Annotated in this window: 52 protein-coding genes, 1 tRNA gene and 1 pseudogene (1 of these 54 running past the window's edge); 33 read left to right on the top strand and 21 right to left on the bottom strand. The window is 70.6% G+C overall.

From position 1 onward, the window contains the following. The 4 genes in view from F0L68_RS15790 to F0L68_RS15775 are tightly spaced (at most 53 nt apart) and all read right to left on the bottom strand, a layout consistent with a single transcriptional unit that may run on beyond the window. A protein-coding gene (locus tag F0L68_RS15790; protein ID WP_188316601.1) for an oligosaccharide flippase family protein crosses the window boundary here: on the bottom strand, positions 1–2,204 show its 5' portion. Its footprint begins 1,363 nt before the window's first position; 2,204 of the gene's 3,567 nt are visible here — the first part of the coding sequence; it begins with the start codon at positions 2,202–2,204; the stop codon falls past the left edge of the window. 53 nt (positions 2,205–2,257) lie between these two features. Next, positions 2,258–2,611, bottom strand: a complete 354-nt coding sequence (locus F0L68_RS15785; RefSeq protein WP_149850327.1) for a hypothetical protein — start codon at positions 2,609–2,611, stop codon at positions 2,258–2,260. Next, on the bottom strand, positions 2,598–3,692 hold the full coding sequence (locus F0L68_RS15780) for a glycosyltransferase family 2 protein (protein WP_276313857.1): 1,095 nt from the start codon (positions 3,690–3,692) through the stop codon (positions 2,598–2,600). The genes F0L68_RS15785 and F0L68_RS15780 overlap by 14 nt, the downstream gene beginning before the upstream one ends. Continuing rightward, positions 3,689–4,528: a glycosyltransferase family 2 protein gene (locus F0L68_RS15775; RefSeq protein WP_149850326.1), complete on the bottom strand. Its 840-nt coding sequence runs from the start codon at positions 4,526–4,528 to the stop codon at positions 3,689–3,691. Before F0L68_RS15775 ends, F0L68_RS15780 begins: the two co-directional genes overlap by 4 nt. A gap of 535 nt (positions 4,529–5,063) precedes the next feature. On the opposite strand from F0L68_RS15775, the gene F0L68_RS15770 reads away from it, so the two are divergent. After that, positions 5,064–5,900 (top strand): glycosyltransferase family 2 protein, encoded by an 837-nt coding sequence (locus F0L68_RS15770; protein ID WP_149850325.1) that lies wholly within the window; start codon positions 5,064–5,066, stop codon positions 5,898–5,900. A 152-nt stretch (positions 5,901–6,052) separates the two neighbouring features. Here the strand turns inward: F0L68_RS15770 and F0L68_RS15765 are convergent, their stop codons facing one another. Further along, the gene (locus F0L68_RS15765; RefSeq protein WP_149850324.1) at positions 6,053–6,526 is read right to left on the bottom strand and encodes a DUF6319 family protein; all 474 of its coding nucleotides are present in this window, start codon (positions 6,524–6,526) and stop codon (positions 6,053–6,055) included. 272 nt (positions 6,527–6,798) lie between these two features. Here F0L68_RS15765 and F0L68_RS15760 point away from each other — a divergent pair, with 272 nt between their 5' ends. Continuing rightward, complete coding sequence (locus F0L68_RS15760; RefSeq protein ID WP_149850323.1) at positions 6,799–7,521, top strand: VIT1/CCC1 transporter family protein; 723 nt, start codon at positions 6,799–6,801, stop codon at positions 7,519–7,521. A 36-nt stretch (positions 7,522–7,557) separates the two neighbouring features. On the opposite strand, the gene F0L68_RS15755 is transcribed toward F0L68_RS15760, so the two are convergent. Next, positions 7,558–8,382, bottom strand: a complete 825-nt coding sequence (locus tag F0L68_RS15755; protein WP_149850322.1) for an SAM-dependent methyltransferase — start codon at positions 8,380–8,382, stop codon at positions 7,558–7,560. A gap of 443 nt (positions 8,383–8,825) precedes the next feature. Here F0L68_RS15755 and F0L68_RS15750 point away from each other — a divergent pair, with 443 nt between their 5' ends. Together F0L68_RS15750 and F0L68_RS15745 are read left to right on the top strand one after the other, a co-directional pair. Beyond that, positions 8,826–9,104: a hypothetical protein gene (locus tag F0L68_RS15750; RefSeq protein WP_149850321.1), complete on the top strand. Its 279-nt coding sequence runs from the start codon at positions 8,826–8,828 to the stop codon at positions 9,102–9,104. A 122-nt stretch (positions 9,105–9,226) separates the two neighbouring features. Further along, on the top strand, positions 9,227–10,036 hold the full coding sequence (locus tag F0L68_RS15745; RefSeq protein WP_149850320.1) for an SAM-dependent methyltransferase: 810 nt from the start codon (positions 9,227–9,229) through the stop codon (positions 10,034–10,036). 24 nt (positions 10,037–10,060) lie between these two features. Here the strand turns inward: F0L68_RS15745 and F0L68_RS15740 are convergent, their stop codons facing one another. Next, entirely contained in the window at positions 10,061–11,548 is a 1,488-nt protein-coding gene (locus F0L68_RS15740; protein WP_223198824.1) for an APC family permease, read from the bottom strand. Between the two features lie 330 nt (positions 11,549–11,878). Between F0L68_RS15740 and efeU the strand changes: the two genes are divergently transcribed. The 4 genes from efeU (at position 11,879) to F0L68_RS15720 (ending at position 18,432) form a co-directional block, all read left to right on the top strand. Beyond that, the gene (efeU, locus tag F0L68_RS15735; protein ID WP_223198823.1) at positions 11,879–13,978 is read left to right on the top strand and encodes an iron uptake transporter permease EfeU; all 2,100 of its coding nucleotides are present in this window, start codon (positions 11,879–11,881) and stop codon (positions 13,976–13,978) included. A 21-nt stretch (positions 13,979–13,999) separates the two neighbouring features. Beyond that, on the top strand, positions 14,000–15,229 hold the full coding sequence (gene efeB / locus F0L68_RS15730) for an iron uptake transporter deferrochelatase/peroxidase subunit (protein WP_149850319.1): 1,230 nt from the start codon (positions 14,000–14,002) through the stop codon (positions 15,227–15,229). A 210-nt stretch (positions 15,230–15,439) separates the two neighbouring features. Then, on the top strand, positions 15,440–16,246 hold the full coding sequence (locus F0L68_RS15725; RefSeq protein ID WP_149850318.1) for an SAM-dependent methyltransferase: 807 nt from the start codon (positions 15,440–15,442) through the stop codon (positions 16,244–16,246). A 56-nt stretch (positions 16,247–16,302) separates the two neighbouring features. Beyond that, positions 16,303–18,432, top strand: coding sequence for a putative bifunctional diguanylate cyclase/phosphodiesterase (locus F0L68_RS15720; RefSeq protein WP_188316600.1), 2,130 nt, complete (start codon positions 16,303–16,305; stop codon positions 18,430–18,432). Here the strand turns inward: F0L68_RS15720 and F0L68_RS15715 are convergent. After that, the gene (locus F0L68_RS15715; protein ID WP_149850316.1) at positions 18,366–19,055 is read right to left on the bottom strand and encodes a TetR/AcrR family transcriptional regulator; all 690 of its coding nucleotides are present in this window, start codon (positions 19,053–19,055) and stop codon (positions 18,366–18,368) included. The genes F0L68_RS15720 and F0L68_RS15715 overlap by 67 nt on opposite strands. A gap of 84 nt (positions 19,056–19,139) precedes the next feature. Between F0L68_RS15715 and F0L68_RS15710 the strand changes: the two genes are divergently transcribed. Both F0L68_RS15710 and F0L68_RS15705 read left to right on the top strand, forming a co-directional pair. Beyond that, positions 19,140–20,753: an FAD-dependent oxidoreductase gene (locus tag F0L68_RS15710; protein WP_149850315.1), complete on the top strand. Its 1,614-nt coding sequence runs from the start codon at positions 19,140–19,142 to the stop codon at positions 20,751–20,753. 77 nt (positions 20,754–20,830) lie between these two features. Continuing rightward, positions 20,831–21,037, top strand: a complete 207-nt coding sequence (locus F0L68_RS15705; RefSeq protein WP_149850314.1) for a hypothetical protein — start codon at positions 20,831–20,833, stop codon at positions 21,035–21,037. 35 nt (positions 21,038–21,072) lie between these two features. On the opposite strand, the gene F0L68_RS15700 is transcribed toward F0L68_RS15705, so the two are convergent. Then, positions 21,073–21,702, bottom strand: a complete 630-nt coding sequence (locus tag F0L68_RS15700) for a YigZ family protein (RefSeq protein WP_149850313.1) — start codon at positions 21,700–21,702, stop codon at positions 21,073–21,075. A 278-nt stretch (positions 21,703–21,980) separates the two neighbouring features. On the opposite strand from F0L68_RS15700, the gene F0L68_RS15695 reads away from it, so the two are divergent. After that, positions 21,981–22,051: transfer RNA gene (locus F0L68_RS15695), tRNA-Cys, on the top strand. Between the two features lie 64 nt (positions 22,052–22,115). Here the strand turns inward: F0L68_RS15695 and F0L68_RS42375 are convergent. Then, positions 22,116–22,277 (bottom strand): hypothetical protein, encoded by a 162-nt coding sequence (locus F0L68_RS42375; protein ID WP_188316599.1) that lies wholly within the window; start codon positions 22,275–22,277, stop codon positions 22,116–22,118. A gap of 941 nt (positions 22,278–23,218) precedes the next feature. Here F0L68_RS42375 and F0L68_RS15690 point away from each other — a divergent pair. Beyond that, a complete protein-coding gene (locus F0L68_RS15690; protein WP_188316598.1) occupies positions 23,219–24,484 on the top strand; it encodes a helix-turn-helix domain-containing protein in 1,266 nt (421 codons plus the stop codon). 319 nt (positions 24,485–24,803) lie between these two features. Beyond that, a complete protein-coding gene (locus F0L68_RS15685; protein WP_149850311.1) occupies positions 24,804–25,811 on the top strand; it encodes a helix-turn-helix transcriptional regulator in 1,008 nt (335 codons plus the stop codon). A 162-nt stretch (positions 25,812–25,973) separates the two neighbouring features. Here the strand turns inward: F0L68_RS15685 and F0L68_RS15680 are convergent, their stop codons facing one another. From F0L68_RS15680 to F0L68_RS15655, 6 genes are all read right to left on the bottom strand, one after another. After that, positions 25,974–27,119: a carboxylate-amine ligase gene (locus F0L68_RS15680; RefSeq protein ID WP_149850310.1), complete on the bottom strand. Its 1,146-nt coding sequence runs from the start codon at positions 27,117–27,119 to the stop codon at positions 25,974–25,976. A gap of 234 nt (positions 27,120–27,353) precedes the next feature. Next, positions 27,354–29,069: a GGDEF domain-containing protein gene (locus tag F0L68_RS15675; RefSeq protein ID WP_149850309.1), complete on the bottom strand. Its 1,716-nt coding sequence runs from the start codon at positions 29,067–29,069 to the stop codon at positions 27,354–27,356. A 195-nt stretch (positions 29,070–29,264) separates the two neighbouring features. After that, positions 29,265–30,410, bottom strand: coding sequence for a lycopene cyclase family protein (locus F0L68_RS15670; protein WP_149850308.1), 1,146 nt, complete (start codon positions 30,408–30,410; stop codon positions 29,265–29,267). 168 nt (positions 30,411–30,578) lie between these two features. Further along, complete coding sequence (locus F0L68_RS15665; protein ID WP_149850307.1) at positions 30,579–30,818, bottom strand: hypothetical protein; 240 nt, start codon at positions 30,816–30,818, stop codon at positions 30,579–30,581. Between the two features lie 303 nt (positions 30,819–31,121). Continuing rightward, on the bottom strand, positions 31,122–31,877 hold the full coding sequence (locus F0L68_RS15660) for a hypothetical protein (RefSeq protein ID WP_149850306.1): 756 nt from the start codon (positions 31,875–31,877) through the stop codon (positions 31,122–31,124). Between the two features lie 226 nt (positions 31,878–32,103). Then, positions 32,104–33,501 (bottom strand): IS1380 family transposase, encoded by a 1,398-nt coding sequence (locus F0L68_RS15655; protein ID WP_149850305.1) that lies wholly within the window; start codon positions 33,499–33,501, stop codon positions 32,104–32,106. Positions 33,502–33,631: 130 nt separating this feature from the next. On the opposite strand from F0L68_RS15655, the pseudogene F0L68_RS45515 reads away from it, so the two are divergent. Then, a pseudogene (locus F0L68_RS45515) lies at positions 33,632–33,760 on the top strand (IS21 family transposase); the annotation flags it as partial. A 190-nt stretch (positions 33,761–33,950) separates the two neighbouring features. Here the strand turns inward: F0L68_RS45515 and F0L68_RS15645 are convergent. Then, positions 33,951–35,033, bottom strand: coding sequence for a hypothetical protein (locus F0L68_RS15645; RefSeq protein WP_149850303.1), 1,083 nt, complete (start codon positions 35,031–35,033; stop codon positions 33,951–33,953). A 222-nt stretch (positions 35,034–35,255) separates the two neighbouring features. Here F0L68_RS15645 and F0L68_RS15640 point away from each other — a divergent pair, with 222 nt between their 5' ends. The 4 genes from F0L68_RS15640 (at position 35,256) to F0L68_RS15630 (ending at position 38,018) form a co-directional block, all read left to right on the top strand. Continuing rightward, entirely contained in the window at positions 35,256–35,447 is a 192-nt protein-coding gene (locus F0L68_RS15640; protein WP_149850302.1) for a transposase family protein, read from the top strand. 289 nt (positions 35,448–35,736) lie between these two features. After that, the gene (locus F0L68_RS42370) at positions 35,737–35,880 is read left to right on the top strand and encodes a hypothetical protein (protein WP_188316597.1); all 144 of its coding nucleotides are present in this window, start codon (positions 35,737–35,739) and stop codon (positions 35,878–35,880) included. Between the two features lie 181 nt (positions 35,881–36,061). Continuing rightward, complete coding sequence (locus F0L68_RS15635) at positions 36,062–37,096, top strand: MBL fold metallo-hydrolase (RefSeq protein ID WP_149850353.1); 1,035 nt, start codon at positions 36,062–36,064, stop codon at positions 37,094–37,096. A gap of 157 nt (positions 37,097–37,253) precedes the next feature. Beyond that, positions 37,254–38,018 (top strand): hypothetical protein, encoded by a 765-nt coding sequence (locus F0L68_RS15630; protein WP_149850301.1) that lies wholly within the window; start codon positions 37,254–37,256, stop codon positions 38,016–38,018. 25 nt (positions 38,019–38,043) lie between these two features. Here F0L68_RS15630 and F0L68_RS15625 read toward each other — a convergent pair whose 3' ends face one another. After that, positions 38,044–38,865, bottom strand: a complete 822-nt coding sequence (locus F0L68_RS15625) for a helix-turn-helix domain-containing protein (protein ID WP_149850300.1) — start codon at positions 38,863–38,865, stop codon at positions 38,044–38,046. A 188-nt stretch (positions 38,866–39,053) separates the two neighbouring features. Between F0L68_RS15625 and F0L68_RS15620 the strand changes: the two genes are divergently transcribed. Together F0L68_RS15620 and F0L68_RS15615 are read left to right on the top strand one after the other, a co-directional pair. Then, a complete protein-coding gene (locus tag F0L68_RS15620; RefSeq protein WP_223198827.1) occupies positions 39,054–39,869 on the top strand; it encodes a helix-turn-helix domain-containing protein in 816 nt (271 codons plus the stop codon). A gap of 18 nt (positions 39,870–39,887) precedes the next feature. Then, positions 39,888–40,076: a DUF397 domain-containing protein gene (locus tag F0L68_RS15615; protein ID WP_149850298.1), complete on the top strand. Its 189-nt coding sequence runs from the start codon at positions 39,888–39,890 to the stop codon at positions 40,074–40,076. A 56-nt stretch (positions 40,077–40,132) separates the two neighbouring features. Here F0L68_RS15615 and F0L68_RS15610 read toward each other — a convergent pair whose 3' ends face one another. Beyond that, positions 40,133–41,014: an HpcH/HpaI aldolase/citrate lyase family protein gene (locus F0L68_RS15610; protein WP_149850297.1), complete on the bottom strand. Its 882-nt coding sequence runs from the start codon at positions 41,012–41,014 to the stop codon at positions 40,133–40,135. 3 nt (positions 41,015–41,017) lie between these two features. Continuing rightward, positions 41,018–42,079, bottom strand: a complete 1,062-nt coding sequence (locus F0L68_RS15605; protein ID WP_149850296.1) for an HpcH/HpaI aldolase/citrate lyase family protein — start codon at positions 42,077–42,079, stop codon at positions 41,018–41,020. A gap of 256 nt (positions 42,080–42,335) precedes the next feature. On the opposite strand from F0L68_RS15605, the gene F0L68_RS15600 reads away from it, so the two are divergent. The 4 genes from F0L68_RS15600 to F0L68_RS15585 all read left to right on the top strand — a co-directional run bounded on the left by F0L68_RS15600 (position 42,336) and on the right by F0L68_RS15585 (position 49,182). Continuing rightward, complete coding sequence (locus F0L68_RS15600) at positions 42,336–43,442, top strand: beta-propeller fold lactonase family protein (protein WP_149850295.1); 1,107 nt, start codon at positions 42,336–42,338, stop codon at positions 43,440–43,442. Positions 43,443–43,461: 19 nt separating this feature from the next. After that, positions 43,462–44,577: a WD40 repeat domain-containing protein gene (locus F0L68_RS15595; RefSeq protein ID WP_149850294.1), complete on the top strand. Its 1,116-nt coding sequence runs from the start codon at positions 43,462–43,464 to the stop codon at positions 44,575–44,577. 46 nt (positions 44,578–44,623) lie between these two features. Then, positions 44,624–46,213: a deoxyguanosinetriphosphate triphosphohydrolase family protein gene (locus F0L68_RS15590; RefSeq protein ID WP_149850293.1), complete on the top strand. Its 1,590-nt coding sequence runs from the start codon at positions 44,624–44,626 to the stop codon at positions 46,211–46,213. A 152-nt stretch (positions 46,214–46,365) separates the two neighbouring features. After that, positions 46,366–49,182 (top strand): S8 family serine peptidase, encoded by a 2,817-nt coding sequence (locus tag F0L68_RS15585; RefSeq protein WP_497856679.1) that lies wholly within the window; start codon positions 46,366–46,368, stop codon positions 49,180–49,182. 116 nt (positions 49,183–49,298) lie between these two features. Here F0L68_RS15585 and F0L68_RS15580 read toward each other — a convergent pair whose 3' ends face one another. Continuing rightward, positions 49,299–50,276, bottom strand: a complete 978-nt coding sequence (locus F0L68_RS15580; RefSeq protein ID WP_149850292.1) for a hypothetical protein — start codon at positions 50,274–50,276, stop codon at positions 49,299–49,301. Between the two features lie 346 nt (positions 50,277–50,622). On the opposite strand from F0L68_RS15580, the gene F0L68_RS15575 reads away from it, so the two are divergent. The 9 genes from F0L68_RS15575 to F0L68_RS15535 all read left to right on the top strand — a co-directional run bounded on the left by F0L68_RS15575 (position 50,623) and on the right by F0L68_RS15535 (position 57,653). Next, on the top strand, positions 50,623–51,231 hold the full coding sequence (locus F0L68_RS15575; protein ID WP_223198822.1) for a hypothetical protein: 609 nt from the start codon (positions 50,623–50,625) through the stop codon (positions 51,229–51,231). 21 nt (positions 51,232–51,252) lie between these two features. Further along, the gene (locus F0L68_RS15570; protein ID WP_149850291.1) at positions 51,253–51,942 is read left to right on the top strand and encodes an acVLRF1 family peptidyl-tRNA hydrolase; all 690 of its coding nucleotides are present in this window, start codon (positions 51,253–51,255) and stop codon (positions 51,940–51,942) included. A 58-nt stretch (positions 51,943–52,000) separates the two neighbouring features. Further along, complete coding sequence (locus F0L68_RS15565; RefSeq protein WP_149850290.1) at positions 52,001–53,386, top strand: ferredoxin reductase family protein; 1,386 nt, start codon at positions 52,001–52,003, stop codon at positions 53,384–53,386. 23 nt (positions 53,387–53,409) lie between these two features. Beyond that, the gene (locus F0L68_RS15560) at positions 53,410–53,880 is read left to right on the top strand and encodes an FMN-binding protein (RefSeq protein ID WP_149850289.1); all 471 of its coding nucleotides are present in this window, start codon (positions 53,410–53,412) and stop codon (positions 53,878–53,880) included. 5 nt (positions 53,881–53,885) lie between these two features. Next, complete coding sequence (locus tag F0L68_RS15555; RefSeq protein WP_149850350.1) at positions 53,886–54,668, top strand: FAD:protein FMN transferase; 783 nt, start codon at positions 53,886–53,888, stop codon at positions 54,666–54,668. A gap of 92 nt (positions 54,669–54,760) precedes the next feature. Further along, positions 54,761–55,156, top strand: coding sequence for a hypothetical protein (locus tag F0L68_RS15550; RefSeq protein ID WP_149850288.1), 396 nt, complete (start codon positions 54,761–54,763; stop codon positions 55,154–55,156). Between the two features lie 100 nt (positions 55,157–55,256). Then, on the top strand, positions 55,257–55,796 hold the full coding sequence (locus F0L68_RS15545; protein WP_149850287.1) for a SigE family RNA polymerase sigma factor: 540 nt from the start codon (positions 55,257–55,259) through the stop codon (positions 55,794–55,796). A 4-nt stretch (positions 55,797–55,800) separates the two neighbouring features. Continuing rightward, positions 55,801–56,253 (top strand): hypothetical protein, encoded by a 453-nt coding sequence (locus F0L68_RS15540; protein WP_149850286.1) that lies wholly within the window; start codon positions 55,801–55,803, stop codon positions 56,251–56,253. 197 nt (positions 56,254–56,450) lie between these two features. Next, positions 56,451–57,653: a glycosyltransferase gene (locus F0L68_RS15535; protein WP_149850285.1), complete on the top strand. Its 1,203-nt coding sequence runs from the start codon at positions 56,451–56,453 to the stop codon at positions 57,651–57,653. The last annotated feature ends 18 nt before the right edge of the window (positions 57,654–57,671 follow it).

Genomic DNA, 57,671 nt, shown 5'->3' with positions numbered 1-57,671 from the left:
AACGCGAAGAACCCTGGCCAGGAGAACCGCGTGTCGAAGTCGTGCAGCACCGCGCCGTTGTCGCCGATGTAGTTGGCGAAGCCGGCATGCAGCCAGCTGATCGGCAGCCGCGCGACCTCCTGCACGGCCGGCTGCAACCCGTAGATCATCACCAGGCCGGCGCCCGTGAGCAGCGTCAGCACCCAACCCCGGGGCCGTCGTCCCGCCACCTCGGCCACGAACGCCACCAACAGCACCGGATAGGACAGCAGCACCACGGGAGACAGCGCCCCGATCAGCCCGAGTCCGCCGAGCTGACCGGGATCCACCCGGTGCAGCCCAACTACCCACAACCCAAGCCCCACCGCCCCGACCACAGGCACAACCCATGCCCTGCGGCCGGAGTCCACCCCCGATCCCGCCAAGCGCCGCAACGGAACCAGCCGCGCCGACCCACCAGCCCGCCGCCGCAGCTCGACCACCGCCGAGCCCCCCACCGCCACCACCGCAGACCCCGCCCCCCGCAACAAAGACCCGCCCCTCTGCAACAAGGCCGCGCCCCTCCCCGCCGCAGCCCCGCCCCTCCGCAACGAGGCCGCGACCCTCGCGGCCGCAGCCCCGCCCGTCCGCACGACCGGCGCCCCCGGCCCCGCCACCGTCTCGCCCGATCCCGCGAGTGGTTCGGCCCGTCCGGCGACCGGTTCGCTCAACCGCGCCGCTATCTCGCCCGGCCCCGCGAGTGGTTCGCCCAGCCGCGCTACTGTCTCGCCCGGCCCCGCGAGTGGTTCGCCCAGCCGCGCTACTGTCTCGCCCGGCCCCGCGAGTGGTTCGCCCAGCCGCGCTACTGTCTCGCCCGGCCCCGCGACTGGTTCGCCCAGCCCCGCGTCCGGTTCGCTCAACCCCGCGACCGATTCGCCCCGGCCCGCCATAGGCTTGTCTCGCTCCAGTGCCCCTCGCTCAACCATCTCGATCTCGCCTAGCAGCTGCTGCCACCGGGGCCTCCGGCGCCACAAACCGAGTACGGCAACCACAGCAAGAACCCATTGCAGTGCAAGGAAACCAGCGCCGATCGGCCACAGCCGTGGACCGGGCAGCGCCAGAATCAACACCACCATGCCGACTGCGTTGGCGGCCTGTAGCGCCGCGACAACCACCCCACGCCCCGCAGCCAGGTGCACCCCGGTGACCAGCACCACGACCAGCCGCGCGACGTAGCCCACCAACGCCACCTGCAACAACGACGTGCCGATCTCCGCGTAGGCGTCGCCGAACAACCCGAGCACCCATCCGGCACCCACCACCCCGACCGCGATCGGCGGCAGGAAGATCGCCGCCATCCGGGTAGCCGCATGTCGCACAAGTACCCCAGCCCGCTCCTCCGCTCCGGCCAAGCGCACGACCACCGCGTTCACGAACCCGGTGGCCGCAACATCCAAGGCGTTGAGCCCCATCCACACGATGAAGAACACCGCGCCGACCTCGGGACCGTTCCGCGCGGTCACGACCAACGGCACGACGTTGTAGAGCACGGCAACGCACACGGTCGCCGGATAGGTCGGTCCGACCAACGAGAGAACTTCCCGCCGATCGGGCAGGCGGCCCGCCGTCCCGCCCACCCGCCGGCCCGTGACGACCACCAGGGCCGACACCACCAGCACGCCGAGCACGGTGGGCAACACCCAGGACAGCACGATGCCCAGCGCGCCGAGCCGTGGACCGAGCACCACCAACAGGACCAGCCGGGCAACGCTGAACGCGGTGTTCTCCACCAGCACCCACCGGGCCCGGCCCAACCCGGTCAACACCGCGTCCTGGAACTGGAACAACGTCCAGCCGACGCTGGCGGCCACGAACAACACACCGCCGAACACGGGCACGGCGGCGGTGGTCACGGCGGTGGCCGGCACCAGCGCGAACAGCCCGGCAGCCACCACCGCGACCAGCACCACCACGCCATAGCCACGCCGCAGCAACATGGGAGTTCGCCGACCCGCCAACGGCAACCACCGCAGCACGGCAGGCCCGAGCCCCAACTCCGCGACGGTGGCGAACAACAGAAACCCCGACACGAAAGCGGAAGTCGCGCCGACCTCCGCGCGCGGCAGCAGCCGGGCAGCCAACAGCCAGCCGACCAACCCGGCCCCCGCGGTGACCAACGCGCTCGCGGTGAGCGCGAGCCCGTCGCCCAGCAGACCCCCACCGGCCGCGCCGGGCGAGATCGTCACCTCCCGGGCGGTTGGTTCGGTGACAGTGCGTTCCGCCGTATCGGATGGTTGAGTCACGAAGCCGCCCGCGTCGTTCGAACCAGGTGATGCACCAACAGAGGCGCACTCGCCGCCGCGAGCAGCACGAGCGCGCGAGTCGGATGCCATGCGCCCAGCATCAACATCACCTGCGCCACAACGATCGACAGCGCGATGCTCACCGCCGTGGCCGCCGCCCAGGTAAGCGCAGCGCTGGCCCCGGGGAGATAGGCCGCCACGGCCCATCCCGGCCCGACAAGCAGAAACACGAGGGTGATCAGCAACCGCACCGGCCCACCGACCTCGGCAGTGGCAAGCACCGCGGCCAGCATGCCGATTACCAGCAGCGCCCCGGCGCAGTACCGACGAAGCCCATCACTGGCGTTCACGACCGCCCCCAAACGCAGCCGCGCCGCCGCTTCGCCCGGCCGCACCACCGAACCGTCCACGCAGGTACCCGGCAGCAGCCCATCCGACCGCCATCGGCAACGCCGCCGCTCCACCCAACGCGCTGCCCCTCCCACGCGCCGCGCCACCCTTTCCGCGCAGCACTCCGACCAACTCCCGACGCAATGCCGCCGGCAACACCCGGCGCGTGTAGTCCCGTTCCGTGGCGAGCGCGTCCGTCCCACCAACCAGCCCGGCGACGGCGGCCTTGGACAACCCCTCCGCCCAACAGCGGCGCGCAAGATACCGCCAGCTGACCCGATCCGCACTCACTCGATGCCTTACCACGGCGGCCGGATCGAACACGATCCGCGCCTTCGGATCTGCCTGCCGGATTCGGATGCACAACTCGGTCTCCTCGCACCCGAGCGGCACTCGTCCGACTCGACCAAGGTCCTCGGCGAACCCGCCGACCGCGTCGAACACCTCGCGCCGGAAGGACATGTTGCAGCCCATCAGATTCCGCACTGGCGAGACGCGCTCCGGCTGGCCGGCATAGGTGCAGCCGACCACCCAGTCCAGCTCGCCACGCCCCTCCGCGTCGGCCGCCGGCAGCATGCCCGGCCGTCGAACCGGCCACACCGGCCTGGCGGATCCGCCGACCGCGACCACCTCGGGGTCCGCATAGTGGCCGAGCAGCGTCGCCAGCCAACCGGGATCCGCGGCCGCGTCGTCATCGAGAAACGCGACGATCCCGCCGTCCACGACCGCAAGGGCGGTGTTGCGGGCGCCGGACAACCCTCTCCGTCCACGGTTGTGCAGCACGTCAACCCACGGAAAGGCCCGCTCGGCCCGCTCGGCGAGCGCCGCGTTGTGGTCGACGACCAACACGATCTTCGGCCCGACAGCCGACTCAACCCGTTGCCCCGCAACTGACCTGACCGCGCCACACAGGTCGTCCCACCGGTCCTCGGTGTAGGCACAGATCACCACGGTCACCGCCAATCCGGCGGCCTCCCCAACGGCCTCTCCGGCGGCCTCCCCAACGGCGTCTCCGACGGCCTCCTCGATGGCCTCCGTCACGCCGGTTCCTCGGCCGGCACGCCGGGAACCGCACGATCGAGCAGATCCAGCCGGGGCGGCAACCAGCGCTTGCGCCGCGCCGGATGCGAGTCGAGCCCCGCCCGGCTCAGCCGTCTGCTCCGGTGCCGTTCGGTCAGGATGGTCCGCAACACCCGCGCGCCGTCGGTGAAGGTCCGCAGGTTGCTCTCGCCGTGCATCCGGCTGCGCTCGACGCTGGGCACCTCGGCGATCCGCAGCCCGGCGGCGGCCACCCGACAATTGATCATCGTCTCGATTTCGAATCCGTCGCCCCACGGCATCGCGCCGGACGGCGCGGCCTGGTCAACCGACGGAAGGTCGAGCACGGGCACGATGTCACGCCAGAACGCGTTGTATCCGTAGCACAGGTCGGAAAACCGCGTGCGGAACAGCAGATTTGTCACGCCGTTGAGGCTGGCATTTCCGACATTGCGCAGCCCGGTGATGTCGTGACTGCCGCCGCCGAGGATGAACCTGCTGCCCTTGGCGAAGTCGAATCCACAGGTCAGCGTCGTGACGAAATGGGGAATCTCGGCGGGATCGGCGGATCCGTCCGCGTCGAACATGACAATGATGTCGCCGGTGGCCGCGTGAAACCCGCAGGCCAGCGCGTTTCCCTTGCCACGCCTGGTCTGCCTGACGATCTTGATACCCGGCATCAGACGTCTCGCGACATCGACGGTGCCGTCGACGGAGTGGCCGTCGACCAGCAGGACCTCGTGCAGAGGAGGCAGTTCCGGCAACACCGTTTCAAGATTTCTTGATTCATTCATGGCCGGAATGACGACAGTCACGGTCGGTCGATTGCCGCGGCTCATCTCGATCCTTTCCGCACGTCCGCATGGTCGAGGTGAATCTGAATCATCTCGGGGATACCTGACCTGAGGGGTCGCCTGTTCGGGTGATGTTGTGTAACCATTTCATGAGCGTGATGGCGTTCCGTGACGAAACGGAGAGCTGAATCCCCGCTGCGGATGAGTAAGCTGTCTACACATAAACAAGAACTGGTGGTATCCGTAATGGCGTTCGCCGTCGCCGCGCGGCTCGTCATGTGGTTGTCGCGCAGGTGGTGCGACGTCCGTTGATCCGGTCGGTTCGACGACCGTTGACTACAGTGACGGCACCGGGCGGTGCTCGCCGACCGCGATGCCGGCGAGGAGGTGGGGGAGCGGTGGGCGAGACCCGGCGGTCGCCGTGCAGGTGTGGCCATCCCGCGCAGGCCCACGAGCACTACCGGGGCGGCACCGAGTGCGCGATCTGCCCGCCCGGCGAGTGCCGCGCGTTCCGATCGGCCGACGGCCCGCTCGCTGCCGTGACGGCATGGTGGCAGCGGCTACGCAAGTCGAGAACCGAATGACCCGCGAACCCGCCGTATCCATCTGCCTGCCGGCCTACCAGGCGGAGCGCTACATCGCGGAGGCCGTGCGCAGCGTGCTCGCGCAGAGCTGGCGCGATTTCGAACTTGTCGTGCTGGACAACGCGTGCACCGACCAGACCGCCGCCATTCTGCGGTCCTTCGACGACCCGCGCCTGCGGATCGTGCGCAACGACGAAACGGTCCCACTGCCGGAGAACTGGAACCGCGTCGTGCGGCTCGCGAGCGGCGAGCTGATCAAGGTGCTCTGCGCCGACGACCTGATCCACCCCGACGCCCTTGCCAGGCAGGTCGCCGCGTTCCGCAGCGACGCGACCCTCGCCCTGGCCGCCTCGCGCCGGCACGTGATCGACGAGTCCGGGGTGATCCTCGCCGCGAACCGGGGACTGTCCGGCCTGCTCGGACGGTTCGACGGCCGCGAGGTCGCCCGCAGGGTGGTGCGCAGCGGCGCCAACCCGATCGGCGAGCCTGCCGGCGTCATGTTCCGCCGCGAACACTTCGAGAAGGTCGGCGGATTCGACGGAGAGCTGCTGTTCCCGATGGACCTCGACCTGTGGATGAAACTGTTGCGGCACGGCCATTTCATCGGCATCGGCCAGTCGTTGGCCGCGTTCCGGGTGAGCCGCTTTTCGCTGTCGGCCGGCCTCACCAGGACCCAGTACCGCGAACAGCTCGAACTCACCAGCCGGATCGCCGAGGACGACGCGTGGCAGATCCCGCGCGGCGATCTACTCCTCGGCCGGGCCCGCGCCCCGCTCGCCAAACTCCGCCGCCGCACCATCTTCGAGCTGGTCCGCCTCAGCGCCCGCCTCTAGTTGTGCCCTTGCCGCGCACCGCACACCGAACACCGAATCTCCGCCAAACGTCATGAAGGACGCCCTCCTGGCATCGGCCATTGGCCATCTGGTGTCAGGAAGGCGTCCCACACAACGTGCCGGGCCCCGGCCGACCGGCCGGCGCCAAGCGATCAGTCGTTCAGTTCGGCGAGCGCGCGCTTGACCTGCTCCAGCTCCGCCTCGAGCTGCTCCATCCTGGAACGGTGCTGCTCCCGCGCGGCGTCGATGACCGTCTCGATGCCCTCGGAGATGTCCGGGTGCAGCTCCTTTGCCGCCCTGGCCACCGCGGCCGCGGAAATGCTCAGGCCACGCACCACGCGGTTCGTGCCGTGCACGAGGTCCGCCTGCCACTCGCCCTCGGCGGTGCCGGTCACGGTCAGCGTCAGCTCGACCGTGCGGGTCTTCTTGGCGGTGCTCTGCTTGCGCGGACGGCCCCGCTTGGCCGCGCCGTTCTCGCTGGGCTCCTCGGCGCCTTCGGCGCTCACCGAGCCCTCCGAAGAAGGCGCCGCCGACGCGACGTCGGCGCTGGCCTGCGTCGTGTCGTCGGTCTGCTGCTCCTGCTGATCCTGGACGTCTTCTTGAGTAAGTGAGTCCGGGCCCACCATCGTGTTCCTCTCCACCAGAGTGACCGGTGTCGCTCCGCCATGCGACGCGACGTTCGCGGGTAGCGGCTCAACCAACCTCGGCGGCATATTAGAACATGCGTTCGAAGGCTGGTCGGGCGCATCCTCCCGCGGATTCGCCGCGCCCATCGGCCCGACCGGGTGACCGTATCGTGTCGTTGTCCACCGCCGGCCGGCCACATGCTGGGCAAGCAAGGCAAGGCAGCGCTTGCCAAGCCTGTCCTCAGTCCTGAAAGGACTTCTACAATCACCGCATGACGACGGAGGCAGCCAAGATCGGCGCTCAGGAGATCGGGCACACCCACGCCGACCTGTCCGGTGGGTGGCTCCGCCCTGCCGTCTTCGGCGCGATGGACGGCCTGGTCACCAACATCTCGCTGGTGGCGGGTGTCGGCGCCGGCGGGGGCAGCCCGCACGTCGTCCTGCTGTCCGGCGTCGCGGGCCTGGTGGCCGGCGCCTTCTCGATGGCGCTCGGCGAGTACTCGTCCGTGGAGACCCAGAACAACGCGGTGAACGCGGAGGCCGCCGTCGAGCGCGCCGAGCTGGAGCGCAATCCGGCGGGGGAGCAGGCCGAGCTGGTCGACATGTTCCGCGAGATGGGCCTGTCCGAGCGCACCGCCGAGCTGGTCGCCGAGGAGGTGCACGCCGATCCGGACCTGGCCGTGCGCATCCACCTCACCCAGGAGCTCGGCATCAACCCCGACGAGCAGCCCAAGCCGATCGTGGCGGCGGTCTCCTCGTTCCTGTGCTTCGCGGTCGGCGCGTTCATCCCGCTGATCCCGTTCCTGCTCGGCGCGCCCTCGCTGCTCGCCTCGCTGGGCCTCGGCGCGCTCGGCCTGTTCGGCGCTGGCGCGCTGGTGTCCCGGTTCACCGCGAGGTCCTGGTGGGGCAACGGGGCCCGGCAGCTGATGTTCGGCGGCATCGCGGCGGGGGCGACCTACCTGGTCGGCCTCCTCATCGGCGTGGCCACGGGCTGACGGCGACGCCGGCCCGGCCGCGGCACCGGCTGGCGGCTACCGCACCAGCCCGTGCTCCGGCTTGCGGCCGACGCCCCCGAAGAAGATGAAGTGCTCGGGGTAGGACGGGCAGACCGTGCCGTCGACGCACCACTCCGGCACGAAGACCGCACCGGGCTCGACCAGCTCGAACGTGCCGAACAGGCTGGTGATCCAGTCGGTCGAGCGGGCAACGGCGGGGTTGCTGCTGGTCGCGTACAGGGCTTCGAGCGCCCCCATCTCCTCGGGGCGGGACTCGGCGGTGGCGTGCGAGACGACGAGGTGGCTTCCCGGCGCGAGCGCGGCACGGTACTCCGACACCAGTGCGGCCGGGTCGTCCTCGTCCGGGACGAAGTGCAGCGTCGCCACCATCAGCAGACCGACCGGCTCGTCGAAGTTGATCAGCCTGCGGGTCTCGGTCGCGGCCAGGATGGTGGCCGGGCTGCGCAGGTCGGCCTCGACGATCGCCGCATTGGGGTTGTCCCGCAGCATCAGCCTGCTGTGCGCGACCGCGACGGCCTCGTTGTCCACGTACACCACGCGGCAGGCCGGGTCGGCCTCCTGCGCGACCTCGTGCACGTTGGCGACGGTCGGAATACCGGATCCGAGATCGATGAACTGACGAATGCCGGTGCGCACCATGTACTCGACGGTGCGCCGCAGGAAGGCGCGGTTGGCCTGGCAGGCCTTGGCGACCCCGGGGAACACCACTTCGGCCTGCCGGACGAATTCCCGGTCGACCGGTAGATTGTGCGCGCCGCCGAGAAACGCGTCGTAGGCGCGCGCGGCGCTGGGACGGCTGGTGTCGACACCGGCCGGCAGCCAACTCGAAAGCTCTGTCATCCCGCACCCCAACGCTGTCCAGACACCGTGGCACATTCTAACGATTTGACGATCACGGGCCCTGGGCGAGGCCTTACTGGTACGGGAGAGTAGTCGGTGCGCCACGTCAGGTGAGCGAGTCGAAGGACACCGGGGTGACCTGGTCGGACTATCGGCGCGGTCATGACATGCTTGCGTGTGTTCAATACCGTCGTGACCGACGGTGAGCGGGATTATGTGTCGGGAGGATCCTGTTGGTCGTGGTGGCCCCAAGTGCTGTTGCCCGCTGGGCGGACCTGTCCGCAGAGGAACTGCGGGCGTGTGTGCAGCAGCTCGTAGCTTCGCGCCTTCCGGCGGACCATCCGGTGTGGACGGCTATTCGCCGCCGCCCGGCCCTGGTGGCGCGTGTTCGCGGTGTCCTGTCCGGCCTGTTGTCGTCGGTTGGCGGCGCCAAGGACGAGCACATGCAGCGTGTATGGATCGCGGCCGCCCGTGCGGCCCTTGACCGGGTGGAGGAGACGGCCCCGAACGCGGAGGCCGGGAAGCAGACCGACGTGGACGGCGACGTCACGCCGGAGCTGGAGTCGAACGAGGTCGAGTCGGCCCCGTTCGTCGAGCGCAGGCTCGAGAGCGTGACCATGCAGGCGCCGGCGAACGGTGTCGGGGTGGAGGAGCCCAAGCCGGTCATTCGGCAGGCACCCATTCCGGCGATGGTGTTCCAGGAGCCGGGCAGAACCGCCTAGTCGGAGGGCCAGTGGCGTCGCGTGACCGGGGGTCGCGCGACGCCACTGGCATCCCGGGGTGGTGCCACGATCTGTGATCGCTAAACTACTCGGGGCTACCCCGAGCAGAGGCGAGGTGCACCGTGGAGGAACAACACGCCTGGTCGCCCCGCACGATCGACCTGTCTCAGCCCAACGCCGCTCGGGTGTACGACTACTACCTCGGCGGCGCCTGCAACTTCGCCGTCGACCGTGCGTTCGCCGATCGGGTGCTGGCCATCCTGCCCGAGGCGCGGCTGCCGGCCAGGCTGAACCGGGCCTTCCTGCGGCGCGTGGTGGCCTTCTGCGTCCGCAACGGCATCCGCCAGTTCCTGGACATCGGGTCGGGCATCCCGACCGCCGGCAACGTGCACGACGTCGCCCACCGGGCCGATCCGTCCTGCCGCGTCGTCTACGTGGACAACGACCCGGTCGCGGTCGCGCACGGCGAGCTGATCCTCGCCGACGACGACCTCGTCGCGACGCTCGCCGCCGACTTCCGCGACCCCGAGACGGTCCTGACGGCCCCGGTGACCCGGAAGCTGCTCGACTTCGCCGAGCCGGTCGCGGTGCTGATGACCGGGCTGCTGCACTACGTGCCCGACGCGGACGGCCCCCACGGTGTCGTGGCGCGGTACCGGGAGGCGATGGCGGCCGACAGCTATCTCGTGCTGTCGCACATCACCTCGGCGCGGCTGCCGCCGAGGGTCCGCGAGATCGGCGACCTCTACCGCGCCAGCCCGACCCCGCTGTACGACCGGGGCCGCCGAGCCATCAGCGGGTTCTTCACGGGCTTCGAACTGGAACGGCCGGGCCTCGTGTACGCGCCGGAGTGGCGGCCGGACTCGCCGGAGGACGTCGGCGAGCACCCCGAGTCGTGCGCGCTCTACGTTGGGGTCGGCCGCCGCACCTGACCGCCCACGCTCCACAGTGGATGGTCACGGCGCGGCGACGGGCTGGGCGGCGACCTCGGCCGACCGGTCCGGAATGGCGTCCCCCGCGACGGCGTCCCCGGCCGTGAACGGTCGGGCGAGCATCATGTACAGCACCCCGACACCGATCACCAGCGCGGCGGACAGCAGCACGACGTAGTTGTCGTACCAGGCCGCGTCCGGCGTGCGCGGCCAGCACATGTCGACCATGGCCGCGACGCCGTAGGCCAGCGCCAGGATGTTCACCGGCAGGCCCCACCGCCCAAGCCGGAACGGGCCGGAGGGCCGCCAGCCCTTCAGCCTCGCCCGCAGCGCGGCGAACACGACCAGCTGGAAGCCGAGGTAGATGCCCAGCGTCGAGAAGGACACGATCCGGTTCAGGGCGTTGTCGGACAGCTTCGAGGCGAACACCACCAGCGCCGGCACGACGCCGGCCGTCAGCAGCGCGTACGGCGGGATGCGTCGGCGCGCGGAGAACCGGGCCAGCGCGCGGTGGCCGAGGATCATCCGGTCCCTGCCGAAGGAGTAGGCGAGCCTGCTGGCCGCGGCCTGGAGGCTCATCGTGCAGGACACGAACGAGATCAACACCACGCCGATGACCACCCGGTAGCCGACCGGACCGAAGGCGTCGGTGAGCACCGAGGTGACGGGGTCCTTGTCCTGCCCCGAGATCACCCTGCCGAAGTCGGGCACCGCCAGCAGCATCGACAGGCACGCGAAGGTCGCCGCGGCGCCGCCGACGTAGATGGTGCGCCGCATCGCCTTCGGGATCTGCCTGCCGGGGTCGCGCACCTCCTCGGCGGTGTCCGCGCACGCCTCGAACCCGAAGAACTGGTACAGGCCGATGATGCCGGCCGCGAGGAACGCCGGCAGGTAGGCACCTGGCCCCGCCGCGCCGAAGCTGTCGAACACGACGCCGATGCCGTGCAGCCGATGGGTGAACAGCAGCCAGCCGCCGACCGCGAGCGCCCCGATGATCTCGGCGCCGAAACCGAAAACGGCGGCGACGGACAGCACCCTGGTGCCCGCGTAGTTGATGGCGGTCGACACCGCGATCACGGCCACCGCGCACAGCACCGTGGTGTTCGTGGTGGCGCCGAACCCGAGCAGCGTGGCGAGATAGGGGCCAGCGCCGTAGCTGACGCTCGCGATGGTGACCAGCAGCGCGACGAGGTACACCCAGCCGGTCAGCCAGCCCCAGCGGCGGCCCCACAGTCGCCGTGCCCACGGGTACATGCCGCCGGCCACCGGGAACTGCGCGACCAGCTCGCCGAACACCAGCGCCACCAGGAACTGCCCGAGCCCGGCCAGCGCGAAGCTCCAGATCATCGGCGGCCCGCCCGCCGCGAGCGCGCTGCCGAACAGCGTGTACGTGCCGACGACGGGGGAGAGGTAGGTGAAGCCGAGCGAGAAGTTGGCCCAGGCGCCCATGTCCCGGCGGAACTCCGACCGGTAGCCAAGACCGGCGAGCTGCCGGTCGTCTGCCTCTGACACGAGCGCCTCCAGGCCGGGTGCGGACGGCGGATCCCGCAACAATCTGGGGGTCGCTATGGACGTCCGTCAAGAGGCTCTTTTGATTGGCGCACAACGGTTTTGCCGATCAATTGGCGGCCGGTGAAGGTCGGTCGACCACCGGTTCGGGCGGCCGGCGGGGTCGGTCCGCCGCGCTCGTCCGCGCCGGCCTCGCGACGCGCTTTGTCCGGTAAGGGTGGTTTGGCCGTGATGTGATCGGCGCGGGCTGGACCGACTCAACGGCAATGCCTAAGGTGAGGCTAACCAATTGCTGGTGAGCCTTACCAACGTCGTGGTCGCGAGGGAGCTGCCGTGTGGGCCGATAGCGTGCCCAACCTGCTGATCGGTCTGCGCGAGGGGCTGGAGGGCGGGTTGGTGGTGAGCATCCTGCTCGCCGCCGTTCGGCGCAGCGACTCTCGTGCCTCGACCGGTCCGGTCTGGCTCGGCGTCCTCGCGGCCGTCATCCTCTCGCTGAGCTTCGGCGCGGTGCTGACCTTCTCCAAGTCGGGCCTGTCGACCACGGCCCAGGAGGCGTTCGGCGGCATCCTCAGCGTGATCGCCGTCGGCCTGGTCAGCGTGATGATCTTCTGGATGCGCCGCACCGCCCGCAGCCTGTCCGGGGAACTGCGCGAGAAGGTCGGCAACGCGCTGCGGCTCGGCGGCGGCGCACTCGCGCTGACCGCGTTCCTCGCCGTGGCGCGCGAAGGCCTCGAGACGGCGCTGTTCCTGTGGACCACCGTGCAGGCCTCCGGCGAGTCGACCGCGCCGCTGATCGGGGCCGCCGTCGGCATCGCCATCGCCGTGCTGCTGTGCTTCCTGTTGTTCCGCAGTGCGATCCGGATCAATCTCGGCGTGTTCTTCTCCCGCACCGCGATCTTCCTCATCGTCATCGCGGCCGGCGTGCTGGCCTACGGGCTCGGCGAGCTCCAGAGTTCCGGCCTGCTGCCCGGCCACTCCTGGCGCGCGTTCGACCTCACCGGCTCGATCCCCGCCGACACGTGGTGGGCCACCATCATCACCGGCGTCACCAACCTGACGCCGGCGATGACCTGGCTCCAGGTCGTCGGCTACCTCGGCTACGTCGGCGTCATGCTGACGATGTTCCTGCGCGCCAACGCAAAGCCGGCCGCGCAACCGGCCAAGGCTGTGCCCGCCGAAGCCGCGTCCGCCGAGCGCGCGCCAGCCGAACCGGCAGCCGCCGAGGCCGTCGCGTCCGACGCGGCCGCGCCCGACGCGGTCGTGGAGCCCGCCGTGCGCGGCGACAGGAAGCGCTGGCTCGTGGTGACCGCCGCGATCGGCGTGCCGCTGCTCGCCGCCGGGCTGTTCGCCGTGCTGACCAGGTCGCCGGCGACCGGCACCGCCGCGCAGGTGACCATCACCGCCTCGGCCTGCGCGCCCGAGTTCACCGCGCCGCCGGCCGGTGCGCAGACCTTCACCATCGTCAACAAGTCCGGCCGCAGCGGGGAGATCTACCTGATCCATCCCGCCGACGGCGGCGTGGTCGGCGAGATCGAGGGCATCGGCCCCGGCACCCAGCGGAGTATGTCGGTCAGCCTGCCGGCGGGGGAGTACGCCTGGCGCTGCGCCATGATCGGCGACCAGGAACGCATGTCGGCCACCGTGCGCGCGTCCGGCGGCGTCGACAGGACGGCGGTTCCCGCGGTGCTTCCCTTGGCGGAGAAGGAACTCGACGGCCCGGTGGCCGCCTACCGCGACTACGTCACCCCCAAGCTCGGCGAGCTGGCCGGCCAGGTGGACGCGCTGCGCGCGGCGCTGGCCGGCGGCGACCAGGCGGCGGCGCGCGCGGCCTGGCTGCCGGCGCAGCTCACCTGGGAACGCGTCGGCGCGGCCTACGGCAGCTTCGGTGACCTCTCGGACGCCATCGACGGCGGCCCTGCCGGGCTCGCGGACGGCGTGCGGGACAAGGACTTCGGCGGGCTGCGGCGGATCGAGTACGGGCTGTGGCACGGCGAGGACGTCGCTGCCCTTGCCCCGGTCGCGGACAAGCTGGCCGCCGACGTGGCCGACCTGCGGCAGAAGCTTCCGACGGTGACCGCCGACCCGAAGGACCTGCCGCTGCGCGGCCACGAGATCCTGGAGGACGCGCTGCGCGACCACCTGTCCGGGCTGAGCAACCAGGGCGCGGACACGGGCTACCAGGAGACCCTCGCGGACCTCGACGGCACGCGCGTCGTGCTGGACGAGCTGGCCCCGCTGCTCACCGCGCGCCGCCCCGACCTGATGCCCGCAGCTACGGCGAAGATGGCCACCCTCGAACAGGCGCTGAAGGCGACCAAGGCCCCGCTCGGCCAGTTGCCGCTTGCCGAGCGGCAGCGGGTCAACGCGGCCGTCGGCGACCTGCTCGAAACGCTCTCGCTCGTGCCCGACCTGCTCGAGATCCGCCAGAAGTGACGCGAGGACAAGGGAAGACTGATGCAGCTCAGCAGGCGTAGGTTCCTCCAGGGCACCGGTGCCGGGGTCGCCGGCACCGCGCTGACCGGCGGCCTGCTCGTGGCCGGGGCGCACGCGGACACCGCGGCGGGCTCCGCGCCCGCCGCCGCGACCGCGCCCGAGTCGGTGCCCTTCCACGGCGCGCATCAGGCCGGCGTGTTCACGCCGCCGCAGCGGGCCGGCATGTTCGCCGCCTTCGACGTGACCGCGGCCGACAAACCAGCGCTCGCTGCGCTGATGCGGACGCTGACCGAACGGGCCCGCTTCCTCACCTCGGGCGGCACGCCCGCCGACCTCGGCGTCGGCTCGCCGCCGTCGGACAGCGCGGTGCTCGGGCCGTCCGTGCCGGCCGACGGCCTGACCATCACGGTCTCGGTCGGTCCCTCGCTGTTCGACGACCGGTTCGGCCTCGCCGACCGCAAGCCGGTGCGGCTCGCGCCGATGCCGACCTTCAAGAACGACTCGCTCGATCCCAAGTGGTGCCACGGGGATCTGATGGTGCAGATCTGCGCGAACAACCCGGACACCGTGCAGCACGCGCTGCGCGACCTCGCCAAGCACACCAGGGGCGCGATGCAGCTGCGCTACCGGATCAACGGCTTCGTGTCGCCGCCGCGCCCGTCCGGCGCGCCGCGCAACCTGATGGGCTTCAAGGACGGCATCGCCAATCCGCAGCAGGACGAGGCGGACAAGCTGATCTGGGTCCAGCCCGGCGCGGGGGAGCCGTCCTGGGCCGTCGGCGGCGCCTACCAGGTGGTGCGCACGATCCGGATGCTGGTGGAGTTCTGGGACCGGGTGTCGCTCGCCGAGCAGGAGAAGATGTTCGGGCGCAAGCGGGACAGCGGCGCACCGCTGGACGGCCGCGACGAGCTGGACGCGCCGGACTACGGCAAGGACCCCGACGGCAAGGTGATCCCGGTCGACGCGCACATCCGCAGGGCGAACCCGCGCACCGGGGAGACCGACAAGAACCGGTTGCTGCGCAGGGGTTACAACTACGACCTCGGCGTGGACACCAACGGCAACGTGGACGTCGGCCTGGTGTTCTGCTGCTACCAGCAGGACGTGGTGCGGCAGTTCGAGACCGTGCAGAAGCGCCTCGCCGACGAGCCCCTCGTGGACTACATCCAGCCCTACGGCGGCGGCTACTTCTACACGCTGCCCGGCGTCCGCGACGACAGGGACTGGTACGCCAGCGCGCTGCTCGCCTGACCGGGCCGCGCCGATTCGGGCGATCGGCCCCGACCGAACCACCTGGATGAACCGTGCATGCGGCTGAGAGTGTTCCCCCATTCGGTTACTCGTGCTTGCCTGCCTGTCCGAATGAGTGAACCTTGGTGTGCGCCGATTGGGCGACCGAGAGTGATCAGTATTGTCATGGGTCGTCGCCGACAGGAATTCAGTGCGAAAGTGCGGTGTGCCGTGGTTGAACGGGTCAGCTGGGTGCCGGACGGGGTCAACGTCGAACTCCCCGTGTCAGCGCGGATCTATGACTACCTTCTCGGGGGAGCGCACAACTTCCAGGTGGACCGCGACACCGCGGAGCAGCTCATCCAGGTCCTGCCGGTGCGGGACATGGCCAGGCTCAACCGTTCCTATCTGCGCCGCGTCGTGCTGCACATGGTGGAGTCCGGCATCAGGCAGTTCCTCGACCTCGGCTCGGGCATCCCGACCGTCGGCAACGTGCACGAGGTCGCGCAGGAGGCGGACCCGTCCTGCCGCGTCGTGTACGTGGACTTCGAGCCGGTCGCGGTCACGCACGCCCAGATGATGTTGCAGGACAACGAGAACGCCATCGCGATCCAGGCCGACCTGCGCAATCCGGAGGCCATCCTGCGGGCCGCCGAGACGCGGCGGCTGCTCGACTTCAGCAAGCCCGTCGGCCTGTTGATCGTCGGCGTCCTCCAGTTCATCCCGGACGAGGACAAGCCGTGGGACATCGTGGCCAGGTACCGCGAGGAGCTGGCGCCGGGCAGCTATCTCGCGCTGTCCCACTTCACCGCCGACAGCATGCCGAAGGCGATGGCGGAGGGCGCCGAGATCTTCAAGAACACCGCGGAGCCCATCACGCCGCGCACCCGCGAGCAGGTGCTGGCCATGGCCGAGGGCCTCGAACTCGTCGAGCCGGGCCTGGTGTTCACGCCGGAATGGCGGCCGGAAGAGGGCGAGATCCTCGGCGACGACCCGACCAGGGCGAACCTGTATGCCATCGTCGGCAGAAAGCCCTGACCCCTGGGCGACACGGGGCGTGGTCGGTGAATCGGCAACGGGTCGATGAGGGATCGATGTCAGGCGCGGCCGGCGATTCGCCGTCCGCGCTGCGCGCCAGGCTGACGGTTGACTGGGCGAACACGATCACCAGGACGGCCTACGTGCCGATGGCGCGCGCCACCATCGAGCACCAACTGCGCGGCCTGGTCGACCGGATGGTGGACGAGCTGACCGTGCCGGCGTACTCGCCGCGCGCCGGCGGCCCGGTTGGCCAGTGGCTGGTCGCGGCGCGCCTGACCGGCCCGGACGGCCTGCAACGCTCGATGGACCTGTTGGGGCGTCGGCTCCTCGCGCTGCCGGAGCTTGGCCAGGTGCCCGACCGGGCCGACCGGGTGGTCCTGCTGCTCGGCGCGCTGGCCACCGGGTACGCGCAGGCCCTGCGGCACGAGGTGTTCCAGCAGCAGGAGCGGGTCAAGGAGGCGCTGCTGCTGGCGAAGGAGAACGCCGAGCGGGACCTGCACGACAGCCAGGCGCGCTTCCAGCAGGTCTTCTCGTCCTCGGCCGTCGGCGTCGTGATCAGTGACCTGGCCGGCTCCTTCGTCGAGGCGAACCCGGCGCTGGTGGAGATGCTCGGCTACGAGGCCGAGGACTACGTGCGGCACGGCCCCAACGCCCTGTTCGACCCGTCCGACGCGGCGGCACTGCGCGCGAGATGCCGGCGGATGCTCGACGACGGCGAGGACCGCGTGCGCGAGCAACGCCAGCTCACCCGCCGCGACAGCGACACGATGTGGGCCTACGTCGCGCTGTCCGTGCTGCGCGACGCGGAGGGCCTGCCCAGCTACTTCGTCGCGGTGCTTGAGGACATCACCGACCTGCGGATGCTCCAGGAGTACCTGCGGCGACAGGCGTTGCAGGACATGACGACCGGCCTGCCCAACCGGCACAGCTTCCTGTCCAAGCTGGAGGAGGTCCTCGGCAGGCTGACCGCGTCGGCCGGCGTGACCCTGTGCTACCTGGACCTGGACGGTGTCCGGGTGATCAACGACGGCCTCGGCTGCGACGCCGGCGACGAACTGCTCAAGACGGTGGCCGGCAGGCTGAGTGACGTCGTCGCGGACGAGCGGGCGACCGTGGCCAGGCTCGGCGGCGACGAGTTCGCGATCCTGCTTGAGCACGCGTCGGGGACCGCCGACGTGAGCGCGCTGGCCGAGTCGATCTACGCCGAGCTGGCCGAGCCGATCTACCTGCGTGGCGAGGGCGTCGCGGTGCCGGCGAGCATGGGGTTCGCGCGGGCCACCGGGCGCGGCGTCGAGCCGTTGGAACTCCTGCGGCAGGCGCACAGCGCGCTGCGGACGGCCGAGCTGGGTGGCAAGCGCCAGTGGGGCATCTACGACGGCGACCGCGACAGCGGGGACCGCGCGGACCTCGTCCTGGCCGCCGGCATGCCAGGCGCGTGGGAGAACGGCGAGCTCGGCCTCGACTTCCAGCCGGTGTTCGCGCTGGCGGACCGGCGGTTGGCGGCGATCGCGGTGTTGCTGCGGTGGGACCGTCCCGGGGAGGGCGTGCTGCCGCACGAGCGGAGCGCCGGGTTCGCCGAGCGGATCGGGCTGAGCGTGCCGCTCGGCCGGTGGCTGCTGCACGGCGCGTGCGAGCAGCTGGCGGCCTGGCGGGACCGGTTCGGCGACCGGGTGCCGCCGTTGAGCGTCGGCCTGTCGCCGCAGCAGTCCGGCGATCCCGACCTGGTCGCGACCGTCGGCACGACCCTGGGGTCGGTCGGCCTGCCCGCCGACTGGGTGCAGCTCGAGCTCGCGACCGGGGCACTGGTCGCCGACCGGGCTGAGGCGCGGGAGAACCTGGAAGTGTTGGCGGACAAGGGGATTCGGATAGCGCTGCACGGATTCGGCGGCGGCCTCGACGAACTCGCTCTGCTGGAGAGCGGCCGGGTGCGGCTGGTGCGGCTGGCGGCCCGGCCGCTGACCCGCCTGGACACCACGGACTCGGCGACCGCGCGGGCGGTGGCCGCCGTGGTCGCGTTGGCGCACTCCACCGGCACGCTGGTGACCGTGGACGGCGTCGAGTCGGCGAGTCAGGCCGACTGGTATCGAAGCGTCGGCGTTGACTACGCCAGGGGCCGTTACCTCGCGCCGCCCGTTGGCTCAGCGGGGCTGACCGAGTTGCTGGTGGCGGAACTCGCGCCGTAACCGCCGATGCCGTGCTCCAGCAGGTCGAACGCGGCGTCGATCACGCCGACCTGCTCGCGGCGCACCTGGTCGCCCGGCATGCCGGCCAGCAGCTTCGCGATCGGCGTCCGGTAGACGGCGTGCAGCGTCGCGGAGAGCAGCACGCCAATCAGACGCGCCCGCACCCGGTCGTCGGCGTCGACGGCCTCCGCGGCGAGGATGTCCATGAGCGTCTGCTCGGTCTCCCTGCCCTGTTCGAGGGCGCGCGTCTGGAGCGCCCGGCTGCCCGCGACGACCGTGCTGAAGCGGACGATCCCGTCGATCGCGCCGGACAGCGGATGCTGCCGCGCGAGCAGGTCATGGCTGTACCGGCGCATGGCCTCCGCCACGGACTCACCCGGCGCGCGGCGGGTGATCTCGCGGCGCAGCTCCTCGAGCAGGTCCCGGTGCCGATCGAGGAAGAGGTCCTCCTTGCGAGGGAAGTAGTTGAAGACCGTCATCTTGGAGACGTTGGCGGCGGCGGCGACCTCGGCCACCGTCACGTTGTCGAAGCCCCGTGCGATGAACAGCCCCGACGCCACGTCGGAGATGCGCCGCCGCGTCTCGCACTTCTTTCGCTCACGCAAGCCAGGCTCGTCGGTCATGGGCTAAAGGTATACCAGACCAAAAACTTGACTCGGTCTAAAAATCTCGGCACACTGTGATCACCAACCAAGGGGGAGACAGCGATGCGATACGACGTTGTGGTGTCCGGGGCGGGCCCGGTCGGCCTCCTGCTGGCGTGCGAGCTGCGACTGCACGGGGTGAGCGTGCTGGTGCTCGAGCGGCTGGCCGAACCGAGCGTCACCGTCAAGGCCGGCTCGGTCAACGTCCCGTCGGCCGAGGCGTTCTACCGGCGCGGGCTGCTCGGCCCGCTGGCCGATGTGCACCAGACGAACGCGGAACGGATGCGCGCGTTCCTAGCCGAGTCTGCTCCTGCGCCGCAGGCCGCCCCTGCGCCGCAGGCCGCCGACACGCCGCCGCCCGCCAGGCTGCCGAGGCTCGCCCACTTCGGCGGCCTGTTCGGGCTCGACTTCGACCGCCTCGACCCGGCCGATCCCGACCTGAGCCCAAGCCCGGCCGTCGGAGTGGTTTTCGTGCCACAGCTGGAGACCGAGCGCATCCTCGCCGAGCGGGCGGCCGAACTCGGCGTGGACGTGCTGCGCGGCCACGAGTTCATCGGCTTCACCCAGGACGACGAGACCGTCACGATCACCGCGCAGGGTCCGGACGGCGAGGTCCGGCTGACGGCCGGCTACCTGGTCGGCTGCGACGGCGGCCGCAGCGCCGTCCGCAAGGCCGCCGGCTTCGACTTTCCTGGCACGGCGCCGACAATCACCGGCCACCAGGCCATCGTGGACATCGCCGACCCGGAGAAGCTGAAGCTCGGCTGGAACCGCACCCCGACTGGGTTGGTGATCTACGGACCGGTGCCCGGCCGGATCCTGACCGTGGAGTTCGACGGCCCGCCGGCCGACCGGGACGCCCCGATCACGCTGGCGGAGGTGCAGGACAGCCTGCGGCGGGTCAGCGGAACCGACGTCACGGTCACCGCCGTGCACTCGGCGACCCGGTTCACCGACAACGCCAGGCAGGCCAGCACCTACCGGCTCGGGCGGGTGCTGCTGGCCGGCGACGCCGCGCACGTGCACTCGCCGTTCGGCGGGCAGGGGCTGAACCTCGGGCTCCAGGACGCGGCCAACCTCGGCTGGAAGCTCGCCGCGACGGTGGCGGGCTGGGCGCCGGAGGGACTGCTGGACACCTACACCGCCGAGCGGCACCCGATCGGCGCCAGGGTGCTGGAGATCACCAGGGCCCAGGTGGCGCTGCTGCGGCCGGACGAGCACACCTCGGCCCTGCGCCAGGTGGTGTCCGACCTGATGGGGACCGACGACGGCAACGCGTACTTCGTCAAGATGATCGCCGGCTTCGGGATCAGCTACGACCTCGGCGGCGGCCACGAGCTGGTCGGCCGCCGCGCCCCGGACGTCGTCCTCGCGGACGGCCGGCGGCTCGGCGACCTCGGCCACGACGGCCGCCCGGTGCTGCTCGACCTGGCCGACACGGCGGGCCTGCCGGCCGCGGCGCGGGACTGGTCGGCCAGGGTCACCGTGGTGACCGCCAGCCCGGCGGAGGCGCCCGACGCTCTCGTCGCCCAGCAGGGCATCGCCGCGCTCCTGGTCCGCCCGGACGGCTATGTCGCCTGGGTCGCCGGCACGGGCGAGGCCCCCGATCTCGACGCGCTGCGCGCCGCGCTCGCCACCTGGTTCGGTGCGCCGGTACCCGCACCCGTGGCGGCCTGATCACGAGTCGCGACACGACACGATGGGGGCGCGGTCGATCCCGGGCCGACCGCGCCCCGTCGGGTTAGCATCGCGACGTGTCTGACCTGACCACCGTGAACGAGCGGGAACGCGCCGAGGTGCTCGAGCTGATCGGCCTCGCGTCCGCGCAGATCGAGGCGTGGACCGTCGAGCGGGATCGGTTGGTGCGCAAGGCAAGAGCGCTCGGCGGGCTTGCGGTGCGCGGCGAAGCCGGGGCCGGCAGGCGGGTGAAACGGGAACGCACTCTGTCCATCGTGGAGTGATCCCTACCCGGGAGTCGGTGACCCCTCCGGGTGAGTCAGGGCAGTTCCAACAGGACCTCGCCGCCGACGGCGACGTCGGCCCGGCCGTTGCTCTGCTCGGCGATCCAGTGCGCGAACGCGTCCACCTCGCCGATCGGCACGTGCACGAGCACCGTCACCCGCTCCGCGTAGGAGATCTCGCCGAGCAGGTACGGCGAGCCGTGCAGGGCGTGCTCCAGCCTGCCGGCCTCGGCGTGCCCGACGGTCACCGTCATCGCCCGGAACGGCACCCTGCGCACGAGACCGACCGCGTCGATCGCCTCGGCGACGGCCCGGCTGTACGCGCGGATCAGCCCGCCAGCGCCGAGCATGACGCCGCCGAAGTGGCGGGTCACCACGGCGACCGTGTCGGTCACCTCGCGCCTGCGCAGCACCTCCAGCATCGGCACGCCCGCGGTGCCGCCCGGCTCGCCGTCGTCGTTGGTCTTCTGCGCCTGGCCGCCGGGCCCGATCCGGTAGGCCGTGCAGTTGTGCGTGGCGTTCCAGTGCGCCTTGCGGACCGCCGCGATGAACTCCTCGGCCGCGCGCTCGTCCTCGGCCCGGCCGAGGCTGCACAGGAACCGGGACTTCTTGATCTCGATCTCGTGCGTCCCCTGACAGGCGACGACGTGGTACTGCTCGGGCATGATCGCCTAACGGCCGGGGTGAGGGCACCCCGATGCTATGTCCTGCCCGTCCGCTTCCCCCGACCGGCGCGCTCCCAGTGGCTGGGAAGCCGCCAACGCTCTTGACCTCGGCGGCCGCTGCTGGCACCGTCTGTTTCGTGACCCACCATCGGCGGCCCGCCACCCTTGTGTACATCGTTCCGCGATGTACGACGGCGTGGACGTGCGCCCGGCCGGCGGCTCGCATCGTGTCGTTCTGACACCGCCCCAGGCCACGTCCGCAGTCGGCAGCGACTCATGGCGGAGTGGCCGAGTGGATAGGCAGAGGCCTGCAAAGCCTCGTACGCGGGTTCGAATCCCGTCTCCGCCTCACAGTGTCAGAACCGGCCGGTCGGCGACGCGGAACCCGTCGCGCCGGCCAGCCCCGTTCCGTCCTACTCGGCGTGACGTCGGCGCCGTGGCGCCTCCTGTGGTTCTGGCGCGGTCGCCGCAGGCGCCTTCTCGGCGGCAGGCTGGGGCGGGGTCGCCGGCACCTGGTACTCGAGCTTGACGGCCAACTGCTCGACGAGCTGGTCGAAGATCGGTGTTGAACTCATTGGAAAGCTGCTCCCGCGTGCCGGCAGTTCGGTGTGATCAGGTTCCCAGATTCGGGCAACCACGCGCAGGTGAAATCCCGCCGACGAAATCTACTTGCAGTGCGCGCTCCGGTGCCTCCGTCCCGCGCGGATGGCCACCGAAGGGGGATTCCGGCTCCGGTGCGTGATCACGGCCGTCGAGTCGCCCGAGGTCCCGGTCCACGTGGTGAGTAATTTACGGATTTACTATCTATCTCGACACTCGTCAACACGGTGAATGGTACATCGGTAAGTTACATTTCTGGGCGCCGTTCGTGCCGGCTACGTTACCGCAGTAATGTCAGACATCCGGCGGTTGATCAGCCTATCAAGCCTACCGGCGGAATTCCATTTCACCGGGATTTCGACATCCTTCGACATCCGCTTCCCGCGCCGCCGGGGCGGCGTGGTTCAGCGTCGATTCGGCGGCGCGCGGGACGCGTCGGCCCGCTCCGTCCCGCGCCGGGCGTGGGGCGCCGGGACCCGGCGGTCCCGGCGGGGTCGGCCGAGGGTGCGACGCCCTCCGCACCATGAGAACTCTTCGGATATTCTCTCAGCCAGCAATGACTGGCATACTGCGCGATCTTTTCTGCCGGGCTGGCCGGCCGGCTGCGCGATCGGGTAGGTCGGGCGGGGGCGCCGCGTCGGATCAGCCGGCTCCGCCGGATGGCGGCGGCGGGTTCGGCCGGGTCACCTCGGTCGACGCGCGTCCGACAGCTCGCGGGCTGGTCGACGTATCTCCGTGGCCGGTTCGTGCACTTGCCTACTGGGGGCGTGTCCTTTCGGTTGCCCGTTCGTTGTGCTACGCGGTCGTGGAAAGGGCAGGCTTCTCGGATTGGGCATAGAGCTGAAGTGACTGGTGGGTTTACTGTAGTTACTAGAGGGTTGACACCAACGCGCGCGGTGTAATGGGGTTGTGGTTCATGAACATGATCAACATTCAGCAGCCGGAGTTCGGCCGGCGGCTGAAGCGGCTGCGGGCCGAGCGGGGCCTGTCCCAGCGTGACGTCGCGGTCGGCGTGGTCAACCCCAGCTACATCTCCCTGCTCGAGTCCGGCTCGCGCGTGCCGACGCTCGAGGTGGCGCTGCACATCGCCAGGGCGCTCGACGTTCCCCTGAACGCGCTCGTGGAGGGCACCGCGGCGCCGATCGGCGGCCTGTCCGGCTCGGCGGACGGCCGGCTCGTCCGGGACCTGTTGGCCCGCAACGCCTACGAGTTCGGCGACCTGGCCGAGGCGCAGGCGCGGTTCACCGAGGCGTACCAGACGGCGCGCGGCGAGGGCTCGCCGCTGGCGGTGCTCACCTACGGGCTGGCGCTCCAGGACATCCTGGTGCTCCGCTCCGACGACGCGGCGCGGGACGCGCTGCTGGTCGACCTGGCGATCGCGGCCGAGCAGCTCGGCACGCCGGAGCTGATCGTGCGCATCAGGATCGACCGCGCCGCCGCGGCCCGCGACGTCGGCAGGCTCTCCGAGGCGCTCGAACTGGCCGAGCAGGCCGCCGAGGCGATCGGCCGCACCGACCTGGCGGACACCAGCGAGCACGTCAGGACGCTCGGCGTGCTGGTCTCCATCCGCTGCGACTGCGGCGACCCCGGCGAGGTGCCCAGGCTCATCGACCAGATGCTGCGGGTGGCCACGGCGCTGGACAGCGCGCCGGTCACCGGGCGCGCGCACTGGGTGGCGTCCGTGGCCTACAGCCGGATCGGCCGTCCGGAACTCGCCGAGCGGCACGTCCGGGAGGCGCGGGAGATGCTGGCGACGCCCGCGACCTCCGTGCACGAGTGGGCCAAGTTCTCCCGCGCGGCGGCGTCCGCGCTGTTGGAGTCGGGCGCCAACCCCGAGGAGGTCGTGCAGTACCTCAACGGCGCGCGGGCCGCCTCGACCATCATCGACGCCCCGGCGGACGCGGCCTACCTGGCCAGCCTGGAGACCCGCTACGCGTTGGCGACCGGCGACGCCGAGCGGGCGGTGCGGCTGAGCGACTTCGTCGAGCACGATCCCGGCGAGCTGACCGTGTCGGAGCTGGCCAGGCTCCGGTTAGCCAGGGGCAGGGCGCTGCACCTGCTCGGGCGCACCGACGAGGCAGCCGAGCAGCTCCGGGTCGCGGCGACGCTGTGCGACGACCTGGAGGCGTACCGGCTGGCCGCGCAGATCTGGCGGGAGCTGGCCGAGCTGCGGCCGCACTGACGGTCGCGGCCACAACTTTTCTCCAGTAACGTCCGATCGAGCCCATTCGCCTGAGGTCAAGTCATCCCGCGCGCGTCACCGGACGGGCCAGAAACGTCGAGTGAACGTTCGCCGCCGCGCGTCGGCTAGCGCCGTTCGGGCGATTTGACCGCCTCCTGTCCGCATGCCTGGCCGACCGATCGTGACCTCGCGTAGCGGCCGGTGCCAGTTGGTAACGGGTATTGACTCGAGTGATGGCGGGTCTTGTTCTGTCGCTGTTACATCGGTTATTTTGCCATGACTCAAGTAACCGGGTTCGTGCGGCTGGCAGCCAGCCAACTTGCGACGCACAGTCGAGCTGCTCTGGGGGCAGGCGATGTCGGACAGTGTGAACGGTTTGGAGCTCGGTCTCGGCGTCCAGCCGGATCTGGTCTACCGGACGATGCTGCGCCGCCCGAGGTGGCGCCTTTCGGACCTGGTCCGCGAGCTGGGCTGGGACGACGGCGGCACCCGCGACGTGGTTGGCGCCCTGCGGGCCGAGGGCTTCGTGGTCAGCTCGGCCGACGACCCGGACGCGATCAGGGCCGTCGAGCCGTGCGTCGCGCTGCCGGCGTTGGCCGCCAAGCGGATGCGGGGCCCCACCGCGGGCACCTGCGTGCCGAAGGCCGCCGCCGTCGAGCGGTTCGTCACCTGGCACGAGCGGGCCGCCGAGTGGTCGGGGGAGCACCGCCATCCCGGCGGGCTGGACGAGGTCGCCGCCGTGGTCGAGCGCCTGGTCGCCGGGGTGATGCACGAGGTCACCATGCTGGTGCCGACCTACGTGCCTGGGTCGTTCGAGTTCGCCACCCAGGTCGCCGAGGCGGTGCTGCGGCGCGGCGCGTCGTTCCGGGCGATCTGGTGCGCCGAGTTCACCATGGCCCCGCCGGTGCTGGCGCACGCGCGGTGGCTCGGTCAGCGCGGCTGCGCGCCTCGGGCGGCGCAGGTGGTGCCGACCAGGGCGGTGGTGATGGACGGGACGGTCGCCGTGCTGCTCGACGACATCGAGGCGCCAAGGGTGCTGCGCGGGGCGCGCGCGGTCGAGTCGCTGCGCAAGCTGGCGTCCGGGCTGTGGGCCACCAGCGTCGAGGTCGGCGAGGTGGCCAGGCAGGCCAGGATCGACGTGCCACGGCAGCGGTACGAGGTGGTGCTGCGGCTGCTCGCCGAGGGCCTGACCGACGACGCGGTAGCCAACCGGATCGGCGTGAGCGTTCGCACTGTCCGCAACGACGTCGCGTCGGCGATGGCCGGGTTGGACGCGCGGAGCCGGTTTCAGGCCGGTGTGCGGGCCGCGCAGCTGGGCCTGCTCTGACTGGGCCTGCTCTGATGGCGCCTGCTCTAACCGCGCCTGCTCTAACCGCGCCTGCTCTAACCGCGCCTGCTCTGACTGGGCCTGCTCTGATGGCGCCTGCTCTAACCGCGCCTGCTCTAACCGCGCCCGCCGGCGAGAGTCACCCGCGCCAGCCGGCGGGGGTCACTCGCCTGCGGTCTGCGCGGTCAGCAGGTCAACCACGTCCGAGAGGCGTCCGCGCGTCCGGAACGCGTTGCGCTGCCGCTGCGCGGCGGACCCGTCCATCAGCATCCGGTCGACCGACGACGAGACCAGCTCGAAGTCGCCGCTCGCCTCCAGCGCGGGGCGCGCCCAGGTCATCAGGTGCTTGACCAGCGCGGCCGCCGGCACCAGCTTGCCGGTGCGCGGGTCGACGCCCGCGCCCTCCAGCCCGTCCTTGGCCGAGCGCCACAGCGCCGCGCGCAGCACGTGCGGGGGCGGCGCGGCCGCGGCCTCCGTGCCGAACAGCGCCATCCCGGCGATCGCCCTGCCGAGCGCCGCGATCAGCACGGCCTCGTCGACCGTGCCGGCGACGTCGCAGACCCGCAGCTCGACGGTGGGGTGGTTGGCGGAGAGCCGGACGTCCCAGTAGAGCATTCCGCGATCCATCGCCGCGCCGCTGTCCAGCAGTGAGCCGAGCGCGGCGTGGTAGTCCTCGGCCGAGTCGAACCACGGCGGCGGCCCGGCCGAGGGCCAGCGCGCCCACACCAGGTAGCGCCAGCTCGCGTAGCCGGTGTCGTGCTCGCCCCAGAACGGCGAGTTCACGCTGATCGCCAGCAGCGTCGGCAGCCAGGCCCGCAGGTGGTTGCTGATCCGCACCCCGGTGTCGTCGTCCGGCACGCCGATGTGCACGTGGCAGCCGCAGATGATCATGCCGCCGGCGAGCGTGCCGTACACCTCGGCCATCCGCTCGTAGCGCGGGTTCGGGGTCAACGGCGCCGGCCGGACCCTGCCGAGCACCGGCGTGCCGGAGGCGACCAGCCGCGCGCCCTGTTCGCCCGCCACCCCGGCGAGCGTGCGGCGCGACAGGACCAGGTGCTCGCGCAGCTCGCTCATGGTGCGGCAGACGGGTGTCGCGGTCTCCACCTGGAACGTGGTGATCTCGGGCTGTAGCCCGAAGATCCGTTCGCCCGCCGCGGCCAGCACGGACGGCGCGACCGGGGTGATGTTCCTGGTGTCCGGGTCCACCAACAGGAACTCCTCCTCGACGCCGATCGAGAGCTGGTCGTCGGAGGACGGCCTCGGCTGCGGTAACGGGCGTCCAACGTTGGCGACCTCCGCCTCGCTCACGGTGTGCTCCTCACCAGCGTTGGTCGGGCGGACTCCTGCGGTCGGTGTCGCCCTCGACGGTGTGCTGATGCGCTCGCGGAGGGCGCAGCCGACAGCGGGTTCGTGCCCGTCAGCCGTTATGCCATGTGCGCTATGTAGCCCTGGGAATGCTAGGAGTAATCATGGTCCGGCGCATGGTGCGTTGGGTGGAACTGCGCGGGCCAAAGGTGTGGTTCGGGCTCGATTCAGGAGTCGTCAGCTCACCGCGCGGTGACGAGGGTGCTCGGGCGGGCCCATCGCGGGTTGCCCGCGCAGCACGTCGACCCGGTCGGTGTCGGGCCTGCCGAGCACCCAGCTGCACCCCTGCAACGACTTGGCCTGTTCCTTCAGCGGCGCGAGCAGCCGCGACACGTCCCGGTAGGAGCGCACGGACCCGGCCGCGCACACCAGCGTGGCCAGCGACAGCGTCACCGGCATGCCCTCCGCGTCCCTGGGCACGTCGAGGATCGCGGACGCCATCGGCACGATCTCGTCCAGCCCGGACACCACCAGGAAGTCGTCCCCGCCGACGTGTCCGACCTGCACGCCCCGCAGCGTGCCCGCCGTGTCCGCGAGGCACCGGCCGATCGCGCGGATCAGGTCGTCGCCCGCGGCGAACCCGACGGTGTCGTTGACCCGCTTGAAGCTGTCCACGTCCAGCCACGATACCGCGTGGATCTCCCGCGCCCTGATCCTGCGGTCGACCTCCCGCGCGATCGAGTCGCTGCCGGGCAACCGGGTCAGCGGGCTCAGCGCGGCGGCCTGTTCCACCTTCATCTCGGCGATGCCGCGCACCACGTCGGCCACCCGGACGACCCCGAGGCACCGTTCGGCCTCGTCCACCACGACCAGATCGTCGTTGGTGCGCTGCCGATCCGCCGAGGCGACCATGCCGAGCAGCTCGATGGCCGTCGCCTCGGTGCCGATGGTGTGCGGCTCGTCGGCCAACCTGCTGGCCTCCCGGTTGGCGTGCAGCGCGTGCCCGTACGGCCCGGTCACCGCGAGCAGGAACCTGTTGCGGTCCACCGACCACTGCGGCCGGCCGATCTCGTCGACCAGCACGACACCGGTGACGGCAGGCTGGCTGGCCAGCACCGCGCGCACCTCGTCCGCGGTGGCGTGCTCGGGCAGAGTCGTTGCGGGATGGAGGAAATCGGTGATCCGCGCGCCGGCGGCCTCGCGGGCCGGCGTCGGCGCCTGCGGCTCGCCGAGCTCGGTGATGATCGGCGCGATCGTGCTGGTGACCAGCGGCCGCCGCGAGGCGGGGGCGAGCAGGTTGCCCTGGGCGAGTCGCACCCCGAGCCTGCGCAGCGCGGACAGCTGGGCCTCGGTCTCGACGCCCTCGGCGACCAGTTGCGCGCCGGTGCGCTCAGTGAGGTGCACCAGCGCCTCGACCAGCGCGGCGCTGGCCGCGTCGTCGGGCAGGCCGGCCACCACCTGGCGGTCCAGCTTGACGATCTCCGGCGAGGTCTGGGTCAGCACGGTCAGCGGCGGGTCGCCGTCGCCGACCCCGTCCAGCCCGATGCGGAACCCGTTGCCGCGCAACCGGTCGAACCCATCGAGCAGTTCGCTCCTGCGGACCCTGGAGAAGGGCGTGCCGATCTCCAACACGACGTCGCGCGCGCGACGCCCGGTCTCGCGCAGCGCGCAGTGCAACGGTTCCAGTGTCGCGGCCGGGGCCGCAGCGGTCAGCGCGAGCAGGTTCAGGTGCAGCGGCAACACGTTCTCGTGTTCCGCCGCGTAGTAGGTCGCGTGGGCGGCGAGCGCGACATCGGTCTCGCTGAGCCGCCCAGCTCGGTGCGCGGCGCGCAGCAGGTCAGCAACGCTGCCCTTGTGCGGTCGCGCCAAGGCCTCGACCGCCACAATGCCCCCGGTGTGGAGGTTGAACAGCGGTTGGAAGGCGAAGCGGACGTCGTCCAACAACGCAGGCACGGCACGATCGTGCCCGCCCGGGTACCCCTGTGCCGAGGGGTTTAACCAGGTGTTCATGGGGCGGTGCGGGGAATCACCGGTTCGGCGGCATAGACCATGCCCTTCTGCTTGGGCTATTCCCCTTTTCCGCGCTACCAACGGTAATTGGGCCGATACGCGGTGGGTCCGGTTCACCCGGTTGCTGCCAGGCTCCGGTCAGCGCGCGGTGAGCGTGTGGCGGGCCAGTTCGGCCCGCACTGACCACCCGGCCGAGCGGAACACCGCCACCATCGCGCCGACCGTGCCGGCGACGTCGAGCCGGTCGGAGAGGTAGGCCCGCTGCCGCCGCTCCGGCAGCGTGAAGAACAGCTCGAAGAACTCGGCGACGTCCTCGGGCGGCAGGGCGAGCAGCGCGGCGAGCCCCCGGCGCCGCAGGCGGTGCACGGTGCGGGCGGCCGGCGGCCACACCGCGCGGTGCGCGGCCCGCGCCGCGGCGACCGGCCCGCGCGGCAGCGCGGCGGCGATCGCGTCGGCGACGGCCGGCGCGGTGCGCAGCGCGGCGGCGACGCCGTAGCCCGTCGCCGGGTGCACCATGGCCGCCGCCGCGCCGAAGCGCGGCACTCGACCCGGCCGGGGCAGCGGCGGGTCCACGGTGAAGCGGACCCGTTCGTGCGCCAGCGCGGTCGCGTTGAACCCGTGCGCGTCGACGCCGTGCGCGGCGAGCCGGGCCGTCAGCCGCCGCCGCAGCTCGCCGAGCGGCAGGCCGGGGCGCCGGGCCAGCGAGGTCTCCTCCAGCAGCACGCGGTCGCCGGCCAGCGGCACGCCGTACAGGAATGTGGGCCACCGCCCCAGCGGTCCCGGGCTCGGCCGCCAGTCCATCACCAGCGCCTCGCCGGGGGAGACCAGCGGCGCGGCGGCCGCCGCCGGCAGCACCACGCCGAACGCGGTCTGCTCAGCACCGCCCTCGGCCCGCCGCGCGCCGCCGCAGTGCACGACGACCGAGGCGGACAGGTCCGGACCGCCGGCCAGCCGCGCGGTCGAGCCGCGCCGGTCGTGCTCGACGCCGACGACCCGGTCCGCGAGCACCAGCAGCGCGGGGTGGTCCAGCTGCGCCAGCAGCGCCGCGTTGTCCAGCACGGCGTAGCGACGGTCCAGCGAGTGTTCGGTGCTGGCGACGATCCTGGCGGCCAGCGAACTGGCCGGGGTGCCCGCCGGCAGCTCGTCGGACCAGGCGGCGTAGGTGGCCCGCCACGGACGCCGGGGACGCGGGTCGATCAGGGCGGTGCGCAGCCCGCGCCGCGCGCACGCGCCGGCCAGCGCCCAACCCGCCGGACCGCCGCCGACGACGGCCACCTCGATCATCCGGTGATTTCAGCACAGTCCGACACGGTCGGCCGATCTCGGCCGCCATCCGGATCAGGCCGGCGTCACAGTCGGTGGCACAGTGGGAAGTCCGGCGCAGGACGGACCCTCCCCAGAGGACGGACGACCGCGCGAAACCGACTGTGTGTCGGACCTCGGACACTGGCCTTATCCCTGCCAACGATCGAGGCGCACCTCGGCGACGGTGACCTGATCTACGTCACGCTGCCCGGCAGTCCGTGCCCGGTGCTGATCGGCTTCCTCCCGCAGGGCGTCGAGAAATTCTCCTCGATGTTGTCGGAGCAGCTTCGCGCGCTCGCCGACGCAAGGAGCAGCACGGATGACGGCCGGAGCATTGTGCATCTGCGGACTCGACGTGGTCTTGGTGGCGATTCTCGCCGTGATCATCGCCGTCGTGTACGGCGAACTCGTCGCGCGCATGGCGGTTCGACGAGCTTCTACTGACCGGGCGCCACACCGAGCGCCGGACGCCACACCTCGTCAGCGTGATTCGCGATGAGGGTGGAGGTTCGAACGCCACAGCCTGACGACGATCACAAGCGGATCTTTCAGGCCCGTGAACGATGTGTCAGTTGGCCATGCGGTCGCTGCGCTCCAGGCTGCACCAGCTGTGTTGATTGGTATTCACCGATGCCCCAGCGTTCAGGCGACGAGCCGCGACCAGCACCATCGTCGTGAACATGGACCCGGTCACCACGGCCGAAACTCTGGCAGTGCTCGGATCAGATGCCCGACCCGCATCTGGTCCATCATCGGCCATTGCGCGTACTGTGGCGCAAGCATGCAATGGAACGCACCGGATCCCAGCAGCTCCTCGAGCAGATCTAATGGACTGCCGATCAGCAGGCCAAACGGTCGGAACGCATCGCGATTCCGCAAGACCTTCGCGTCTCTGTTCAAGAACACGTAAACTCCGCATCTCACGGCAGCCTCGACCAGTAGCCGGTCATACCCAGCAGGTACGCCCATGAGCACCCGTTGAAGTTCCTTCTCCGGCAGGCTCAACAATCCGTCGTTCGTAGGGGCATCATCCTCCGGTACACCGCTGCCGACCAAACGAAGTGCGGACACGAACTCTTCAAAAGCGGTGATCCGGTTTCCCTTCCGCTCAGCGGACAACTTCTTCTTCGCATCGCTGATCGTCTGCGGAAGGATCACGAACCGAATGTCGCGCATGACCCAGAGGGTGAGCAGTAGCTGCAATCCCTCCAGTTCTGCGCAGTATTTCTCGTCAATTGAATCCGTCGACAGGTCGCCCCGCCACAAACTCGACCCAAATTGAAAGTAGTCGAGAAGCAGGTTAGTGTCCCAGGCCACGAACAGCGGGCCGCGTCCGCGACGCTCCAGGAAGAGATCTGGTGCATCGCTATATACGAAGTGCGGTCCCGCTGGGATGTACAGCGACGCTCCTGTTAGCGCCGAGTTCGGTCCACCGATGTCGAGCACCTGTCTCAGTCGGGCAGACATCTTGTTGACCAGATGGACGCCCCAACTCTCAAGCCTGGTGTACTCAGCCCGGATCCACCGATCGAATTGGGTTGATCATTTCCCAGTGACTTGTTGATCTTTGGTCGAGCTCGACGATTCATGGGCGTGCGCTACCCGCCGGCCTCCGCGCCGGCTTGTCCACGTGGTGTCTCCGGTCGAACCCTCTGGGCGGGCGGTGGGCAGGTCAGGCCGCGCGCTGTCGCGGTGGTCGGCAGACTGCGGCGTGCGGGGCCTGCCAGGCCGGTCGCCAGGGCCAGGACTCCGGTAGGTGCAGGGTGAGCCGGCGGGCGGAGCGGGCCAGCCGGGCCGGCACGGTGATCAGGTGGGCGCGGATGGTCGCGGTGGTGGCGCGGGCGTGGAACACACCGGCCAGCACGCCGGCGGCACGGGTGAGGTTGTGCGCGATCGCCCACAGCACCGCCCACGGGGCGTTCGCGGTGAACGAGCCGCATGGCAGGTGCGCCAGCGCGCTGGCCGCCGCGTCCGCGATGACCTGCTCGACGATCGCGTGATCGCGGTGGAAGGACTCCGCTTGCAGCATCTCGACCCGGCTGGTGACGAACACGGCGTGATAGCGCCAGACATCGAACAGTCCTTGCTGCCCGGCAGCGGCCTTCGGGTTGCGGCGTCTGACCCGTCGCACGATCAACCGGCCGTGGACGTGCTGATGGCGTGGGCGGGAGGTGAACGCCGTGTACGGGATTTCCGCGACCTCGGCGTCGGAGACCAGCTCACCGGTCTCGGTGTCCACAAAGGCGTTCGGGTAGTGGATCGGCGTCCGGGCGGTGTCGGGGACCGCCGCGATCGCGGCGGTGATCGACGGGTTGGAGCCGGTGGTCAGCGACACGTCCGCGCCGTAACGGGCCGCGGTCGCGGCCACCTCGGCGGTGGAGAACTTCGAGTCCGCGCGCACGATGATCCGTGCGTGCGGGGCGATCGCCCGGACGGTGGTCAAGGCTTCGGCCAGGAACCGGGCCGCCCCGCGCACGTCGGCGGTTTTGCCCTTGCGCAGCCGGATCGCCACCATCACGGGCCGGGCGATCGGGGTCGAGGCGGTCGCGATCAGAGGGTGCGGGGTCTTGCGGCCCTTGAGCCGGCCGACCGCCGCCCCGTGTTTCTGGTAGCCGTAGACCTGTCGGTGGGTGGAGTCCAGGTCCACGAACACCACCTCGTCCGCACCGGGTAACAGCAGGGTCCGGTCGGCCAGGGCGACCAACGCCTTGCGCAGCACCGCGTTCAACTGCTGCACATGCCCATGGGTGAACACCCGCAGGAAGGTCCCCAAGGTCGACGGGGCGCGGATCTGGTCGAACACCACGCTGTTGCCGGCGTGTCGTAGCCGGTCGACGTCGGTGGTCGAGTCTGCCCCGGCGATCATCCCGGCCAGCGGCGACATCACCTTCGCCGCCGGGTTCGCCCCGGCGCTGTTGGCCACGCCGCTGATCGCCACGTGCTGCGTGACCAACTCGGGCAGCCCGATCTGCTCGGCCAACGCGATCACCGGCGCCAGTCCGGCGTCGGCGATCAGGTTCGGATCATCGAACGCCACGTCAACCGCAGCGGCGGCATGGGATAGTTGCATCTCGCGGGTGTCTCCTCGAACTGGCTCCGATGTTCCCTCAGCAAGAACATCTTCCCAGCTCAGACGGCACCCGCGTCCTCATTTCCGCAGTTCACGCACAACAAATCGGCGGATCCGGGCTCAGTAGGGAGTGATCAACGTGGAGGACTGGGCGGAGATCCGCCGGTTGCACCGGGCTGAGGGCATGCCGATCAGAGCGATCGTCCGCAAGCTGGGTATCGCGGCTGCCCCTGACGCCTCGGCGACATCGTCGTCGCAGCCCTGGTCCTGCTCCACCACGAACACGGCGGCACCACCTGACCAACAACAGTCGATCACCCAGCGCCACAAAGGGTTACCTGGAAAGCTTCAATGACGTTTCCGGACCCCAGTCCAGAAGTAGTACTGACTTCGCGATATGCGATGTGGACCCGAGGCGCACTCGGGTCCACATCGGTCGGCGGCCGGGTTCAGGCCACCGGGCGAATATGAACAAAAGGCTTCACGACCCCGGGGCAGATTTTCTCCACGTTGATCTCGGAATATGCGGCGACCAGGCCTCCAAGATGCGGGCAGGTGCGATCATAGAAACCTTCCGAGGGATTGATGGCCCAAAGGAAAGGTGTGATGGAATCGTTGCCAATCGTGTACTGTTCGGGATATCCCTCGTGGGTCCAGAAGTTGGACAGGTTGTTGCCTCGCCAAGTAGCTATCGCTCGCTTGGTGCCACTGTCGGACGGGAGTGAGCAGGTGCTGACGTACAGAAGGGCCTCAATCTCTCGATCTATCCCCACGGCACATTGCTGTTGTCCGTTGATGTTGACACTCAGCTTACGACTCTGCGGATCATACGACCACACCTGATTCGGGTCATTCTTGTTGCATCCCCCGGTAGTTAGTGGGTGGCCTTGTATTTCAAGGAGGGGGATCGTCTCGGTCTGCTCTTTGGCTCGGGCGCACGCGCCTGTAGGTCGTCCTATGCTGCTATCGAGGGACAGTCCTTCGATCAGAAACTTCCCGGTGGGGAGTTTCGTCTCGGACGGAATGGTCTCCTGTTCAGGCAAAGGAGATGCCGGCACCAGGTCTGCCTGGACGCACTCCCTTTTACCGATTGTTGGATTGAGGCAGATCTTTACCAGAACTTGTGCGTCGTGCTCATCCCAGGTGCCCTCGTATGCGAAATCCTTCCCGTCTCGCACCTTCCTGCATGCATAATCCGCTTTCTTGCGCCATGGTTCCGGCCACCAGTATTTGCCGTTGTCCAGTTTTCCGCTCAGCCAGATTTCATAGTCAGCCTGATAGCATATTGCCTTAGCGTGCCCCTCGACCACGTAACCTTTCGATTTGCCGGCACCTCTGTCCTTGAAATACGTTCTCCCGTCGAAATCTATGTATCTGCAAACGGGGTCGCAATTGTACGTGTAGTAGAGGTGAAAGTACGCCATCGGCGGTAGTGAAGCTGAAGTTTTGGCGTCTGCTTGTGTCTGCCAGAGGAAGATTGACGCCATGACCAGTGTCAGGCAGGTCAGGGCGCGCACATATTTATTACGCATGACCGTTGATTTTACGGCTCATTGCGTGGAAGTGTATGTCGTGCAATCATCGGTCACACTTGCGAGGAGCAAGTTACGCCGATTGGGCAGGCCCCTGCGTGGGACGCCCTGCGGTGTGCACTTGATGTATCGAATGATTCGCTTCGGTCACACTATTCGGGGAACTGGCAGACTCGAAAGTGCAGTCGAAGTTGCTCTGCGGAAGCGGGGGCCGGCGACCAGGTGCTCGACGTGGACAACCGCACCTACAACGCGCTTCTACGCGGCCTGCGGTGCCTGGGCGAACGTGGGTTCGCCGTGCTCACCGGACGGTGGCGCGCCCTGCGACACATCACCGCCAGCCCACGCAAGACCGGCGACATCGTCAAAGCAGCACTGGTGCTGACCCATTTCGAACATGGACGACTGACCTGAAATCGTTGAGATCACCTCATTATCTCACTGCTACGCGGAGAGAAGCCATGCTCAACGGCGCCCCTGCTGCTGTCCCTGCTCAGAACCACAACTGCCACGAGTCTCACGACGTGACGGGTCCCGTCCCCACATGCACGCCTTCCGACAGGCTGACACGACGGCCGCCGCACCGGAGCGAGACGGGGTAGGCGCTCCCAGTCAAGCCGCGCGGCCCGCGTCCTGCGGGCGGTGTCGCCGCCGCGCTCGGTCTCCTGTTGCTGGCCGCCGAGCTGCTGCCGGGCGGCCGACGGTGCTGCCGCAGCCTGCGGCAGGCCGGGACCACCAGGAGATCCGCGAGCGGGTCGGCCGCGAGCTGGACGGGCAGCTCGACCTGCTCTCCCTCGACCACCGGCCTGCGGTTCGGATCGACGCCCGAACGAGGCAGCGTTCATGACCGAATCGACCGCCGAACCGGCCGAGTTCGGGAATCCGGCCGCCGCGCCGCCTTCCTCAGGCGGTACTCAGGATCGGCGTGACATCCTGAGAAGGTGCGCATTCGTCGAATTGTCACCGGAACACTCGGCGTCGCGGCCGTCGCCGCGCTCGCCCGCGCGGTGTGGGGCGTGCCGGCCGCGATGGGAGCCGCGTTGGGGACCACACCGGACGGCGCGCGCGCCGATCGGGTGCGCCGGTCGCCGCAGTTCCGCGACGGGGCCTTCCGCAACCGGGCGGTCACCCACGTCACGCCGTCGCCCGGCCAGTCCCGCAGCATGCTGCGGGAGCTGCTGTTCGGCGGGCAGCGCCGCCACCCATCCGGCCCGATTCCGGTGGTGCGCCCCGAGATCGGTCAGGACACGGACACCGGGCTGCACATCACCTGGTTCGGACACGCGACCACACTGGTCGAGCTGGACGGGGCCAGGGTGCTGTTCGATCCCGTGTGGAGCGACCGGTGCTCACCGTCCACTGTGGTCGGTCCCCGGCGACTGCATCCCGCGCCGTGCCGGCTGGACGAGCTGCCCGATCTGGACGCCGTGATCATCTCGCACGACCACTACGACCACCTCGACCTGCCCACCATCCGCGAGCTGACCCGCTCGACGGCCGTGCCGTTCGTGGTGCCGCTCGGCGTCGGCGCGCACCTCCAGCGCTGGGGCGTGCCCTCGGCGCGGATCGTCGAGCTGGACTGGGAGGAGAGCGCGGCGATCGCCGGGCTGCGGATCACCTCCACCGCCGCGCAGCACTTCTCCGGGCGCGGCTTCAAGCGCGACGGCACGCTGTGGAGCTCCTGGGTGGTCGCCGGCCCAACCAGGCGGGTGTTCTACACGGGCGACTCCGGCTATTTCGACGGCTATGCCGAGATCGGCGAGCGGCACGGGCCGTTCGACGCGGCGCTGGTGCAGATCGGCGCGTACGACCAGAACTGGCCGGACATCCACATGACCCCGGAGCAGGGCGTCGCCACGCACCTTGACCTGCGGGCCGGACTGCTGATCCCGGTGCACTGGGCGACGTTCAACCTGGCCCTGCACGCGTGGACCGAGCCGGCCGACCGCCTGTGGCGGGAGGCGAAGGCGCTGGACGTGCCCCTCGCCGTGCCCCGGCCGGGCGAGCGGATCGACGTGGACGAGCCGCCGCCGGTCGACGGCTGGTGGCAGCTGCTCGGCTGACACCGAACTGGCGTGATGCCAGTCGCGACTCGGTAGCGTTCTCGTCCACGGCGTCCGTCGGGCCGACCGGTGGACGACGGATCCTGTCGAGTCGACGAAGGGTGCCCGCGCCGCCATGCCTCCCCGTCCCCGTCCGGGTGCACGGCCCACGCACAGCGTGAGCGGCGCGGCGCAGACCGTGCCCAACTTCGTCAACCAGACCACTCCGCACGTCAACACCGCCACCAGTGCCACGCACCACCTTTTCCCTGGGAACGGCGGCCAGCAGTACGGCGGCGGCTCGCAACAGCACTACGGGGGCGCCGGCGGCGAGATTCCGCCCGGCCACCCGACCGACAGCCTCCCGCTGGGCCAGCACGGCAACTACCACGTGTACCTGGACCCGCACCAGCAGAAGCACCAGGGCCTCGCGCCGATCACGTTCCCGCCGGGGACCCCGCAGCACCGGGTGCAGAACAACCAGTTCACCCCCAACGTCAACCAGCAGTACCACCAGAACACCTTCGCGCCGAACGCCGCGTCGATCGCGCAGCAGGGCTACCAGCAGGCGTTGGAGAACAGGCGGCGACTGGATCGTGAGGCGAGGGCGGCGGCGCAGGCCCGCACCGACGCGCGGCGCGCGTACGGGGATGCCGAGAACCGGAACGCGTCACCGGCGGAAATGAGGCAGTTGCGGAACGCGGCCAACCAGGCCGAGCAACGACTTCAGGCGGCGAACCAGGCGTACAGCAGGTCGCAGATTGGGACGCAGCAGTTGGACGGCTATCTCAACAGCAACGGCCAGTTCCACCGGACGCCCCAGAACAGCGTCGACGGCGTCCGCTACCAGGTGACCGCGAACCACACGGCGGACCCGCCGTACATCGTCTACCACAACTACCCGGAGACCAACGTCGGCGGACTGCTCGGTCGGCAGGGCTGACGAAGCTCTGCCGCGTTGCGCCGCCTCAGGTCCGGGCGATCAGCCGTTCGATCCACTGCCGTGACTCGTCCGGGCCGAGGGCGAGCGCGGTGAGGTCTCGGAACAGATGTTGCGCGGCCGCGGTGAGATCCTTGGCGTTGACGTAGTTCTCCCCGCCGACGTGCCGAACGTGCAGCAGGGGATCGGTTTCCGGTTCGGGGAAGGTCAGGATCTGGAAGCTGCCGCTGCGGCCGGGATGCGGCCCGGCGGCGCGGGTCATGACCTGGACGGTGATGTGCGGCAGGGCCGCCATGGCGAGGATGTGTCGCAGCTGCTCGCGCATGATCCTCTTGTCCGGCAACGGGATCGTGAGCGCGGCCTCGTCGATGACCACGTGGTAGCGGCGCGGGTTGTAGTCGGTGAGTCGCTGCTGTCGACGCAGCCGGATGGCCGGTTCGAGCGTGTGGTGCGGTCGCCGTGAGACGGCCAGCACCGCGCGGACGTAGGGCTCCGTCTGGAGTGGCTCCGGCACGAGGCCGAGTTGGTACTCGCACACCAGGATCGCGTCGTGCTCGACGCCGGCGAAGTGGTTGTGCGGGAGCCCGTAGGCGCGCCACCAGCCGCGCTGCCGGTTGTGGTCGAGCTGGCGGATGTAGGGCCGCCAGTCCTCGTAGAGCAGGCCGTAGGCGTCGAGGATGGTGGTGAGCTCGTGGTGCGTCGGCGGTTGGCCGCGTTCGATGCGGTTGAGCTTGTCGACGTCGATCTTGATGCGGACGGCGGCCTCGGTGGTGTCGATGCGGGCCTGTTCGCGGAGCTTTCGGAGTGCGCGGCCGAACTGTCGTTGTTGGTAGGTGTGTTCGAGCCGCATCGACTGCCTTTCCTTGTGTTGACGAAGCGACCGTAGACTAAAACCGCAAATGACCGTGCGTCGATTCACCTATTGAGTGATAGTCGCTTGTGGACCGGCTCGCGTAGGGTTCGCTCGTTCCGATATCAGGAGGACGGCGAATGCCACCGCAACGAAGCACTCGCACCAGGCTGCGGCGAGTGGGCACGATGATGCGCACGCTGCGCGAGTCGGCGGACAAGACCGGATATGATGCGGCAGAACGATTGCAGTGCTCACAGGCGAAGATCAGCCGCATGGAGACCGGCGACGTCGGCGTCAAGCTCGCCGAGCTGGAGGCGCTGCTCGGCTATTACCTGGCGACGGATGAACAACGCACGCGCGCACTCACCGTGTGGAAGGAATCCCGCCACAAGAGCAGTTGGTCGAGATTCGCGGACGCGCTGACGGAGCGATTCCGTGCCTACGCGGAACTGGAATCAGATGCAGCGCTGATCCAGCGGGTTGATATCTCACTTGTGCCGGGATTTTTCCAAACCGAGAACTACGCACTGGCTTTGCACAAGGCTGCGCCGCACTTCCCGTCTCAGATCAACATCGACCGGGCAATCGAGGCGCGCAAGAAGCGACAGCGTCGGCTGGACGACGACGACCCGCCCAAGGTCCACGCGATCATCGACGAGGCTGTGCTGCACCGCTTGGTCGGTGGACCGGAGATCATGGTCGAACAGCTTCAGCATCTGCACGATCTGAGCAGGCGGCGCAACATCACCATCCAGGTGCTGCCGTTCGGGGCGGGGGCCTATGCGACCCTCGGCGGACCGTTCATCATGTTGGTGTTCGCTGATCCAGAAGACCCGACGGCCGTGTACCGCGAGCACCTCGGCGGCGGGTCGTGGGTGGAGGACCCGGCGGAAGTCGACCAGTACACCAGGACTTTCGATGATCTGCGGAAGGCGGCACTGAGCGCCAAGGAATCCGCCAACCTGATCAGGGAGGTTGCCGCCGACCTCGATCCACGCTGAGTGGAAGGGAATCCGGCAGTGACTGATCCGAAGATCGAGTGGCGGAAGAGCAGCCGCAGTCAGCCGAACAACGAGTGCGTCGAGGTGGCGCAGCTGTCAGGCGCGATGGCGTTGCGGGACAGCAAGAACCCCGATGGTCCCGTGCTGCGTTTCGACGCTGGCGCGCTGACCAGCTTCCTGCGCGCGGTGAAGCTGAACCAACTCTGACGAACCACGGTCGGTGTGGCGTTCGGGCGCACCCGAACGCCACACCGGCGCGGGAATCACGCGGTGAGTGCGCCGATCGCCTCGGCGAGAGCCAGCACCCGTCGCGCGTTGTCCACGTGCAGGCTCTCGATCAGCCGGCCGTCGACCGTCGCGACGCCGAGCCCGGCGCGCTGCGCCTCGTCGAACGCCTCGATGATCCGCTGCGACCGCTCGATCTCCTCGGCCGACGGCGCGAACACCCGGTTGCACGGCTCCAGTTGGCCGGGATGGATCAGCGTCTTGCCGTCGAACCCGAACTGCCGCCCCTGCGCGCACTCCGCCTCGAAGCCGGCGAGGTCCTGCACGTCGTTGTAGACGCCGTCCAGGATGACCCGCCCGGTCGCGCGCGCCGCCAGCAGGCACAGCGACAGCCCGGTGAGCAGCGGAGCCCGTCCTGGCACGTGCTCGGCGTGCAGTTCCTTGGCGAGGTCGTTGGTGCCCATGACCAGCACCGTCAGCCGCGCGCTTGCCCTGGCGATCTCCTCGGCGTGCAGCATGGCGACCGGCGTCTCCAGCATGGCCCAGATCGCGGTGTGGTCCGGCACGCCGGCCGCCTCGAGGCCGCGCTCGATCGCGTGCACCTCCATGGCGGAGTTGACCTTTGGCACCACGACCGCGGCCGGGCCAGCCTCGGCGGCGGCGCGCAGGTCGTCCGCGTGCCACGGCGTGCCGATGCCGTTGACGCGGATGGTCACCTCGCGCGAGCCGTACTCGCCGGAGGTCGCCGCCGCGCACACCCGGTCGCGGGCGGCGGCCTTCGCGTCGGGCGCGACGGCGTCCTCGAGGTCGAGGATCAGCGCGTCGGCTGGCAGCGTCTTCGCCTTCTCCAGCGCCCGCTCGTTCGCACCGGGCATGTACAGCACGGAGCGGCGCGGGCGCGGGGTCGTGTCGATCGTCATCGGTCAGTCCTCGTCCGTGGCGGCGTAGGCCGCGGCCAGCTCGGGGTCGCGCGCGGCGAGCGCGTCGGCCAGTTCGGCCACCACCCTGCACTGCTTCACGGTGGCGTCGTCCTGCATCTTGCCGTCGATCATCACGGCGCCGGTGCCGTCGCCCATCGCGGCGATGACCTTGCGCGCCCAGCGCACGTCGGCTGGCTCGGGGGAGAAGACCCGCCTGGCGATCTCGATCTGCACGGGGTGCAGGCTCCACGCGCCGACGCAGCCGAGCAGGAACGCGTTGCGGAACTGGTCCTCGCACGCGACGGTGTCCCGGATGTCCCCGAACGGCCCGTAGTAGGGCAGGATCCCGTTGGCCGCGCAGGCGTCCACCATCCTGGCGACGGTGTAGTGCCACAGGTCCTGCTGCGAGGTCTGCCGGCCGGCGTTGAGGTCCTCGCCGACGGGGTCGGTGCGGACCAGGTAGCCGGGGTGGCCGCCGCCGACCCTGGTGGTCTTCATCCGCCTGCTGGCGGCCAGGTCGGCGGGGCCGAGCGAGAGGCCCTGCATCCTCGGGCTCGCGCCGGCGATCTCCTCGACGTTGGCCACGCCGCGCGCGGTCTCCAGGATCGCGTGCACCAGCAGCGGTCGCCGGAGCCCCGCCTTGGCCTCAAGCTGGGCGAGCAGCCGGTCCACGTAGTGGATGTCCTCTGCGCCCTCGACCTTGGGCACCATGATCACGTCGAGCTTGTCGCCGATCTCGCGCACCAGGGTCATGAGGTCGTCGAGGCCCCACGGCGAGTCGAGGCTGTTGACGCGCACCCACAGTTGCGTGTCGCCGAAGTCCGTCGCCTTCGCGATGTCCACCAGCCCGGCGCGCGCGGCCTCCTTGCGGTCGGCCTGGACGGCGTCCTCGAGGTTGCCGAGCAGGACGTCGACCTTGCCGGCGATGTCCGGGACCTTGGCGGCCATCTTCGCGTTGCTCGGGTCGAAGAAGTGGATCATCCGCGATGGCCGGAAGGGGATCTCCCGGACCGGGTCAGGGGCGCCTACGGCGAGCGGTCGGAAGAAGTCCTTCGGCGAGCGCATCGAGCCTCCATCCGTGCGGTGGTCTACTGGCCGGTAACCCTAGGGTGTCCGCCGCGCTCCCGCGCGCAGTCCGTCCTGTGACGCGGCGCACCTCGGCCAGAAGCAAGAGCCACTGTGCCCCCGAAGGCGGTGTCGCCCCGCCGACTTTCCGAGTTTTGTTGGCTGCTGGCAAATCCACGGCGGATTCGCCGGCAGAGCGGGAAAGGCAGCGATGAGACCCTTATCGGCAATTGTGTCCGCAACAATCGTGGCGGCGGTGTTGGCATTGGCCGCGCCGAACGCGACGGCGGCGACCCGCGAGGTGGACCTTCTCGCGACCGTGACGTTGGGCGACGAGTCCGGCCTGCAAATGGGCGGACCCGTGCTGAGCCCGAACGGCCGCACCCTCTACGTCGCCGAGCGCGACACGGTCGACGGCACCAGGCAGAACGTGCGCGTCGTGGACACCGGGACCAACCGCACCACGGCGGTGCTGCGGGTCGGCGCGCAGTACCAGTCCATTGTGGACCTCGTGCTGAGTCCGGACGGCAGCAGGCTCTACGCCCTCCAACCGGGCGGGCCCAACGCATCCGGACAGGTCAACGTCATCGACACCGCGCGGGCGGCCGTGGTCGCCGTGATCCTCCCGCCAACGACGATGGTGAGCACCAGCAACGCGGGCGCGATCGAGCACGAGGCGCTGAGCCCCGACGGCCGACGTCTCTACGTCTCCCAGATCGGCTACGTCACCACACCCGGCTCGCCGGATCCTGGTTCCGTGTACGTGATCGACACCGCGACGAACACGATCGTCGACCGGTTCGGCGCGCGCACCTGGATCCCCGACTGGCTCACCATCGCGCCGAACGGCCGCGACCTCTATCTCGCGGCGGAGGCCGGCGCGCTGAACGGCACGGTCATTCACCATTTCGACGCGAGCGTCAGCCCGCCGAGATTTGTCGGTGACGTCGCGATGGCGGCGAGTGAAAGCGTGCACCAACTGGTGATGAACTCGACGGGAACCAGGCTGTACGCCATCGGCGACTACCAGAGTTCGGTTCGCGTGATCGACACCGCGAAGGACGCGGTCGTGGCCAGCATCGCGGTGCCGGGCCGGGGCTACCAGGGCGTCCTCGCGCTCAGCCATGACGACCGGCGGCTCTACGTCGCCAACGCGGCGCCCGACGCATACGAGAACCCGACCGTCGTGGTGATCGACACCGCGACCGCGACCGTCGGCGACACGCTGATCGGCTTCGACCTGGAAAGCCACCTCGCCCTCGTGGTCGGCCCCGGCGACCACACCCTCTACCTCGCCGGCCCCACCTACACCGAGGAGGGCAAACCGCTGCCGCCCGCCGCGCTCCAGGTCGCCCGTGTCTGACACCGAGGGAAGGGTTCCGATGCACCGATCAGCACTGTTTCGCGGCCTCGGCGCGGCACTCGCCGCCGCGCTCGCCGTCCTCGGCTCCACGGCGGCCGTCCCCGCCGCCGCGTCAACGGCCCGCCCGCACGCGGCGGCGACGAACCCGGTTTCCGTTGGCCCCAATGCCTACGGCATGGCGCTCGGCCGCGACGGCAGCCGCGCGTACATCGCGATCAACGGCTCCGACCAGGCTGGCCAGACGGCCCAGGTCGCCGTGGTCGACACCGCGACGCGCTCCGTCGTGACCACCGTGTCCCTGCCGCTGCGCAACCAGTGGGTGTCCGAGGTGGTCGTCAGCCACGACGGCCGCCGCGTCTACGTCCTCGGCGGCGCGGCCGTCACCGTGCTGGACGCCGCGACCAACACCGCCGTCGCCACCTACCCGGCGCCCGATCAACCACGGCCGGCCGGCTGGTATCAGGGCAGCCTCCGGTCCGTGGCGCTGTCGCAGGACGACTCCGCGATCTACCTCGGCCAGGACGGTCCGACGGCCTTCCGTCAGCAGGGCAACGGCCGGGTCGTGGTGCTCGCCGCCGCGACCGGCGCGGCCATCGGCACCGTGCCGATCGCCAGCCCGTACGTGCATGGCATCGCCTTCGAACCGGACGGGCGCACCGCGTACGTGAGCGGCAACCCGGGCGGCCTGACGCACCTCGACGTGACCGCGACCCCGCCGACCGTGGTGCGGACGGTCCCGCAACCCGCCGGGGAGAACGGCAGCGACGGCATTGCGCTCAGCCCGGACGGGCGCACGCTGTACTCGATCGTCACCAACAGCGGCCTGATCCACGTGATCGACACGGGCACCGACACGATCACCTCGAACCTGACCTTCGCGACGGGCTTCGCCGACCTGCGCTACCCGACGCCGAGCCCCGACGGCGGCAGCCTCTACGTCGTCGACGACGAGGTGAGCAACCCGACCGTGCTGGTGTTCGACCTCGCGAGCGGGACGATCACCGACACCATCGACCCGCTCATCGAGGACGTGTGGGGCCTCGCGCAGGCCCCGGACGGCGGCACGCTGTACGCGTCGGGCGCGGACTTCCAGCCGGCCACGGGGTTCCTCTCGACACTCCCGCTGGACAGGTAGCCCGGGTAGGCGTGTGATCGTCGGCCGCGCCAGCTACCGTCTCGCCATGACCAGCGGCGGAACGGACGAGCGGCCGATTGATCCACGGGCGGTGCGGCGCTCCGGCGGAACGGCCGGGGCGTCGACCCCTGGCGATCTGGCTGGCAGCCCGTTCCGGGTGGACCGGGACCGGGTGGCCAGCTCGCCGTTCTTCGCCAGGCTGGCCGGCGTCACCCAGGTGGTCAGCCCGACCGGCTCGGGACTGTTGCTGCACAACCGTTTGACGCACAGCCTGAAGGTCGCGCAGGCGGCCAGGGCGATCGCCGAGCGGCTGCGCGCCCGCCCCGAGCTGACCGGTGTGCTGGACAAGCTCGGCGGCTGCGACCCTGACGTGGTCGAGGCCGCCGGGCTCGCGCACGACCTCGGGCACCCGCCGTTCGGGCACCTCGGCGAGCAGGTGCTCGACCGGATCGCGCGGAACCGCTTCGGCCTGCCGGACGGCTTCGAGGGCAACGCGCAGTCGTTCCGGATCGTGACGACCACGGACGTGCGCGGGCCAGCCGCCGTCGGCCTCGACCTCACCGTCGCGGTGCGCGCCGCGATGCTCAAGTACCCGTGGACCCGGCTGTCGCACCCGCAGCCGCACCCGAGCGGGATGGCCAGGCCGCCGCGCGGGGCGGCCGAGCAGACGGAGTGGCCGGGCGCCGGCTCGGCGAAGTTCTCCGCCTATGTCACGGAGTTGGACGATCTGACCCAGGCGAGGGCCGCGTTCGCCGGTCGCGTGGACGGCTGGCAGCAGACCGTCGAGGCGTCCGTGATGGACACCGCCGACGACATCGCCTACGCCATCCACGATCTGGAGGACTTCCACCGGGTCGGCGTCCTCCAGCACGCCACCGTCGCGACGGAGCTGGGCACCTGGCAGGCCAGGGCGCTGGAGTTCGCGGAACTCGACCCCGCTGAGCTGGCCGCGCAGGCCCGCAAGCCGGGGCGCTCGCTGGAGGCGCTGCGCCGCAGGCTGCACGCCAAGGACTCCTGGGCGGTGGACGACGACGCGTTCGCCGCCGCCGTGGCCAGGGTCCGCGCGGAGCTGGTGGACGGCCTGCTGGCCGTGCCGTTCGACGGGTCGGTGGAGGCCGAGCAGACCGTGGCCGGGTTCTCGGCGCGCTGGACCGGGCGGCTGGTGGCCGGCGTGGACATCCTGGAGGAGCCGACCACCCGGTCGGGGCATGTCGTGCTGGCCGTCCAGCAGTGGCACGAGGTGCAGGTGCTGAAGTTCGTGCACCGCAGGTTCGTGTTGCTGCGGCCCGATCTTGCGCTGCACCAGCGCGGCCAGGCCCGGCTGCTGACCGCGTTGGTCGAGGCGCTGGACCAGTGGCTCACCGATCGGCTGGAGGCGGACCGGCTGCCGAGGCGGCTGCACGACCTGGTCGAGCTGGCCGAGTCGGAATACCGGTGGCTGGCCGCGTTCGCGCCTGCTGCGTTGGTCGGCGCGACCGGTGAGGCACCGAGCGGGCCCGACGCGCTGCGCTCGCTGGCCAGGGGCCGCGCGGTGGTCGACTTCGTCGCCTCGCTCACCGACATCCAGGCGGCCGGGCTCCTTGATGCGCTGTCCGGCCGAACCGGTCAGCTGTGGACGGACGCATTCGTCCTCTGAATAACAGTCTGTAGCGCCACCACTGGTGTGGGTGTCATCCGAAAGGCTGCTGTGCGCTGCTGATCAAGCACCCTACGTTAACGCGAGGACCGGATTGATCCGGTTTGCCGGAGCGTGTGTCGGGGCACGCATGGATCTCGCTGGAGGCGCTTGTGCCCGCTGTGCCTTTGTCGGACCGACCATCTCGCACCACGATGCTGCTCGCCGCCGGAGCCGCCTGTCTGCTCGCCGCGCTCGGCGCGGCCACTCCCGCCTCAGCCGACCCGCCAAAGAAGGCGGGCTCCGGCGCCGAGTTCTCGGACACCGCCGCACGCCAGATCGCCGCGTTACAGAAGATCAAGCAGTCCCAGTCCAAAGCTGACTCCAAAGTGGACAGTGTGCTGACGGTCGAGCGCAAGACCCGCTCGGACCGCGCGCTGAACTCGTCCCTGCCCGGCCTGCACACCGGCGTCGCGGTGTCGGACAAGGGAACCGTGCTCGTGGACATCCGCGCGGACAAGGTCTCCGACGACCTCGTCGGCGCGATCCGCAAGGCTGGCGGCGGGATCCGCGCCGTCTCGCCGGCCAACCGGACCGTGCGCGCCGAGGTGCCGCTCGCCTCGGTCGAACAGCTCGCCGGCCGAGGCGACGTCCGCCGTGTCGAGACCGCCAGCGAGGCCTGGACCGAACGCGTGACCGACCCGAAGGCCCCACCGGCCAAGCCGGAGTCCAAGGAGGCCAAGGCCGCCAGGATCTCCGCCATGGCCAAGCAGGCGATCACCAAGCTGACCAGCGAGGGCGACCAGGCGCACGCGGCTGCCGACGCGCGGCAGAACTTCCACGTCACCGGCGTCGGCGTGAAGCTGTGCGCGCTGTCCGACGGCGTCGACTCGCTCGCCGCGATGCAGAGCGGCGGCGTGCTGCCGGCCGTCGACGTGCTGCCCACCCAGGAGGGCAGCGGCGACGAGGGCACCGCGATGCTCCAGATCCTGCACGACCTCGCGCCGGGCGCTTCCCTCGGCTTCGCCACCGCGTTCAACGGCGACGCCAGCTTCGCGGACAACATCCGCGCGCTGCGCACCCAGTCGCGCTGCGACGTCATCGTCGACGACGTCCTGTACTTCAACGAGTCCCCGTTCCAGGACGGCCTGATCGCCAAGGCGGTCAACGACGTCACCGCCGCCGGCGCGCTCTACTTCTCCTCGGCCGGCAACGAGGGCAGCGTCGGCGCAGGCACCTCCGGCCACTGGGAGGGCGACTTCGTCGACTCCGGCAAGGGCGTCGGCAAGTTCGCCGGCACCGCGCACAACTTCGCCGGCAGCGCGGGCACGCAGATCTACGACCCACTCTCGGCCGGGTCGGCCAACAAGCCCGTCACGCTGTTCTGGTCCGACCCGCTCGGGGCCTCCGGCAACGACTACGACCTGTACCTGCTGAACTCGGCCGGCACCGTCGTCGCGTTCAGCCAGAACATCCAGGACGGCACCCAGGACCCGTACGAGCGGCTGAACACCACCTTCGACGCCGGCCTCCGGCTGGCCGTGGTGAAGTTCAAGGGCGACAACCGCTACCTGTCGCTCGACGTGCTGCGCGGCCGGTTCGCCGACTCCACCGACGGGCTCAAGAAGTACGCCACCCCCGGCGTCACGCGCGGACACTCCGCGGCCAAGGACGCGTTCAGCGTCGCCGCCGCCCCGGCGGCGGGCCCGCTGCCGTTCTCGCTCGAACCGGGCGACCCGCCGAACCCGACCGGCCCATACCCCGGCCGCTTCGGCGCGAACACCCAGCTGGAGCGGTTCTCCTCCGACGGCCCGAGGCGCGTGTTCTTCAACGCCGACGGCACCCCGCTGACCCCGGGCAACGTCTCCGCCAGCGGCGGCCAGGTGCGCCAGAAGCCCGACCTCACCGCCGCCGACGGCACGCAGAGCAACGTGCCGGGCTTCAGCCCGTTCTTCGGCACCTCCGCGGCCGCGCCGCACGCGGCGGCCATCGCGGGCCTGGTGCTGTCCGGCAACCCGGGGCTGTCCCCGGCCGACGTCCGCGACGCGCTGACCAAGACCGCGATCCCGCTCGGCGACCCCGGCCGCGCGGGGGCCGGTGTCCTGCTGGCGACCGACGTGCTGGCCTACACCGGCGCGAGCCCGCAGCCGCTGGCGCTCCCGCAGCGGCCGACCGTGACCGACAACAGCGGCAGCCCGTACCTGCTGCCCGGCAGCACCGCGACGGTGTCGCTGCCGGTGCACAACGGCGGCGACGGCACCGCCGTGTCCACCAGCGTGGTGCTGAGCAGCCCGACCCCCGGCGTCACCATCGCGCCGAGGTCCAAGGGCTACGGCACCATCGAGCCGGGGCAGACCGGCGTGAACACCTTCACCATCACGGTGCCGGCCAGCCAGGAACTCGGCGCGCCGGTGCAGCTGGTCGCCAAGGTGTCCTTCGCCGGGTCGTTGTCGCCCAAGACCGGGTCGTTCGACTTCCCGGTCGGCAAGCCGTCGACGGACGTGAAGACGTTCGCCTACGCGGGCGCGGCGGTCGCGATCCCGGACAACGACCCGACCGGCGCCACCGTCACGGTGCCGGTCAGCAACCTCGGCAGGGCGTCGGGCGTGTCGGTGTCGGTCGACGGCACCGTGTGCAGCACGACCGCGCAGTCCACCACGGTCGGCATCGACCACACCTGGGTCGGTGACCTGGTCGGCACGGTGACCTCGCCGTCCGGGCAGACCGCCGTGCTGTTCCAGCGCAACGGGTCGAGCGGCCACAACGTGTGCCAGGCGGTGTTCGACGACAGCGCCGGCACGCCGTTCTCGTCGGTCACCTCGTCGCTCGCGCCGTTCACCGGGAAATGGCGGCCGGCAAAGCCGCTCGGCGCATTGGTCGGCCAACCGGCCGACGGAAACTGGACCATCAAGGTGGTCGACGCGGCCGCCGGTGACACCGGTTCAATTCGCGCCGTTTCGCTGCGCCTCACCGGATATGTCGCCGGCTGACCCGGGACGCTGAATCGTTTCGGCCCCGGAATACCGCGAGGAAGCGCGGTATTCCGGGGCCGAAAGCGTGAACCGCTCGGGCGAGCCCGGTACTTCGGCAAGCCTAGTGCGTCGCGCTAGTGTTTCGGCCAGTCCCAGCGGACGCCGAACACGCCAGGCCCGAAGCCGAGCGCGACGGCGTGCACCCCGCCGGACGGGTCGAGGCCGAGGTTGCGCCGCCGGGACGGCCCCTCGTCGCCTGCCGGCACGCTGTACTGCTGGACCCGCGACGGCAGCATCGACGGGTCGAACCGCACCTCGATCACGTACTCCCGCACCGGCAGCCGGAACTTGCGGCAGTAGCAGTTGCCGCCTGCCGGGTACGGCGGATCCGGGGTGACCAGCTGGTACTCCATGATCAGCGTCTCGCCCCTGGCCAGCGGTCGCTCGAACATCAGCTCGGCGACCATCAGCTTGGCCTCGGGGTCCACCACGGTCCTGCCGAGGTGGCAGTTGCGCAGCCCGTCCAGCACCGGCAGCGTGTCCGACTCCGAGTCGAACACCAGCACCCAGCGGTCCGGCCCGTCCTGCTCGGCGCGCAGGATCTGTTGCACCGTGGTGGATCGCTGCCCGCCGTCCGCGCCGATCTCGATCCGGTCGTGCTGGCTGATCCGGCCGATCCGGCTGTCCGAGCTGGTGTCGACCTTCGCCAACAGCCCGGCCACCCGCTCGCGGCGCGCCCACAGCGCGTCGATCGGCATCATGGTCGTCGGCCGGCACCGGCGGCCGCGCGGTCTCGGCGGACCGAGCAGGGCGGACAGCCCGGCCTGCGGCACGCTCAGCACGGTCTCCAGGTGCCGCAACGCCTCAAGGGACTCGGGACGCTCCGGTCTGCGACGACCGGACTGCCAGTAGCTGAGCGTCGCGACGCTGATCGTGACACCGCGAAGCGCGAGCCGGTGCTGGATACGGTCCAGGCTCAGTCGGCTCGCCTTGATCGCCGCTCGCAGGGCCTCCGGGAACGGCCCGGTGACCAGGAGCTGGGCCAGGCCGCCCTGGCCCGTGGCGTCGCTGTCCGAGACGGACAAGGTCGGCTGACCGGCAGCGTTCGTCATGGTGACTCCCCGCTGTCATTTAGTCACGCGTCAGTGACCCTACTTGGCGTCGAATCCATCGAACCAGGTCCGAATGGAGTCAATGCGTGGGCCAATTGCCGTAGCAGTGCATCGTGCTGTTCGTCATCTGTCAAGTGGTGATTGTTCTGGCTTCTTCTCATCGGAACTGGTCAATAGCCTCTAACACGAGGCACCGGGTGCACTGGACTGCCCGGCCCGGTGTCGGAAACGCGATGTTGGTGACGTTGATGGTGGCACCCGACCCCCGTGTGGAGCCACCATCAGCCTCGATTCGGTCACGCCGGCGGTTCGCCCGCATGCGCTCCGTGGCCCTACTGTGTGGCCGGTGACCGGTCAGGGACGTGCGTACGAGGTGGCAGCGCAGGAGGTCGTTCCCGCGCCGCGTGAGCCGGAGGACGTGCTCGGCGACGTCGCCAGAGCTGTGCTCGGGCCGGGCGCGCACCAGGTCGTCGACCTGCTCGACGTGCTGGAGGGCGTGCCGCGGACCGAGGTCGACGTCGTGCGCGCCGGCGACGACCTGCTGCCCCGCCTCGCCCACGAGAACGCCCTCGACCGCGCGCTGCGGCTGGCCAGGGCCGCGCTGCGCCCCGGCGGCCTGCTGGTGGCCGCCGTGCCGGAGCTGGAGCGGCTGCGCAGGCTGCGGCCGACCGCGCCGCCGCCGAGGGTGTCCGGCCGAGGCGAACAGCGGCAGGTCACCGTGCAGCTGTGGGACTGGGACTCCGACGGCGACTCCTACGGCCTCGAGGTCGTCCAGCTGGTGCGCGGCCGGGGCACCTGGGAGGTGGCCACCGCCGTGTCGACCAGGCACCGGGTGCTGACCGCCGAACAGGTCGCCGACCTGCTGGCCGACGCGGGCTTCGTCGCGGTGCAGCGGCTCGCGCCCGCCGAGTCGGGGCACCCGCTGCCCGTGTGGGTCGCGGTCGCGCCCAGATGAGCACGCCAAGATGAGCACGTCGTGAGTCGGACCAGGATCGTCGCGGGCGGTGGGCGGGCCGTCGAGGTCGCGCCTGAACGGCTCGCCGGCTGGTTCGAGCGCTTCGGCGCGGGGCACGGGGGCGTGCGGCACACCGTGCTGGCCGCTGACCGGGTCGTGGTGACCGCGGAAGACGGCGCCGTGGCGGAGGTGGCCGTCCCGTTCGGCGGGCTCGTTGGGGAGCCGCTGGGGGACGAACCGCACGAGGCGCCCGGCCTCGCCATCGAGCCGCTGCTCCGCCATGTGCTCGCGCCGCGCCGGATCGGCCTGCTGCTGGTCCGCCTCGGCGGCCACAGCGTCGGCGTCGTGCACGACGGCAGGATCGAGGTGTCCAGCACCGACCGGCGGCAGGTGCACGGCCGCAACAAGGCGGGCGGCTGGTCGCAGCAGCGCTTCGCCCGCCGCAGGGAGGGCCAGGCGCGGCAGGCGCTCCAGGCCGCCGCCGAGGACGCCGTGCGGGTCCTCGCGCCGCGCCTTGGCGAGCTGGACGCGGTGGTGCTCGGCGGCGACCGCCAGGCGCTGGACGCGCTGCGCGCCGACCGCCGCCTCGCCGGCGTGCTGGCGCTCGCGGAGCCACGGGTGCTCGACGTGCCCGAGCCGCGCCGGTCGGTGCTCGACGACGCCGCGGAGCGGGCCAGGGCAGTGGAGATCGTCGTCCGCCCGGCGGATTGACAGCTCGTTCCCAGGTGGGACCCAGAATCGTCTAAGAATGCTCGTCGACAGTGGAACCATGACCACGACGGCGACCTACCCGCACGCCAGGCGCGGCGCGCCCGTTCGGCCGTGGTGGGGCGAGGCCGCGCTGGCCGCCGCGTGGCTGACCATGGTCATCGTGGTCGGGCTGTGGGTCGCGAACCGCGGCTTCCAGGCCATGACCGATGCGGCCGGGGTGCTCAACTCGCTCGGCCGCCTCACCGGGCTCGTCGCAGCCGACCTGCTGCTGATCCAGGTGCTGCTGATGGCGCGGATCCCGTTGGTCGAGCGGGTGTTCGGGCAGGACGCGCTGGCCAGGCGGCACCGGCTGGTCGGGTTCACCTCGTTCTGGCTGATGGTCGCCCATGTGGTGTTGATCACCATCGGCTACGCCGAGGCCGCGCGCGTGCCGCTGCTCGACCAACTCTGGCAGCTGGTCACCGAGTACCCGGGCATGCTGCTCGCCACGGCGGGCACGGTCGCCCTCGTCGTGGTCGTCGGGCTGTCCATCCGCGCGGCCCGGCGGCGGCTGCGCTACGAGTCCTGGCACCTGATCCACCTCTACGCCTACCTCGGCGTCGGGCTCGCGCTGCCGCACCAGCTGTGGACCGGCACCGACTTCACCGCGTCCCCGGTCGCCACCGTCTACTGGTGGACGCTCTACGCCCTGGCCCTGCTCGCGGTGCTGGTGTACCGGATCGGCCTGCCGCTGTGGCGGTCCCACCGGCACCGGCTGCGGGTCACCTCGGTCGTGCGGGAGTCGCCGGACGTCGTCTCGGTACACCTCGGCGGCCGCGCGCTCGGCAGGCTGCCGGTGCGGGCTGGCCAGTTCTTCCTGTGGCGCTTCCTGGACGGCCCCGGCTGGTCGCGGGCGCACCCCTACTCGCTGTCCGCCGCCCCCGGCGGGGACTCGCTGCGCATCACCGTGAAGGACCTCGGCGACGGCAGCGCCCGCGTCGCCGGCCTCGCCCCGGGCACCAGAGTGCTGGTCGAGGGCCCGTACGGCGCCGTCACCTCGGCACGGCGCACCAGCCGACAGGTGCTGCTGGTCGCCGCCGGGGTCGGCATCACCGCCGTGCGCGGCCTGCTGGAGGAACTGCCGTTCGCGCCGGGAGAACTGACGCTGCTCTACCGGGTGCGGCACCGGCGGGACGCGGTGTTCGCCCGCGAGCTCGACTGGTTCGTGGCCAACCGGGGCCTTCGGCTGATCTACCTGGAAGGCAACCGTGCCAAGGACTCCTGGCTGCCGGTGGGGTTCGCCGCGACCGACGGGGCCGAGGCGCTGCGCAGGCTCGTGCCGGAGATCGCCGAGCACGACGCGTTTCTCTGCGGCCCACCCCGGTTCATGTCCGCCGTCCGCGACTCGCTGCGCCGCTGCGGCGTGCCGGCCGAGCGGATCCACGCCGAGGAGTTCGCGTGGTAGCAACGATTCTCAGGGAGGGGTCCATGCGTCGGATCACCATCGCCGTCGTCGGCACCATCGCCGCGCTGGTCCTGTTGTTCAGCTACCGCACCAGCCTCGGCGGCTCGGCCCGCACGCCACCGGCGGCCATCGCCGGCACCGGTTCGGGCGGCGGGACCTCGGCGGACTCCACCGCGGGCGGCTCGGCCACGCCGCCCACCTCGGTCGGCACGGCCGGTTCCGGCACGGTGCAGGGCTCGGCCGCCGACACCAGGTGGGGCGTTGTCCAGGTCGAGGTGACGGTGCAGGGCGGAAAGATCACCGGCGTCCGCGCGTTGCGGGTGCCCGACGGGAACGGCCGCGACCAGGAGATCAACTCCTACGCAGTGCCGATCCTGGTACAGGAGACGTTGCAGGCGCAGAGCGCGAAGATCGACGCGGTGTCTGGCGCGACGGTGACCAGCGACGGCTACGCCACCTCGTTGCAGGCGGCGCTGGACAAGGTGGGGAAGTGACGGACATGACCGAATCGCGCGGGGCCTGGGTCGAACAGATCATGGGCATGCCGATCAGCGTGCACCTGCGCGGGCCGCAGGTGCCAGGCGAACGCCCCGAGGCGGTCGAGCGGGTCTTCGACGAGCTGCGCCGGGTCGACCGGATCTTCAGCACGCACCGCGCCGACAGCCAGATCAGCCAGCTCGCCGACGGGCTGCGCGACCTGTCCGACTGCGACCAGCAGGTCACCGAGGTGCTCGCGCTGTGCGACACCGCGCGGGAGCTGACCGAGGGCTGGTTCGACGCGCTGCTGCCGACCGGCGACGGCGCGCTGCGGCTGGACCCGACCGGCCTGGTCAAGGGCTGGGCGGTGGAACGCGCGGTGGCCGCCCTCGCCGAGGACTGGCCAGGCGACTACTACGTCAACGCGGGCGGCGACCTGGCGTTGGGCAGCCGCAGCGGGCAGCCGTGGCGGGTCGGCATCGAGGACCCGCAGACCGGGGGAGTGCTCGCCGTCGTGCCGCTGGCCACCGGCGGCATCGCCACCTCCGGCACCGCGCACCGCGGCGAGCACATCCTGCTGCCCTCGACCGGCGCGCCGGCCACGGAGCTGCGGTCGATCACCGTCGTCGGGCCGTCGCTGCTGTGGGCGGACGTGTTCGCCACCGCCGCCTTCGCAAGGGGCGCAACGGGTGTCGCGTGGGTGCACGAGCTGGCCGGCTACGAGGCGCTGGCCGTCGGGCGCGACGGGACCCGCACGCTGACCGACGGCATGCGCGCGATCCTGGAGGCTCCGCAGACGGTGTGACCGCCGTCATACAACCGCGCCGAACGCTCGAAGCATGGATACGGGTGCAGGTGTCGCCGAGCCGCGCGACACCACGACCCAAGGAGATCCACTTGCGTACTCGACTGGTGCTCGCGGCCGGTGCAGTCGTGGTTGCGGCGGTCGGCATCGCGGTGCCCGCCCTCGCCTCGGCGAGCGGGGACAGGCCGGCGACGCCGACCGAGGTGCACACCACGGACGGCCAGACGACCACCCCGCCCGGCACCCCGAGCACCACCACGGGACGGGCGAGCACCAGCCCGGGTCCGGTCACCGGGTCGACGCGGCCGATGCCGTCCACCCAGACCTCCCCCAGGTTCCCCACCACGGGCATCCCGACCACGCCCTACCCGTCGACGAGCCACCCGATCAGCACGACCTCCTACCCCGCCACCCCTTACCCCACGACCGGGGCGCCGAGCACCACGCCGAGGGTGCCGACCACCGACGAGGCGTCTGCCGGGCACTGATCGAGTGCGGATCCAGGCCGAGGGCCGCCGTGCCGGACCGGTGCACACTGGTCCGGCACGGCGGCCTGCCGCGACCCCATCGACCGGAGGCGACAGCACGGTGTCGGACTCGTCCATCCGCCAGGCGGGACAGGACGCGGACTTCAGCGACTACTTCGACCGGCGGGTGGACTCGGTGCGCTTCACCGCGTATCTGCTGTGCGGCGACTGGCACGAGGCCGAGGACCTGACTCAGGCCGCGTTCCTCAAGCTGTACCTGGCCTGGCACCGGTTGAGCAGGGGACCGGGGCTGGACGCCTACACGCGCCGCGTCGTCGTGCGCACCTTCCTCGCCGACCGAAGACGCCTGTGGCGCAAGCGCGAACACCTCACCGACTCGCCGCCGGAGCCCGGCCTCGGCGACGCGCAGCCGGAGGACCGGCTGGTGCTCTGGCAGGCGCTGTCCGCCGTCGCGCCGAAGCAGCGCGCGGTGCTGGTGCTGCGCTACTGGAACGACCTCAGCGTCGAGGACACCGCGGCGGCGCTGAAGTGCTCGCCCGGCACGGTGAAGAGCCAGAGCGCCAAGGGACTGGCGACCCTGCGGCAACGGCTCGGCGACCGCTACCCCGAACGGATCCCGCTCGACCAGGAAGGAGCGTGACGACGTGCACGAGGACGAGCTGAGATCGACGTTCGACCAACTCCACGCGCGCCAGCCGCTGCCGTCCGGGCTGCGGGCCGAGGACATCGTCCAGCGCGGCCACCGGGTGCGCAGACGCCGCCGCCAGTTGGCCGTCGCCGGCACGAGCCTGACCACGGGCGCCGTCGCAGTGCTGGTGATGCTGCTGGCACCGGGCCACGCACCGCAGCAGATCGGCCCGGCCAACGTGAACCACCCCGCCGTGACGTCGGACCCCACGGTGACCTCGGACCCCGGGCCGCAGCGGACCACACCGCCCACCCGGCCGTGGACGACGAGCGGACTCACCACGCCGAGGACCGAGCCGACCGGAACCGGCTCACGGCGCCCGAACCCCAGCACCAGCAGTTCGGCGCACGGACCTGCGGGGACCACGGCCCCTGGCGGCACGCCGTCCACCGCGCAACTCACCGGTTAGGAGCGGGCGCCCAGACCCTCGCGCCGTTCCTCCCATTGGAACGTATAACCGATGGGGGGACTTGTGGCAAGACCCCGTAGCAGCCCCAGAATCGTGCCTAGCGCCGAACCGGCCAGCGAAAACGGAGCAGGTTGCCGGCGCGCGTTCACCACGCGGTCGGTCGACGGCGTCGAGGCATTCGTGCGGGGGAGTTCCAGATGCGTGTACTGCTGTCCACGATCGGGTCGCGGGGCGAGGTTCAGCCGATGGTCGGGCTGGCGTCCGAGCTGCGGGCCCTCGGCCAGGAGGTCCGGCTGTGCGTGCCGCCCGACTTCACCGACTGGGTCGGCGGCCTCGGGTTCGACGTCGTGCCCATCGGTCCCGAGGTGCGCCAGACCGCGAAGGCGGGCGGCCAGCGAGTCGCCGAGTTCACGCTGGAGCAGCGGCTTGCGCTGATCCAGGGCACGGTCGCCACCCAGTTCGAGCGGATCGGGGCTGCGGTGAAGGACTGCGACGCCATCGTCGGCGGCGGCGCCCTGATGGTCGGTGCCCGCTCCGTCGCCGAGCGTTCGGGGATCCCGTACGTCTACGCGAGCTTCTGCCCGGTCACGCTGCCGTCCCCGCACCACGCGCCGCCCTCGATGGGGCTGCCGACCGACGAGACGGCCGACGACCGCGCGAAGTGGGCCGACGACGCGCGGCGCTGGAACGAGCTGTGGGGCGGCGCGCTCAACTCGCACCGGGCGGCCGCCGGCCTCGCCCCGGTCACCGACGTGCGCGGACACCTGTTCACCGATCGGCCCTGGCTGGCCGCCGACCCGGTGTTGGGGCCGTGGCCCGGCTCCGCCGACCCGACGGTGTTCCAGACGGGCGCCTGGATCTATCCGGACGAGCGCCCGCTTTCCGCCGAGCTTGAGGCGTTCCTCGCGGCAGGCGAACCGCCCGTGTACTTCGGCTTCGGCAGCATGCGCGCGTCGGAGGACCTCGGCAGGGCGATGATCGCGTCGGCCCGCGCGCACGGCCGGCGCGCGATCGTGGCCAGGGGGTGGGCCGACCTCGCGCCGGTGGACGACGAACCGGACTGGCTGTCCGTCGGCGAGGTCAACCAGCGGGAGCTGTTCACCCGGGTCGCCGCCGTCGTGCACCACGGCGGGGCCGGCACCACGGCAACGGCGGGCCGGGCAGGCGCACCCCAGGTCCTCGTGCCCCAGATGTACGACCAGCCCTACTGGGCGCGGCGGGTCGCCGATCTCGGGATCGGCGCGGCGCACGCGCCGAGCGTCCCGACCGAGGACACCCTGGCGACGGCGCTCGGGCAGGTGCTCCGGCCCGAGGTAGTCGCCAGGGCCGGAGCCGTCGCCGCCGAGGTGCGCGTCGACGGAGCCAGGATCGCCGCGCAGCGCCTGATCGCAGGCGGCTAGTAGCGTGTCGCTGCTTAG

It is taken from the genome of Solihabitans fulvus, assembly GCF_008386585.1.
In the GTDB taxonomy this organism is placed as follows: domain Bacteria; phylum Actinomycetota; class Actinomycetes; order Mycobacteriales; family Pseudonocardiaceae; genus Solihabitans; species Solihabitans fulvus.
The sequence above is the reverse complement of the archived record's forward strand: the minus strand, read 5'-3'. Positions and strand labels throughout refer to the sequence as shown.

Bases quoted from the DNA above. Each gene is read 5' to 3' on its own strand.
- F0L68_RS15775 (WP_149850326.1), bottom strand. From the start codon at position 4,528: ATGAGCCGCGGCAATCGACCGACCGTGACTGTCGTCATTCCGGCCATG.
- F0L68_RS15770 (WP_149850325.1), top strand. From the start codon at position 5,064: ATGACCCGCGAACCCGCCGTATCCATCTGCCTGCCGGCCTACCAGGCG.
- F0L68_RS15765 (WP_149850324.1), bottom strand. From the start codon at position 6,526: ATGGTGGGCCCGGACTCACTTACTCAAGAAGACGTCCAGGATCAGCAG.
- F0L68_RS15760 (WP_149850323.1), top strand. From the start codon at position 6,799: ATGACGACGGAGGCAGCCAAGATCGGCGCTCAGGAGATCGGGCACACC.
- F0L68_RS15755 (WP_149850322.1), bottom strand. From the start codon at position 8,382: ATGACAGAGCTTTCGAGTTGGCTGCCGGCCGGTGTCGACACCAGCCGT.
- F0L68_RS15750 (WP_149850321.1), top strand. From the start codon at position 8,826: ATGCAGCGTGTATGGATCGCGGCCGCCCGTGCGGCCCTTGACCGGGTG.
- efeB (WP_149850319.1), top strand. From the start codon at position 14,000: ATGCAGCTCAGCAGGCGTAGGTTCCTCCAGGGCACCGGTGCCGGGGTC.
- F0L68_RS15720 (WP_188316600.1), top strand. From the start codon at position 16,303: ATGTCAGGCGCGGCCGGCGATTCGCCGTCCGCGCTGCGCGCCAGGCTG.
- F0L68_RS15715 (WP_149850316.1), bottom strand. From the start codon at position 19,055: ATGACCGACGAGCCTGGCTTGCGTGAGCGAAAGAAGTGCGAGACGCGG.
- F0L68_RS15710 (WP_149850315.1), top strand. From the start codon at position 19,140: ATGCGATACGACGTTGTGGTGTCCGGGGCGGGCCCGGTCGGCCTCCTG.
- F0L68_RS15700 (WP_149850313.1), bottom strand. From the start codon at position 21,702: ATGCCCGAGCAGTACCACGTCGTCGCCTGTCAGGGGACGCACGAGATC.
- F0L68_RS42375 (WP_188316599.1), bottom strand. From the start codon at position 22,277: ATGAGTTCAACACCGATCTTCGACCAGCTCGTCGAGCAGTTGGCCGTC.
- F0L68_RS15690 (WP_188316598.1), top strand. From the start codon at position 23,219: ATGAACATGATCAACATTCAGCAGCCGGAGTTCGGCCGGCGGCTGAAG.
- F0L68_RS15670 (WP_149850308.1), bottom strand. From the start codon at position 30,410: ATGATCGAGGTGGCCGTCGTCGGCGGCGGTCCGGCGGGTTGGGCGCTG.
- F0L68_RS15665 (WP_149850307.1), bottom strand. From the start codon at position 30,818: ATGATCACGGCGAGAATCGCCACCAAGACCACGTCGAGTCCGCAGATG.
- F0L68_RS15655 (WP_149850305.1), bottom strand. From the start codon at position 33,501: ATGCAACTATCCCATGCCGCCGCTGCGGTTGACGTGGCGTTCGATGAT.
- F0L68_RS15645 (WP_149850303.1), bottom strand. From the start codon at position 35,033: ATGCGTAATAAATATGTGCGCGCCCTGACCTGCCTGACACTGGTCATG.
- F0L68_RS15635 (WP_149850353.1), top strand. From the start codon at position 36,062: ATGGGAGCCGCGTTGGGGACCACACCGGACGGCGCGCGCGCCGATCGG.
- F0L68_RS15625 (WP_149850300.1), bottom strand. From the start codon at position 38,865: ATGCGGCTCGAACACACCTACCAACAACGACAGTTCGGCCGCGCACTC.
- F0L68_RS15620 (WP_223198827.1), top strand. From the start codon at position 39,054: ATGATGCGCACGCTGCGCGAGTCGGCGGACAAGACCGGATATGATGCG.
- F0L68_RS15610 (WP_149850297.1), bottom strand. From the start codon at position 41,014: ATGACGATCGACACGACCCCGCGCCCGCGCCGCTCCGTGCTGTACATG.
- F0L68_RS15605 (WP_149850296.1), bottom strand. From the start codon at position 42,079: ATGCGCTCGCCGAAGGACTTCTTCCGACCGCTCGCCGTAGGCGCCCCT.
- F0L68_RS15595 (WP_149850294.1), top strand. From the start codon at position 43,462: ATGCACCGATCAGCACTGTTTCGCGGCCTCGGCGCGGCACTCGCCGCC.
- F0L68_RS15590 (WP_149850293.1), top strand. From the start codon at position 44,624: ATGACCAGCGGCGGAACGGACGAGCGGCCGATTGATCCACGGGCGGTG.
- F0L68_RS15580 (WP_149850292.1), bottom strand. From the start codon at position 50,276: ATGACGAACGCTGCCGGTCAGCCGACCTTGTCCGTCTCGGACAGCGAC.
- F0L68_RS15565 (WP_149850290.1), top strand. From the start codon at position 52,001: ATGACCACGACGGCGACCTACCCGCACGCCAGGCGCGGCGCGCCCGTT.
- F0L68_RS15560 (WP_149850289.1), top strand. From the start codon at position 53,410: ATGCGTCGGATCACCATCGCCGTCGTCGGCACCATCGCCGCGCTGGTC.
- F0L68_RS15555 (WP_149850350.1), top strand. From the start codon at position 53,886: ATGACCGAATCGCGCGGGGCCTGGGTCGAACAGATCATGGGCATGCCG.
- F0L68_RS15535 (WP_149850285.1), top strand. From the start codon at position 56,451: ATGCGTGTACTGCTGTCCACGATCGGGTCGCGGGGCGAGGTTCAGCCG.